Source organism: Ignavibacteriota bacterium (genome assembly GCA_016707525.1).
Lineage (GTDB): Bacteria > Bacteroidota > Ignavibacteria > UBA10030 > UBA6906 > JAGDMK01.
Genome location: JADJHP010000012.1, coordinates 57,672 through 115,342 on the forward strand (window position 1 = coordinate 57,672; position 57,671 = coordinate 115,342).

39 protein-coding genes and 2 pseudogenes (2 of these 41 cut by a window edge) are annotated in these 57,671 nt (G+C 61.1%); 16 read left to right on the forward strand and 25 right to left on the reverse strand.

All coding sequences use genetic code 11. The features are described from left to right. Window positions 1–2,938, reverse strand: the 5' portion of a protein-coding gene (locus IPI01_17705) for a glycosyl hydrolase (protein ID MBK7259597.1). The gene continues 50 nt to the left of window position 1, outside the view; the window shows 2,938 of its 2,988 coding nt (coding positions 1–2,938); it begins with the start codon at window positions 2,936–2,938; its stop codon lies off the left edge, out of view. A 254-nt stretch (window positions 2,939–3,192) separates the two neighbouring features. Here IPI01_17705 and IPI01_17710 point away from each other — a divergent pair, with 254 nt between their 5' ends. Both IPI01_17710 and IPI01_17715 read left to right on the forward strand, forming a co-directional pair. Beyond that, on the forward strand, window positions 3,193–5,643 hold the full coding sequence (locus IPI01_17710) for a TonB-dependent receptor (GenBank protein ID MBK7259598.1): 2,451 nt from the start codon (window positions 3,193–3,195) through the stop codon (window positions 5,641–5,643). Between the two features lie 13 nt (window positions 5,644–5,656). Beyond that, window positions 5,657–6,472 (forward strand): DUF4249 family protein, encoded by an 816-nt coding sequence (locus tag IPI01_17715; GenBank protein ID MBK7259599.1) that lies wholly within the window; start codon window positions 5,657–5,659, stop codon window positions 6,470–6,472. Between the two features lie 66 nt (window positions 6,473–6,538). Here IPI01_17715 and IPI01_17720 read toward each other — a convergent pair whose 3' ends face one another. The 6 genes from IPI01_17720 to IPI01_17745 all read right to left on the reverse strand — a co-directional run bounded on the left by IPI01_17720 (window position 6,539) and on the right by IPI01_17745 (window position 16,162). Beyond that, window positions 6,539–7,807 (reverse strand): hypothetical protein, encoded by a 1,269-nt coding sequence (locus IPI01_17720; protein MBK7259600.1) that lies wholly within the window; start codon window positions 7,805–7,807, stop codon window positions 6,539–6,541. Then, window positions 7,797–8,012 (reverse strand): helix-turn-helix transcriptional regulator, encoded by a 216-nt coding sequence (locus IPI01_17725; protein ID MBK7259601.1) that lies wholly within the window; start codon window positions 8,010–8,012, stop codon window positions 7,797–7,799. Before IPI01_17725 ends, IPI01_17720 begins: the two co-directional genes overlap by 11 nt. A gap of 277 nt (window positions 8,013–8,289) precedes the next feature. Beyond that, a complete protein-coding gene (locus tag IPI01_17730; GenBank protein ID MBK7259602.1) occupies window positions 8,290–10,011 on the reverse strand; it encodes a serine hydrolase in 1,722 nt (573 codons plus the stop codon). Window positions 10,012–10,150: 139 nt separating this feature from the next. Further along, a complete protein-coding gene (locus IPI01_17735) occupies window positions 10,151–11,155 on the reverse strand; it encodes a D-cysteine desulfhydrase family protein (protein ID MBK7259603.1) in 1,005 nt (334 codons plus the stop codon). A gap of 87 nt (window positions 11,156–11,242) precedes the next feature. Beyond that, window positions 11,243–12,694: a PQQ-dependent sugar dehydrogenase gene (locus IPI01_17740; GenBank protein MBK7259604.1), complete on the reverse strand. Its 1,452-nt coding sequence runs from the start codon at window positions 12,692–12,694 to the stop codon at window positions 11,243–11,245. Between the two features lie 33 nt (window positions 12,695–12,727). Beyond that, window positions 12,728–16,162 (reverse strand): S8 family serine peptidase, encoded by a 3,435-nt coding sequence (locus tag IPI01_17745; GenBank protein MBK7259605.1) that lies wholly within the window; start codon window positions 16,160–16,162, stop codon window positions 12,728–12,730. Between the two features lie 583 nt (window positions 16,163–16,745). Here IPI01_17745 and bla point away from each other — a divergent pair. The 5 genes from bla (at window position 16,746) to IPI01_17770 (ending at window position 22,144) form a co-directional block, all read left to right on the forward strand. Continuing rightward, window positions 16,746–17,630, forward strand: a complete 885-nt coding sequence (gene bla, locus IPI01_17750; protein ID MBK7259606.1) for a class A beta-lactamase, subclass A2 — start codon at window positions 16,746–16,748, stop codon at window positions 17,628–17,630. 127 nt (window positions 17,631–17,757) lie between these two features. Next, the gene (locus IPI01_17755) at window positions 17,758–18,813 is read left to right on the forward strand and encodes a LacI family DNA-binding transcriptional regulator (protein ID MBK7259607.1); all 1,056 of its coding nucleotides are present in this window, start codon (window positions 17,758–17,760) and stop codon (window positions 18,811–18,813) included. Between the two features lie 10 nt (window positions 18,814–18,823). Continuing rightward, complete coding sequence (locus tag IPI01_17760; protein ID MBK7259608.1) at window positions 18,824–20,179, forward strand: DUF1080 domain-containing protein; 1,356 nt, start codon at window positions 18,824–18,826, stop codon at window positions 20,177–20,179. 91 nt (window positions 20,180–20,270) lie between these two features. Beyond that, window positions 20,271–21,632: a Gfo/Idh/MocA family oxidoreductase gene (locus tag IPI01_17765; GenBank protein ID MBK7259609.1), complete on the forward strand. Its 1,362-nt coding sequence runs from the start codon at window positions 20,271–20,273 to the stop codon at window positions 21,630–21,632. A 47-nt stretch (window positions 21,633–21,679) separates the two neighbouring features. Next, a complete protein-coding gene (locus IPI01_17770) occupies window positions 21,680–22,144 on the forward strand; it encodes a GNAT family N-acetyltransferase (GenBank protein ID MBK7259610.1) in 465 nt (154 codons plus the stop codon). A gap of 125 nt (window positions 22,145–22,269) precedes the next feature. On the opposite strand, the gene IPI01_17775 is transcribed toward IPI01_17770, so the two are convergent. From IPI01_17775 to IPI01_17785, 3 genes are all read right to left on the reverse strand, one after another. Then, window positions 22,270–23,220, reverse strand: a complete 951-nt coding sequence (locus IPI01_17775; GenBank protein ID MBK7259611.1) for an NmrA/HSCARG family protein — start codon at window positions 23,218–23,220, stop codon at window positions 22,270–22,272. 90 nt (window positions 23,221–23,310) lie between these two features. After that, window positions 23,311–24,456, reverse strand: a complete 1,146-nt coding sequence (locus tag IPI01_17780) for a T9SS type A sorting domain-containing protein (protein ID MBK7259612.1) — start codon at window positions 24,454–24,456, stop codon at window positions 23,311–23,313. Window positions 24,457–24,612: 156 nt separating this feature from the next. Beyond that, the gene (locus IPI01_17785) at window positions 24,613–27,300 is read right to left on the reverse strand and encodes a T9SS type A sorting domain-containing protein (protein ID MBK7259613.1); all 2,688 of its coding nucleotides are present in this window, start codon (window positions 27,298–27,300) and stop codon (window positions 24,613–24,615) included. 145 nt (window positions 27,301–27,445) lie between these two features. Here IPI01_17785 and IPI01_17790 point away from each other — a divergent pair, with 145 nt between their 5' ends. Continuing rightward, window positions 27,446–29,566, forward strand: a complete 2,121-nt coding sequence (locus tag IPI01_17790) for a hypothetical protein (protein MBK7259614.1) — start codon at window positions 27,446–27,448, stop codon at window positions 29,564–29,566. A gap of 38 nt (window positions 29,567–29,604) precedes the next feature. On the opposite strand, the gene IPI01_17795 is transcribed toward IPI01_17790, so the two are convergent. The 4 genes from IPI01_17795 to IPI01_17810 all read right to left on the reverse strand — a co-directional run bounded on the left by IPI01_17795 (window position 29,605) and on the right by IPI01_17810 (window position 34,450). Continuing rightward, window positions 29,605–30,531, reverse strand: a complete 927-nt coding sequence (locus IPI01_17795; protein ID MBK7259615.1) for a DUF4249 family protein — start codon at window positions 30,529–30,531, stop codon at window positions 29,605–29,607. 3 nt (window positions 30,532–30,534) lie between these two features. After that, window positions 30,535–32,784, reverse strand: a complete 2,250-nt coding sequence (locus tag IPI01_17800; GenBank protein MBK7259616.1) for a carboxypeptidase-like regulatory domain-containing protein — start codon at window positions 32,782–32,784, stop codon at window positions 30,535–30,537. Between the two features lie 169 nt (window positions 32,785–32,953). Continuing rightward, window positions 32,954–33,262, reverse strand: coding sequence for a T9SS type A sorting domain-containing protein (locus IPI01_17805; GenBank protein MBK7259617.1), 309 nt, complete (start codon window positions 33,260–33,262; stop codon window positions 32,954–32,956). 777 nt (window positions 33,263–34,039) lie between these two features. Then, window positions 34,040–34,450 carry a hypothetical protein gene (locus IPI01_17810; GenBank protein MBK7259618.1) on the reverse strand — a complete coding sequence of 137 codons (411 nt, stop codon included), beginning with the start codon at window positions 34,448–34,450 and terminating at the stop codon, window positions 34,040–34,042. A gap of 2,698 nt (window positions 34,451–37,148) precedes the next feature. Here IPI01_17810 and IPI01_17815 point away from each other — a divergent pair. The 4 genes from IPI01_17815 (at window position 37,149) to IPI01_17830 (ending at window position 44,698) form a co-directional block, all read left to right on the forward strand. Then, window positions 37,149–38,717, forward strand: coding sequence for a T9SS type A sorting domain-containing protein (locus IPI01_17815; GenBank protein MBK7259619.1), 1,569 nt, complete (start codon window positions 37,149–37,151; stop codon window positions 38,715–38,717). A gap of 113 nt (window positions 38,718–38,830) precedes the next feature. Then, entirely contained in the window at window positions 38,831–40,873 is a 2,043-nt protein-coding gene (locus IPI01_17820) for a hypothetical protein (protein MBK7259620.1), read from the forward strand. Window positions 40,874–41,687: 814 nt separating this feature from the next. After that, complete coding sequence (locus IPI01_17825) at window positions 41,688–42,356, forward strand: T9SS type A sorting domain-containing protein (protein MBK7259621.1); 669 nt, start codon at window positions 41,688–41,690, stop codon at window positions 42,354–42,356. Between the two features lie 242 nt (window positions 42,357–42,598). Continuing rightward, window positions 42,599–44,698: a hypothetical protein gene (locus IPI01_17830; protein ID MBK7259622.1), complete on the forward strand. Its 2,100-nt coding sequence runs from the start codon at window positions 42,599–42,601 to the stop codon at window positions 44,696–44,698. Between the two features lie 5 nt (window positions 44,699–44,703). Here the strand turns inward: IPI01_17830 and IPI01_17835 are convergent. From IPI01_17835 to IPI01_17860, 6 genes and pseudogenes are all read right to left on the reverse strand, one after another. Next, window positions 44,704–45,406, reverse strand: a pseudogene (locus tag IPI01_17835) (cytochrome C biogenesis protein). After that, window positions 45,403–45,786 carry a thioredoxin family protein gene (locus tag IPI01_17840; GenBank protein ID MBK7259623.1) on the reverse strand — a complete coding sequence of 128 codons (384 nt, stop codon included), beginning with the start codon at window positions 45,784–45,786 and terminating at the stop codon, window positions 45,403–45,405. Before IPI01_17840 ends, IPI01_17835 begins: the two are co-directional and overlap by 4 nt. 49 nt (window positions 45,787–45,835) lie before the next feature. Continuing rightward, complete coding sequence (gene arsB, locus IPI01_17845; GenBank protein ID MBK7259624.1) at window positions 45,836–46,885, reverse strand: ACR3 family arsenite efflux transporter; 1,050 nt, start codon at window positions 46,883–46,885, stop codon at window positions 45,836–45,838. Window positions 46,886–46,897: 12 nt separating this feature from the next. Beyond that, a complete protein-coding gene (locus tag IPI01_17850) occupies window positions 46,898–47,908 on the reverse strand; it encodes a permease (GenBank protein MBK7259625.1) in 1,011 nt (336 codons plus the stop codon). Further along, window positions 47,905–48,165 carry a thioredoxin family protein gene (locus IPI01_17855; protein ID MBK7259626.1) on the reverse strand — a complete coding sequence of 87 codons (261 nt, stop codon included), beginning with the start codon at window positions 48,163–48,165 and terminating at the stop codon, window positions 47,905–47,907. Before IPI01_17855 ends, IPI01_17850 begins: the two co-directional genes overlap by 4 nt. Before the next feature lie 60 nt (window positions 48,166–48,225). Further along, entirely contained in the window at window positions 48,226–48,573 is a 348-nt protein-coding gene (locus IPI01_17860; protein MBK7259627.1) for a winged helix-turn-helix transcriptional regulator, read from the reverse strand. Between the two features lie 235 nt (window positions 48,574–48,808). Between IPI01_17860 and IPI01_17865 the strand changes: the two genes are divergently transcribed. Further along, window positions 48,809–50,098 carry an SGNH/GDSL hydrolase family protein gene (locus IPI01_17865; GenBank protein MBK7259628.1) on the forward strand — a complete coding sequence of 430 codons (1,290 nt, stop codon included), beginning with the start codon at window positions 48,809–48,811 and terminating at the stop codon, window positions 50,096–50,098. A 29-nt stretch (window positions 50,099–50,127) separates the two neighbouring features. Here IPI01_17865 and IPI01_17870 read toward each other — a convergent pair whose 3' ends face one another. Next, entirely contained in the window at window positions 50,128–51,537 is a 1,410-nt protein-coding gene (locus IPI01_17870) for a GHKL domain-containing protein (GenBank protein ID MBK7259629.1), read from the reverse strand. A gap of 185 nt (window positions 51,538–51,722) precedes the next feature. Between IPI01_17870 and IPI01_17875 the strand changes: the two genes are divergently transcribed. Then, a complete protein-coding gene (locus IPI01_17875; GenBank protein ID MBK7259630.1) occupies window positions 51,723–53,384 on the forward strand; it encodes an FAD-dependent oxidoreductase in 1,662 nt (553 codons plus the stop codon). A 30-nt stretch (window positions 53,385–53,414) separates the two neighbouring features. Further along, the gene (locus IPI01_17880) at window positions 53,415–53,681 is read left to right on the forward strand and encodes a hypothetical protein (GenBank protein ID MBK7259631.1); all 267 of its coding nucleotides are present in this window, start codon (window positions 53,415–53,417) and stop codon (window positions 53,679–53,681) included. A gap of 76 nt (window positions 53,682–53,757) precedes the next feature. Here the strand turns inward: IPI01_17880 and IPI01_17885 are convergent, their stop codons facing one another. Together IPI01_17885 and IPI01_17890 are read right to left on the reverse strand one after the other, a co-directional pair. Continuing rightward, window positions 53,758–55,287, reverse strand: coding sequence for a DUF4173 domain-containing protein (locus tag IPI01_17885; GenBank protein ID MBK7259632.1), 1,530 nt, complete (start codon window positions 55,285–55,287; stop codon window positions 53,758–53,760). Between the two features lie 69 nt (window positions 55,288–55,356). Continuing rightward, window positions 55,357–56,013, reverse strand: coding sequence for a transcriptional regulator (locus IPI01_17890; GenBank protein MBK7259633.1), 657 nt, complete (start codon window positions 56,011–56,013; stop codon window positions 55,357–55,359). A gap of 120 nt (window positions 56,014–56,133) precedes the next feature. On the opposite strand from IPI01_17890, the gene IPI01_17895 reads away from it, so the two are divergent. After that, window positions 56,134–56,292 (forward strand): hypothetical protein, encoded by a 159-nt coding sequence (locus IPI01_17895; protein MBK7259634.1) that lies wholly within the window; start codon window positions 56,134–56,136, stop codon window positions 56,290–56,292. Between the two features lie 59 nt (window positions 56,293–56,351). On the opposite strand, the gene IPI01_17900 is transcribed toward IPI01_17895, so the two are convergent. Then, the gene (locus tag IPI01_17900; GenBank protein ID MBK7259635.1) at window positions 56,352–56,939 is read right to left on the reverse strand and encodes a T9SS type A sorting domain-containing protein; all 588 of its coding nucleotides are present in this window, start codon (window positions 56,937–56,939) and stop codon (window positions 56,352–56,354) included. A gap of 58 nt (window positions 56,940–56,997) precedes the next feature. After that, window positions 56,998–57,671 (reverse strand): annotated as a pseudogene (locus tag IPI01_17905) (glycoside hydrolase family 18 protein); it runs 64 nt beyond the window's last position.

Consider the following 57,671-nt stretch of genomic DNA (forward strand, 5'->3'; position numbering starts at 1 on the left):
TCCGCATCGCATCGCGTGCACCTGGTTCCTCTCCCAGCTCACAGACCCTGACCTGCCGCGGCATACGTGCCGGCCATGACAGGGCAACGGATTCTTCCTGTTCAGAGAACGAGCGGAGGCGTACGATCACGCTTCTGCCATCGGCCGCCGCCTTCAGGATCGTCACGGCAACCCTGTCATTGGCCGTTGCCACGAGTGGACGGATCGAGGGGTCGCGGCCTGTTGCGAGCGCAACGAGCGGCTGTGCGGTCTCCCTGCCGAATCGATACGCCGCTGCTGCGTCGAAGCGCCCGTGGGTACGGAGTGCGTAGCGGAACGTGACCGGCCCGTCCTGGGTCAAGGGAGTGTTCGTGAACCAGTGGTTGTTCATGGCCCATGAGTACAGCACGGTCGACGGCGCATACGTTGCAGGCCAGATGTCTCCCGCGCCATCCCAGTTGGCCGTGTTGTTGGCCGTGATACCACCGTATTCTGTCAACGGGGCGTCGGGAGAGCACCATGTGATGCCCATGGAATCGTTGGACACATCGGCGAAATGCTGTGCCACCATCCATGCACGGTTCGCCGCGGCCCATTGGTCCTTCTGCAATTCCATCACACCCCAGGGGATGTCGATACGTGCACGCCCACCGGGAATGCGGAAGGGGAATCCGAAGTGGACGCCGTCCTTCGGCAGCAGGGGGAGTTTGTCCACGGTGTTCGTGAAGCGCACACCCCGATCGCCACGGATAACCCGGACCCTCCTGATCACCGACCTGCATCCGGGTGCGAGGGAGATGATCTCTACTTCACCGAGCACGGGACCCGATTCTGAGAGGCGGACACTGATGACGGAATCAGGGAGGGCCGGACCTTCACCCTTCGCCGGCTGCCAGCGGAACGAATTGATCCCGCCGTCAAGATCGGCGTTGGCGAGGTCCTTGCCGGTCCCGCTATCGCGCAGATGTGTTATCGTCCCGCGTCGCTGATCGATCCCGACCTGCACCGCTCCATTGTCGAGCATGGCGGACGACCACGTTGTTCCACCCGGTTGTGGGCTGTTGCCGGGGACGACGCGGAAGTGAAGCGACCCAAATGCGGGGACGGGCGAAGCGAGGAACACGAGTTCACCTGTGGAGAGGCGCTGGGAGGGGACGGCATTGCCCTGGCTGTCGACGACGCGGTCTCCCTGCTGGCTTTCTGAACGCGCGAGCGTTACCAGGCCACCGTGTGACCATGAATTCGTATTGAATACTGCCACGCCGCCATTCGACGGCCCTGCCCCCGGGCCGAGCGCACCGTCCGATCTGTCGGTGGCAGGGGCAAGTGCCTCGTCCAGCAACACCTTGCTCCGGTCATCCGCTTCCTGAAAGTACCTCTGCTTCATCCGCCAGATCGCATCCTGGAAATATGGCTCCGTCGGGTTCTCGTACGTGAACGTGTGCTCGGTGGTCATCACCACATTGCGCCATGCTTCGTCGAACTGATCGCGTGGTGCCGGGCGGCCCGGCCGGAGCATCGGCCATAGGATCTCGGCCTGCAACAGGCGGTCCTTGGCATTGCGGGCCATGCGGGCCTCTTTCGCGACGGTCCCGAATCCATCGGTCCAGTATTCGGTGAAGTCCCCGCGCACCTCCGGGAACTGGCTGCCATATCTCTCTTCAAATGCAGACATGATCGTGTGGGCGCTGGCGATCTCAAGATGCGGATATGCATACTCTGCGTTCCATGAGCGCACTGCATCCGGCAGGTCTGCGTCGAGCAATGCGTTGTCCCACATCGCCCAGGTCACGACGAACAGGTCGTAGGGATGGTGCGTCGCCTCAAAATGGGGCAATTCGCGGAACAGATGCGTGTCCAGGAAATGCTCCCGCGGTCGTGCCGTCCTGATCTCCAGCGGGATCTTGTCCTTGTCCCGCTGCCCGAACCACGGCCGCCCCGTGGTACGCCCTTTGGCCAATCCGACGGCATACGTCCCGGCGTTGAGGAACAACACGCGTGACCGCCCATCCTGTCCGACCCACCACATGGGCTTCTGGCGGAGTTCGGCAACCATGCTGTCGTTCCCCCGTGTCCCATTGGGCATGAGCATGATGTACCGGACCCCCTCATGTGCAAGGGCGGGCACGAGTCCCCATGCCATACCGGGGATGTCCACCTGAACATAGGTATCGATGGTGGCCCCGGTGCGGTGCACGGCTTCGGCACGCGGACGCAATGCCTGGAACATCTCTTCATCGCTACTATTCGACGTGAGGACATGGACGTATGCTGCATCGAGCGCGAGGGATCCTTGCTTCACGGCGCGCACCAGCGTGTCCTGTTGGGATGGAGTGCCCCCGGAGAAGTACCGTTCAAAGGGCCACATAACCTCCGTGTTCCACACATACCGGGCGCCGGGGGGATAGGTGTTCGTCTGTTCGGCAAGGATGCGCCCCCGGTCGATGTTCCGTTTGTGGATGAACTCTACGTTGGCATGGGTGTTCGAGTAGCCGATGTCGACGTGGGAATGAGGATACACGAAGACCGTCCAGTGCCGCATCGCGGGAATGCGGACGATCTGCGTGATGGCAGTACCCTGTGTGCTGAACCTGATGACGATCGAGGTGTCGCGCAACACCCCAACGCCCGGGGGAAGGAGCACGTTCACGGAGTCGATTTCCCACCGTTGTCCGTACAGGCGGGTCACTTCATGAGTATCACCGATCCGCACGTCGACCTCTGCCGTCCCCTGGAGGTGGCCCCCCGGCATGAACATGGTGACCTCCCGCCCCGGTTGACGGTCCGCGCGATAGCGATAGAATGGCCGGACAATATATTTCAGCGAGTCCGGGGACCGCGGTGTCCGTGCGGGGCCGGCTTCGAGAGCAGCGGGCCAGGAAGAAAGCAGCAGGAGAAGCGCAAGGAGCGGAGTACGGGTCGATCCTGAACGATGCATATATCGGATCCAGGTACGCATACTGAGCTCTCCGGGTTTGCACAACGATGAGCGGGGCGTGATGAAGTGGTCAAGTGTACGCAAAATCCCCTTGGACTGCAAGGGTGGGGTCAGCCACGGGAGGGTCCCTCTCCATTAACATTCTTAACAGGCGATTGGCAGATCCCACAATCATTTGTCATCGCCTTGACCACTTCCGCGGAGAATTTCGCTAGTATCGTACACACCCGCTGTTGTGCAGCAGTTGCCGCGACCGTTCACCAATCGGAGCAACAATGAGCATCGTATCGTCCCCGCCCGGGCCCATGCCCGGCCGCTTCCTGCGCGGTCTCTTCGCCGTCATCGTCTGTTGTGGATCCTGCGCCGGTGGTCATGCCCAGACCACGACGATACAGGGGATCGTCATGGATGCGCAATCGGCCGAACGTATTCCGTATGCGACGGTCCTGGTGAAGCGTACTTCATCCGCGGTCAAGAGCAACGTGGAAGGATTCTTCTTCCTGCAGAATGCTCCTGCCCGTCTCTGTACACTCGAAGTGCGGTATCTCGGCTATGCAACGCAGGACGTCCGTGTCGATGCGTCGAAGCCCATCACGAACCTCGTCGTGAAGATGAAACAGACGATCATTGCCGGGCAGGAAGTGACGGTGATCGCTGAGGCGGAGCCGAGGACCATGAAATCGGAGAAGGAGCCCGGGCTCGTGGCCCTGTCGCCAGCCGAACTGAGCTCATTGCCAAATATCGGTGAGGTGGACCTGTTCCGGGCGCTGCAGCTCCTCCCCGGCGTGTGCGGGACGAACGAATCCTCTTCGGGACTCTACGTTCGCGGCGGTGCTCCCGATCAGAACCTGGTCCTCTTCGACGGGATGACGATCCACCATGTGGACCACTTCTTCGGGTTCTTCAGTGCGTTCAACGTGGATGCCGTCAAGGACCTGCATTTCTACAAAGGCGGGTTCCCGGCACGGTATGGCGGTGTCCTCTCGAGCGTGATCGACATGACGGGGCGGACCGGTGATCAGAACTCATGGCGCGGCGGGGTCGGGGCCAGCCTGCTGAGTGCACACGGCGACATCGAGATCCCGCTGTGGAAGCAGGGATCGTTGTTCATCGCCGGGCGAACGACGTATGGCGAGAGCAAGCTGGCAACAAGCATCTACAAATTCCTCACCGGGGGACAGATCGGGAGCACGCGTTCTGGCGGCGGACCGGGTGGGGGCGGGCCGGGAGGCGGGCCGCCCCCCGGGGGAAATTTCGGGTCGGCGCAATACGAGGAGACCGTCCCACTCCCGTCGTTCTACGACCTGAATACGAAGGTGACGTACTATCTGACACCGGCGGACGTTGTTGCGGCAAGCCTGTATCACAGCAGCGACAAACTGGACCGGTCTGTGGAGAGTTCATTCGGTGGGGGGACCACGGATATCACGGACCAGAAGAACCTGGGGCTCAGTGCGCGCTGGTTCCATCAATGGTCGGCGTCGCTGTTCTCCAATCTGGTCGTCGCCAATTCGCGGTACACAAGCAATTACACGTTCGGGGTCGACGTTTCGGACACCAGCCGGTCGCAGTTCCGTGCCGGGGGTATCGGGACCGTCGAGGACAACGCTATCAACGAGTTCTCCGTCCGGTTGGATATGGATTGGCACCCCCATCAGGACCATGCGGTGGCATTCGGCCTCGACCTGGACCAGACAACGACCACGTATTCATTGACCCTGACGGATCCGTTCCGAGCCACGCGGTCCGGGCTCGTCGGGTTGGATCAGAAAGGGATCCAGGCATCGCTCTATGCCCAGGATGAGTGGGCGCTCACGGACCGTCTGACGATGACCCTCGGTGCACGGGGGACATACTACCAGCCGACACGTCAGCTCTTCATGGATCCGCGCATGAGTTTCCGGTACGTCCTCGCCGACCAGATCTCTGTGAAGGGTGCCGTAGGGCGATACCGTCAGTTCCTGAACCGCATTGTGAACGAGAACATCTCGCAGGGAAGCCGCGACTTCTGGGTCATGACCGGCGACCAGTTCAAGCCAGGCAGGTCGGAACACTACGTTGTTGGTGGGAGCTGGGAGAATGCCGATCTCCTGTTCGATGTCGAAGCCTATCACAAGACCATGACCGGGTTGGTGGAATTCAGCCAACGGTTCCGGATGACGGCTGCCGACCTCTATGCGTTCGCGACGGGGGAGGGGATCTCGCGCGGCATCGAGTTCCTGCTGCAGAAGAAACATGGAGCGTACACGGGATGGATCAGCTACACGCTGAGCAAGACCGACTATACCTTCCCGCTGATCAATGACGGGATGGCATTCCCTGCGGCACAGGACCAGCGGCATGAAGTGAAGGTCGTGAACTCGCTCACCCTCGGCCCGTGGAAGTTCGGGGCGAACTGGATCTATGGTTCCGGCACGCCGTATACGGCGCCGGTCAGCCAGTATTACCTTGAGATGCTCGGCGGGAATACCCTCACGTATGTCCACGTGGGGGAGAAGAATGGGATGCGGCTCCCTCCGTATCATCGCCTCGACCTTAGCGTCGCGCGCTCCTTCTCCAATGAAACGGAGGGGATGCGTTTCTCCGCGGGGCTGTCCGTATTCAACGTGTATGACAGGAAGAATGTGTCGTACTACACCTACGACATGAATACCTCGCCGGTCACGGTGTCGACCGTGGGTTCTCTCGGGATCACGCCGACCGTGTTCCTCCAGTTGGATTTCTAGGGAAGGAAGATCGATGAAGCGACAGTGGCTGGGAATGTGCCTGCTTGTCATGGCGCCGTGGTGGCTGGGCGGCTGCGGCCAGAGCACGGACAATACGACGACATCGGACACCGTTGTGCGGGGGTATCTGTATGCCGGTGAACCCGTGAACGACATACAGCTGACCGCGAGCATCGCGATCGGGGCCACGGATACCGCAGGGCCGCCGGTGACGGATGCCATCGTCCGGTTGACGCGCAACGGGGTATCGTATCTGCTCACGAGCGATACGGCCCGTCCGGGATACTATAGGTATACAGGAAGCGACCTGCCTGTGACAAGCGGCGATCAGTTCACCCTCTCGGTGGTCCGGGCGAGCCATGTGGTATCGGCTTCAACAACGGTCCCGGAGAAGCCGCTCGCCATCACGTGTTCCGCCGACACGCTGGACGTTTCGCTCCGGGCCATGTTCGGCAATTTCAAGGAGGTGTACAGCGACGACAGCGTCGTGGTCAGCTGGAGCGGGGGAGAGGAAGACCTGTACTTCACGCTCCTGAAGAACATCGATGCAAACCCGGTGGCGATCACGACCGATACCCTCCGGGGCTTCGATTTCATGTCGCAGCCGACGTCGCAGACACGCTACCGTGTTCCGGTGCGACAATTGCGCTACACGGGGCTGTACAGGCTCCTGGTGTACCGTGTCAATCAGGAATACGCAGACCTGTACCGGAGCAGGCAGCAGGACAACCGGACGCTCAACGAGCCGTTGACGAACATCAAGAATGGCCTGGGGGTGTTCAGTGCATTCGCGGCCGATAGCGTGACGTTCTGCGTCAGGCTGGAATGACACAGGCCGCGCCAAGGACGGCGCGGCCCGTGCGGAGGGACGAGGGCTCGACGGAGGGTGCCGCCACTATTTGCCGGTGGTGATGATGCGGCCGTCGGGGCCGAATGCGAGCCGCGTGTTCTTTGCGTACTCTGTCCCCTGGATGTTCGCGGGAGCAGCGAGCGTGCAGAACTGAAGCCGGCCGTTGTCATGGAACGATGTCCGGTCACCGCCACCGAACCACGCACTGAGGAAGCGGAACTTCGCGCAGGGAATGCCGTCGATCGTCTCATCCTGCGCGAGCCACGCGGTCTTCAGCGTGCCGTTCGGATGGAACCCGGTCATGAAGTTGTGTTCCGACCCGCGGCAGAGGTGCCCCTGGATCATCGTGTCTTCCTGCAGGAAACACCAGTCGAGAATGCCCTCCGGTGTCAGGTGGATGACCGTTCCTGCGGCCAGTGGCTGCCCGGAAAGCGTGTCCTCCCGCCCCAGTGTGCAGGACTGCAGCTTCCCCTTGTCGTCGTACGTGACCGTGCCGGTGCATGGGATCCCCTGGATCTCGGTCACCGTTCCGGCAGGGCCCGCGGCTGTGCGGCGGGTGACGGGCGTGTTGCTTCCTCCAATGAGAAGCAGGAGAGTGAAGATGACGGCCGCCGCCGCCCCCAGGCTCCCGAACGCGATGGTCCGTTGCCGTGGCGACACATTTTCGTCTTCGCGCCGCCCGAGGTACAGGCACAGTGCCGCGACCGCAAGGGGCAGGATGAACAGGAGCCACACTGCCGACTGCATGGCGCGGAACTCATACAACCGGTAGAACACGATGGCCCCTGCCATGAGCGCAACGAGGACCGCCGCTATGGTGAGAGGGAAGCGTCGGGCCAACTGTGCAATGCCGATGATGATCGCGCCGAGGACCACTCCGACGAGCGCCGGTGTTGACAGTCCACCTTCCGCGATGAGGAAGAGGGCCACGCCTGCGCCGATCGCCGTGAGGATCATGACACCGGCCTTGCGGTACTCCCCGATCATCACCAGATTCGTCAGTGCACGCGCTGCGAGCCCCAGGACGATCACCTGCACGAGCTCTTCAGCCGGCTCGCCTCGCGAAAGCCGCCAGAGAGCGAACCCCGATGCCGCGAGGATCACCACAAGGAAGCTGATGTTCCCCGAACGGGAGTGGATGAGGAGTTGTCGCTCATCCGCATGCCCCCGGGCCAACCCGAATTCGTGCAGGGCGGGGCGGAGCATGTATGCTCCTGCGATCAGCAGGATGCCGGCCGTGATACCCGAAGCAAAGAGCCCGGCCCCAACAAGGCCGATCGCGAGTGCCGAGAAAAAGATCCAGTCACGCTTCATGACGGTCGCCTTCCTCCAGTTCAAAAAGTTGTTCCACTGTCGTGTATAATTCCTTTGCCAGGAGCATCGCAAGCTTCACCGATGGATTGTAGTTCCCTTTTTCGATGGAGACGATGGTCTGGCGCGAAACACCCACTCTCTCTGCCAGCTCTTGCTGACTGATGTCGTTCCGCTCGAAGCGGTACTTCCTGAGATTGGTTTTCATGCATCGCCTGTGTTCGTGGGATGGGACACCCGAAAGATAACTGGCTGAACCGCAAATGTCAAGGTGACTTTACATATTGTAAAGTATAATGTACACATTTGCCGAATATTATTGAATTTTGGCATTTTTGGTGAGAGTTCGGGGACGGGTTTCTCGTGAAAGGGGCGGGTAGAGGTGGGCAGAAGGAGAAGGCCGGGCACATGGGGGCGTCCGGCCTTTCGAATGAGTTGCATGAGGAACGTGAGGACGCTCCTTCACATCGTCCGGTGTGCCCCGGTCAGAGGTTTCCGATCCTGCTGATAAGCCTGATCCACACGTCGGTCCCGCTTGCACCATTGGTCATGATCACGATCCCCGAACCTGTGGCAGGGTTGAACTGGCTGAAGCATCTGAACCCTGATCCGTTCGAACCACCGTGATGAATGATATCACCCTGGCCGGTCGTGTTGATCGCCCATCCGAGTCCCCAGTACACCGCCGTGGCGCGTGCACGGCCCGGGCGTTCGATGGGCTCGCGCGCGGAGACGGGGACCTGATGTGCGAGCATGGCTGCGGTGGAACGTGGTGTGAGAACACCGGCACGTGAGCCGGGATGCATCAACGCAATGATGAACCGAGCATAGTCGGCAGCCGACGTGTACAGCGTGTACGCGGCGTTGGCGTGCGTGTACGTTGTGGTGGTGTTGTACTTCCCATCCGCGGCGTGCCCTCCGGCAATGAGTCCGGCAATGTCTTCATTCCACGTGAACGAGATGTGCCGGAGACCGAGGGGTGCGAACAGCTCGCGCCTGGCCAGGATTTCGATCGGTTCGCCGGTGATCTTCTCGATCACCTGCTGCAGATAGTAGATCGCTTCGCCGGAGTAGCCGAAGTGCGATCCCGGCGGGAAGTTCACGGGAAGCGGACCGTCACGTTCATCACCTCCCCGCCGCCAGTTGGGAAGGCCAGAAGTATGCGACAGTGCCATCCGGGCCGTGATGCGTTCATGGCCGGGTTGTCCCCGCAACGAAGGGAGGTCGAGGTACTGGACGAGCGGCCGGTCGAGGTCCAGCTTCTTCTGTTCAACGAGTCGGAGCGCCATGACCGCCAGGACGGGTTTGGACATGGAACACGCTTCGAACATGGTCGACTCCGTGACGGCCTGTCCGTTCATCACGTTCGCTACGCCGTACTGGTGCGACCACACCACGGACTTCTTCTGGATGAGGGCAACAGACACTCCGGGTACGTGTGCCTCGCGCATCAGCCGGGGAGTGAGCGTGTCGATGAGAGCCGCGATGGAGTTCCAGTGTTGCTGGGCCACTGCCGGGGCATCGATATGGTCCAGCGCAAGCGATGCGGCAGTCCGCACATCCTGATCGGCATCGCTGAGCGCTGCGAGCAGCGCAGGCACTGCTTCCCGTGCGGGTGCTCCGATGCGGCCGAGCGCATGGGCTGCACCGTAGCGCACATCAGCATTGTCGTCCGCAAGGGCAGCGCCGAGCACCGTGGCGGCGGGCGCGGCCGCTGGCCCCATGTTTCCCAACGCGATCGTTGCTGCGTTGCGTGATGGATGATCGGCCCTCCGGAGCACCTCGAGCAATGCAGGAAGCGCGGGTGTGCCGATCGAAGCCAGCGCACGTGCGGATCTCCCGACCACGTACGGGTCGGCGTCAGAGAGACAATGGGCCAGAGCGGAGACCGTCTGCGGGCTGCCGGTTGAGATCACGCCGAGAGCAATGGCGGCCTCTTCGCGGACACGTGCGCTGCTGTCGGTGAGTGCACGGGCAAGCGCTTGCTCCGCGGGGCGTGCAGCTGTCCCGATCTTCCCGAGCGCGATGGCCGATCCTGCACGAACCGTGGCGCTGGTATCGGCGAGCCCGGCGGCAAGAAGCGGGATGGCCTCCCTGCCTGCCGAGGCAAGTGCGGTGATGGCCGTCCATCGCACGCTGGCATTCCGGTCGCCGAGCAGCGCGCGAGCTGTGCCACGTCGCTGCCGGGCTGCTGCGCGATCGCGCATTCATGGAAGGGAAGTATCACGAGCAGGAGAACGGCGGGGAGCATGCGGTGGAGAGTCACGATCATGTCATCCTACAATACGTTGTTGGGGGAAGGGGGCGCACGGTCCTGGTACCCCTATGGCCCGATGATACGGTCGATCAGATCCGCGTGAATGCTTCAAGACCCTTGAAGTATCGCTCGTAGGCGAAGAGGATGGGAAGCCCACCCGTATGAATGAAGACCGTCGGGATGGCCCGGTCCAGAACACCGGTCCGGGCAAGGTCCATCAACCCTGCCATGGCCTTCCCCGTGTACACCGGATCGAGGAGCACACCTTCGAGGCGGGCGGCACTGATGATGGCTTCGCGGGCCGATGGTGTGAAGACGCCATACTCTTCGTGATAGCGGTCGTACGCTTCGACCGCCTCGCGTCCGGGCACGTCCTCAGCGTCGAGGATGCCCGCGCATTCCCGCATGAGCTCCGCGGTTCGCTCTGCGATCTTTGCCGAGGTCCGTGATACGCTGATGCCGATCACGCGCGCCTCCGGCAGGAACATGCGCGCGCCAAGGATCGTACCGGCGAGCGTGCCGCAGGAGCCGACGGCGAGGACGATCTGGATCGGGCCGGTGCCGCATTGCCCGGCGAGTTCGTGCATCGCCCTGACGTACCCGAGTGCGCCCACACCCGTGCTTCCTCCTATGGGGAGGGTGAACGGCCTGCGTCCGGCCCGTGCGAGCTCGGCGGCCCAGGCATCCATCTCGCCCGCTAGCGCATCGTTGTCGTCGTTGTCCCTGAGATACCGGATCTCCGCTCCCAGGATATTCTCCAGAAGGAGGTTCCCCTGATATTCCTGGACTTCCGGGCCACCGAGGACCAGCTTCACATCGAGTCCGAGCTGGCGCGCAGCGGCCGCGGTCATGCGGGCGTGGTTGGACTGGGTACCGCCGATGGTAAGGACGACATCGTACTTGCCGCTGACGATCCCGGCGAAATCATACTCGAGTTTACGGGCCTTGTTCCCTCCCATCGCGAGGCCTGTCTGGTCATCCCGTTTGATCAGGAGCCGGGTGAGTCCGCAGTGCTTCGCCAGCCGGGGCGCATCCTGGAGCGGCGTCGGTTGGACCGAGAGTATGATCCGGGGGATGGAGTCGAGGGAATGCATGGTCGGGTCGAATACCTGATACTAAGGAATTCGGACGGGAGTGTCAACGTCAGCATTGGACTCGAGGTAGTGATGAGGCAACGGGCGTCACCGTGTGAGGACCATTTTCCTCGTCTGCTCAAATGAACCTGCCCGCAGTCTGTACAGGTAGATCCCAGAAGCAAGCCCGGCCGCGTCGAGCGTGGCTTCGTAGCTTCCGGCGCTGACGGTCGAGTCGACGAGGACGCGGACCTCATGGCCGAGAAGATCGAAGACCGAGAGCCGGATCGCGGATGCGACGGGGATCTCATAGCGGATGGTGGTCGTTGGATTGAACGGGTTCGGGAAATTCTCGGAGAGCGAGAACGCACGCGGAAGCGCGGAGGAGCCCGTGTCGGTGGCCGGGCCAGTGATGCGATACAGGCGTCCGGTGCCGTACGATACGACATAGAGCTCACGTTCACGGTCCTGGGCGAACGATGAAACGGTATACGGAGCATCGAGCAGGAGCGCATTCGTTGCGGGCTGCGTTCCATTCAGTGTCAGGGCCCATATGCGACCACTGGCATAATCCGCATAGACGTACCGTCCCCTCAATGAAGGAATGGCATTCCCCCGGTAGACATACCCTCCGGTGATCGAGACATCGCCCGATCCCCGTCCGTAGTCCCAGAGTGGCAGGATGGTTCCGGCAGTATCCCTGCAATCAGGATTGACGTTCGGGGTACAGATCTTGCCTTCCATCACGCGCCACCCGTAATTGCCCCCGGCAACGATCGTATCGATCTCCTCGCGTGCCCCCTGGCCGACATCGCCCGCCCAGAGCGTGCCGGTGAGTGCGTCGAAACTGAACTTCCAGGGATTGCGCAGGCCGTAGGCATAGATCTCCTTGCGATACCCCTGGGAGTTGCTGGCGAAAGGATTGGTGGGGGGGATCGTGTAGTTATACGGGAGCGTGGAGGAGTTGACATCGATCCGCAGGATCTTCCCCAGAGCGGTCGTCAAGGATTGGCCGTTGTTCTGAGGATCATTGCCCGAACCGCCGTCCCCGAAGCTGATGTACAGATAGCCATCAGGCCCGAAGGCGATCTTCCCACCGTTGTGATTCTCGTAGGGCTGATCCACAGAGAGGAAGATCGTCTCGCTGGTCTTCACCGCAGAGTCGGGGTTGGTCGCACTCACGATGTAGCGCGCGATATAGCTCTTCAGTGACCCGGAGGAAGAACTGGTGTAGTCGACGAAGAATTGTCCATTCGTCGCGTATTGGGGATGGAATGCCAGTCCGAGCAGTCCGGTCTCGCTGCCCGTAGTGGACACCACGCCTGTCAGATCGAGGAAGAGGCGCCGTTGTGGACTCGCTGCTGCGGCATTGAAGACCCAGATCTTGCCCCGTTGTTCTACAACGAAGAGCCGGCCCGTCCCGTCGCCCGCAGAGACACATTCGATAGGGAGGGAAAATGACGGCAACGATGGGAATGCATCCGTGAGCGTGAGCTGCGCCGGGACCCGGGCCACAAGGAAAAGCATGCCCACCGCGGCAAGAGTGATGCGAATCAGCATTGTCGTCCCCCTTCGTATGATCGTTGTTGACGTTTACCGCATCAGGATCATCGTGCGCGTTTGCACGAACCCTCCCGCCGAGAGGCGGTAGAAGTAGATGCCCGTTGCAAGGCCGGCCGCTTCGAACCGGACCTCGTGATCCCCGGGTTCCTTCATCTCGTCCACGAGCGTCGCCACGTGCCGGCCGAGAAGATCGAACACCTGCAGTCGCGTCAGGATGGCTGTTCGTGTCCGCGCCCCCCCTCCACCTCCTACGGTGTACCTGATCACCGTCGAGGGGTTGAACGGGTTCGGATAGTTCTGGGCAAGGGCGAATGCCAGGGGAATGTCTCCAGTCTCTTCAACACCCGTTGGGTCTCCACCGTTCCAGGCACCAACGACGAATGCCGGCGAGACCGTCATGTCCGACGCATGACCCTGCTCGTCGACGACGCGGATCCGGAGATCGACCGCGGAAGAGTCCTTGCCCGTGCATCCGGCGAGAGAGGAAGTGAAGATCGTGCCGACGCCGGAGCCGCTTACACCGTTCGCTGACACCGTCAGGGGGATCCACGGTCCACTCCGGATGTTCCGGTAGAACACGCGCGTGGAGTCGATGACCGGGAGCGTTCCGGGCATGGGAAGCCGCGAGGAGAATCGCAACGACGGAGCACTTTCGTGTCCGGTACTGTCGGTCGGGAGACCATCCCCGCCGAGAACGGCGAACGAGGTGATGAACGGGGGGTCGGGCATCGCGTGTGCGAGGTTCACGGAGTTGGTCAACGTGACCGCGCCGCGGAAGCCGCGCACGAAATAATTGTCGGACGTCAGGACGAGGTGATGCCATGCGGCGGGCAGCGCGATCGGTTCCCGGGGGGCGATGATCGTGCCCGCGTGAACGGGCTGCCAACCGGCGTTGTACACGACGTAGGTGCCGCGCCTCGCATCGTGATACCGGTCCTCAAGAAGGCTGCCGCGGAAGTTCGGGCCGAATTGGATGGACGTCCCCGAGAGGTTGTTGTACGACAGGCTCAGGATATGCAGGGGCGCCCTTCCGAAGTGCATCGTCCCGCCGTTCGGGAAGGCGCTGATCACCGGCGAGCGTTGCGAGGGGAGTGATGCGAGGATGCTGTCATTGCTCACCGTGAGATAGCGCGTCGAGTAGTCGAGGACATCCGTCGAGAGATCGCTGGCATTGATGTGGAACGCGAGAGAGGTATAGTGCGCCGGATCCTGATGCCCCATCATGGAAAGATGCAGCCGCACTTCTTCACCCTGCGTCTGTATCGTATCGTAGTCGATCTGTACGGGGTTGAAGAATTCCTGTCCACCCATGGTCTCGATGGCGATGACATCCGCATAGAACTTTGCCATCGACGTCCCGGGTGGGAGCGTGAACGAAAGGAGTTGCTTCACATAGCCTGATCCCGATGGTGTGCGGATGCTGCTTGCCCCGATCCCGCGGAACGCCGCATACTGCGGAAGGACCACGCGCCCACCATCGCGCCAGTCGAAATGGCTCTCCACGGGAAGGAACGCGACCCGGGCGGAGGCGGGACTTATGGGGAGTGATGCCGATCCGGTCGGAAAACGTCCGTACAGAGCGTAGCCCGACGGGAGCGAAGCCACCAGCGTCCTCTGGGTGTGTTCTGTGGGGGGGAACGGTGCGCCTGTATCGTCCGTCCCCTGGAGTTGGACGGTATGGACCGCCTCCGCGGGATCGAAATGGAACGCAGCGCTGCCGGTGAACGGGAGTTGTTCGCGTACGATCAGTGCTCCCGTTCCGGGGAACGACACCAGGAAATCGTACGCGCCCGCCGTTGCGCCTGCGACCTGCACATGGAGCTTATCGATCCAGCGGACCTTGGGCCCGAGCTTCGGTGCGACGGGTAGGATGACGGAATTCTCTCCGGCACCGATGAACGAAGGACCCGGTGCAGCAAAGGAGAGGAGCATCTGAGACGTCCGGGCGAACGCCCACGGGATCCCGATGGTGTCTTTCGTTCCATTCAGGAAGACCAGTCCGTCGCGGATCCTGATGTCTTCGTCGACGAGGGGAACAATGGCATTGTTCACGCTCAGCGTGATGACCACCTGCCGGGCGTCGTTGGGCATGAGCGTGAATGCTGAAGGCGATGCAGTCAATCCGACGCCGCTGCCCGAACCCGCCGCGCTCCAGGAATACTCCTGCGCCGTGGCGGCACGGTTCTCGATCAACAGGGTATCGGTCGTGGTCCAGGTCGTTGCCGATGCATCGTCCAGGCCGAAACTGAGGTGGCCGGGGAACGCGCGCGTGGTGAGCCCGAGCGCGCGCAATGCGTCGACTCGGCCGGCACCCTGCTGAAGGACGGACAGTCCCAGGTCGCGTGCGGAGTTCATCAGGATCGCCTTGATCGCGGCGGGAGTAAGGGTCTTGTCCCTGGACCGGAGCAACGCAGCAATGCCTGCCGCCATGGGTGAGGCCATGGAGGTCCCCGACTTGAGTGCGTATCCTCCGCCTGGAGCGAGGGACCAGATCATGTCGCCCGGTGCGGAGACATCCGGCTTGATCGCGAACGTTCCTCCGGCCGGGCCTTTGGAGGAATACTCCGCGCGACGGTCCAGAGAGTCCACGGCTGCCACGGTGATCGCCAGCCGGGCTGTGCCCGGACTGCCAACGGATTCCATGGCAGTATAATAGTAGTTGTCTTCCTTTCCCTGGTACGGGGTATAACGTCCGGCGTTGCCGGCGGAGATGCAGAACGTGATGCCCAGGCGAGTGGCGTTATCCACCGCGGTCGACAGCGCATCGTCGGGGTCACCGTAGTCCGAGCCCAGGCTCATATTCACCACATCGGGGCGATCGGATGGATCGCCGTTCTGATCGGGATCGGCAAGCCGTTCGATCGCTGCAAGGATGTCCGCCTCACGACCGCGGCCGCGGTCGTTGAGGACCTTGTAGGCAAGGAGACGGGAGAGGGGGGCAACGCCCTGGAGGTCTCCGGCATTCGCGGCAATGATCCCCGCGACATGCGTACCATGCCCGTTGTCGTCCATGGGATCGGGATCATGGTTCACGAAGTCGTAGCCGCCCGTCACGGTGAACCCCGGTCCGATCCCGCCGCCGAGCGCGGGATGGAGATAGTCGATGCCGCTATCGATGATCGCCACGAGCACGCCACTGCCCTTCACGGCATAGGCTGACCACGCTTCACGTGCATGGATCTGCCGGAGGCTCTTTTCGAGATGAGCTTCGTATGACTTTGCGCGATGGATCTTTTTGACATACGGGAGGCGTTCAACGATCCGGATGTCGTTTTCGCGAAGGGCCAATGCTGCGCCGTAGAAGACCTTATGATAGAAACGGTCTGGCGACAGGTCGAAGGCAGTGATCCCCTGGCGGTTGAGGTCTGCCGGGAACTCCGCACGACGGTCGAGGTACCGTGGAGCAGAAGCAGCGGCGGACGAATGGCTCGAGAGGATGAACTGAGGCTCCTCTGTGAATTCCACGATCACATCGATCAGGGAATCCCGGGCCACGGGCATAAGGGATGGGGTGGGGGTGGGATGCGCCGCCGGATCCTGCGCATGTCCATGAGGCAAGGAAACACGGCGAAAGAGCAGGGGCACAAGTGCCATCATCATGCATGGCAGGGGTTGCGCATGAGAGCGTGACCGACATCACAAGTGAGAGAACGGGGAAGCAGAGCGGTGCGCATCGTTGCTCCTGACCGATGGACGACGTCGGGGTAAAGCGGTGCTGGCTCGGTGTCAATGAGGTTGTAAGTGGTTCCAGACCCTGCCGACTCCGGACCATGTCCCCATCCCCGTCCGGGGAATTCAAAGTACAAGACCCCGTGTTCTCCCTGTCCTCGCGCGGGATTCCCGCGAGCAACGCTCGCAGATGTAGCGATCAGGAATGCCCTTCGTGAGATCGATCCTCTCTCCCATGTGCGCGGAAGCCTGCATGGTGGGACGCGGCTGCGTGAAGTGATAAGGGCGTCTATGGAACTTTCCCAAAATTCCCGCTACAGTATCACCTGCATGCGCACGGTCGCGGCATAGAACAGGAAGAACGGTCCTTGGGAGATGCATCGCCTCAAGTTCCATCGTTGTGATCGTTCTGTGTGCCGCCCTCACCGGGTCGGCGCAGACGTCCTCATTGCGTGCCACCCTCGACAGCATCGCCGGGGGCATTCAAGCGAAGACTGGTGTTGCGGTGTATGGTATCGAATCTCCGGACACACTGACCGTGGGGGGCAGCGGGCGGTATCCCATGCAAAGCGTGTACAAGTTCCCGCTCGCGGTTGCGGTCCTGCATGCCGTTGATCAGGGGAAGCTCTCGCTCAGCCAGAAGGTCCATATCCGGAAGAAGGATCTGTTGCCGAACACCTGGAGCCCGCTCCGCGAGAAGTATCCGGGTGGGAATGTGGATGTGACACTGGACGAGATCATCCGCTCCACGGTTGCGCAGAGTGACAACAACGGCTGTGACCTGCTCTTCCGTATGATGGGTGGGCCGGCAGAAGTGAACCGGTACATACATTCGCTGGGCGTCACGGACATCGCGATCGTGAACACGGAAGCGGAGATGCACCGCGACGACAGGGCGCAGTACCGCAACTGGTGTGCACCGGGAGCGATGGCGTTGTTGTTGAAGAAGTTCTATCGCGGGGAAGTTCTGGCACCTTCGACCAGCGCCTTTCTGCGCGAGGTCATGGAAGGAACGACCACCGGTCCGCGCCGCATCAAGGGGTTGTTGCCGGAGGGGACCGTTGTCGCCCACAAAACCGGCTCATCGGGTGTGTACGGGGACATCGTTCCGGCGACGAATGATGTAGGGGTGATCACGCTTCCTGACGGACGTCATCTGGCATTGGTCGTGTTCGTCACGGATGCGCATGAGCCGGAAGGGATGTGCGAAGGGTTCATTGCCCGCGTGGCACGCGCCGTGTGGGATGCGCATGTGCGGCCGTAGATCGGCATCCGCCCATTGATTTTCTTTTCGTTGCGGAGTACATTGAACCGTAGATGCGCAATGCTCCGCCCAAGAGGTCCCGTTGCACTATCCCCACCGGACAGATCGTGGCACTGGCCCGGTACAGCTGAGGCCCCCGTTGAAACGCGTTACCATCCATGATGTTGCCAGGCTTGCCGGCGTGTCGCTCGGGACAGTCTCGGCGGTCATCAACGAGAAGAACACGGTCAAGCCAGATACACGCCGCACGGTCCTCCATGCGGTCAAGCAGCTGAATTACCGCCCCTGGGGAGGGGCCCGCGATGCGGCCGGCCGGGCCCAGAGGCTCTGGACGATCAGTCTCATCGTCCGCGAATTGGATAACCCCTTCTATACCGCGATCGCCCTCGGTGCCATGTCGTATGCCGCCACAAAGGGGTGCATCGTCATCATCGCCAGCTCGGAAGGCGATCACACCGTGGAAGAACGGATCACGGAATCCTTCCTCCGCAAGCACATCAAGGGCGCCATCATCGCGCCCGTGCTCGAAGGCGACGCCGAGATCGAACACCTCTTCCGGCTTCGCCGGCTCAACTTCCCTTTCGTTCTTCTCGAGCAGGTGAAGGGTATCCAGTCGAACGTCGTCTCCATCGACAATATCAAGGCGATGAGGAATGCGGTCCAGTATCTCCTCGATCTCGGACACCGGCACGTCGTTCATTTCGCCGGGCCGATGCACGCATCGCACACCTTTGAACGCATCCAGGGATTCCACCGTGCGTTCACGGAAAGCCGTCTCGCTTCCCGCGAAGACCTGATCGTGTATGCCGGCGCGCATGTGCAGGATGGCTATGATACGTGCAAACGCTATTGTGCCGGGCGCGGACATGATGCATACCCGACGGCCATCGTCTGTTACAATGATCTCGTCGCATTCGGTGTCATGGCTGCGCTCACTGAGCTGCACATCCGGGTGCCCGAAGAGATCTCGATCGTCGGAAACGACGATATCACCTTCTCCAGCCGTGCCCCGGTGAAGCTGACCACCGTCCGCGCCCCGCTTTTCGATCTCGGGAGCCGGGCCGCGGAGATCCTGATACGCAACATCGAATCGCAGGCCCCGCTCCCGATCGAGAACATCCTCCTCGATGCGGATCTGATCGTCCGGGAGTCCGCCGGGCCACCCCGCGACCACACTCTGTAAGGAACCTGTCATGCGTCATGCCCTCACCACGATCGCAATGCTCCTGGCGTGTGCGGCTGCTGCTCACGCCGCTTCCTGGCAACCGCTCTTCAACGGCCGCGACCTGGCTGGCTGGAGTCAACGGAACGGCCAGGCCACATACACCGTCCGGGATGGTGCTCTTGTCGGAACGACCGTCGTCGGGTCGCCCAACAGTTTCCTGTGCACCACGGACTCCTACGGCGACTTCATTTTCGAGTGCGAGTTCATGGCGGACTGGGGACTGAACTCAGGTGTGCAGATCCGCAGTGAACGATCGCCCGGCGTGCGCGGGGGACGCGTGTACGGGTACCAGGTGGAGATCGATCCCTCCGACCGTGCCTGGACCGGCGGCATCTATGACGAGTCGCGCCGTGGTTGGTTGCATACGCTCGAGGCGCAGCCGGGATCGAAGCAAGCCTACCACAAGGACGGATGGAACCTCCTGCGTGTCGAAGCCCGTGGTACGTCGATCCGCACGTGGGTGAATGGTGTCCCATGCGCTGATATCCTGGACAATACCACGCTACGCGGCTTCATCGGATTGCAGGTCCATGGGGTCGGCAACGACTCGACCAAGGCAGGGATGTGTGTGCGTTGGAGGGACCTGCGCATCATGACCACCGGCCTCGATGGAGAGTGGACGAAGAATGCCGGCGGCATTGCGCAATACAATTATGTGCCGAACACGATCAGCGACCGGGAGCGTGCCGATGGCTGGAGCCTCCTCTGGGATGGCGCAACGACAAAGGGCTGGAGGGGTGCGAAGGTGGCAGCATTTCCGACGAAGGGCTGGGACATCATCGATGGTACACTCTCGGTATCGGAGGCCGGCGGTTTTGAGTCGCGCATGGGAGGCGACATCGTGACGGAGGCAGAGTATACGAACTTCATGCTCATCGTTGATTTCCGTATCGCGGCCGGTGCGAACAGCGGGATCAAGTATTTCGTCGACCCCGGGTTGAACAAAGGCGAAGGTTCGGCCATCGGGTGTGAATATCAGATCCTGGACGATGCGGTCCACGAGGACGCGAAGAAAGGCATGAATGGGAACCGGAAGCTTGCAGGGCTCTACGACCTGATCCCGCCGCAGAATGTACGGTTCAACGGGATCGATGAGTGGAATCGCGCAACGGTGATCGTGAACGGACGTCATGTCGAACACTGGCTCAACGGCTTCAAGACCGTGGAGTATGAGCGCGCAACCCAGATGTGGCGCGCACTGGTCGATCACAGCAAATACGTCGTGTGGCCATCGTTCGGCGAGGCGTCCCGCGGTCATATCCTGTTGCAGGACCACGGCAACCGTGTCTCATTCCGCAGCATCAAGATCCACCCGCTGCCCTGAGGGGCCATTGCCGGGAGCGAAGGCTGTGCAAGGTGCACGCCGCTGTAGAGGATGGTGCGTGATCAGTTCATCCAACGCAACAGAGGGATCCATGAAGAATTCGCGTAGAGAGTTTCTGAAGGGTGCCGGCGCAGCGGTGACCGGTGTCATGCTGGGCGGGGCGGGATCCACCGCGTCGAGTTATGCGCGGATCATCGGGGCGAATGACCGCCTGATGGTGGGCGTGGTGGGGTTCTCCGACCGCGCAAAGGATGCGCTGTTGCCGGCGTTCTGGAAACACGCCGATGAGCTGGGATTCGAGATCGTAGGCGTATCAGACATCTGGAACCGGCGACGCGCTGAAGGGCTCGCGTTCGTGAAAGAACGGACCGGGAAGGCTGTCCGGGCCTACAGGAACAACGACGAACTCTACGCCGACAGGGACGTGGACGCCGTGATCATCTCCACGGCCGATTTCCAGCACGCACGGCATGCCGTTGAAGCGGCACAGAACCGGAAGCATGCGTATGTCGAGAAGCCGTTCGCGGAGACCATGAGCGACAATCGGCTGGCGCTGGAGGAAGTGCGGAAGTCCGGTATCGTCCTCCAGATCGGTTCGCAGCGGAGAAGTGGGCCGAACTATCAGAAGGCGGCGGAGTATATTGCCTCAGGGAAATTCGGCCCCATCACCATGGTGGAAATGTCCTGGAACATCAATCAGCCGGGACGCTGGCGCCGGCCTGGCCTTGTCGCCGATATACAAGAGAGCGATACGGATTGGAAGCGCTATCTCATCGGCAGGCCGCACGAGTCCTGGGATCCGCGCAAATATGTGGAGTATCGCCTGTTCTGGCCGTACTCCTCGGGCATTCCCGGGCAGTGGATGTGCCATCAGATCGATACGGTGCACTGGTTCTCCGGGTACAAATTCCCGCGGACCGTCACGGCGAACGGCGGCATTTATATGTGGGATGATGGCCGGAAGAATTTCGATACGATGACGGCGGTGTTCGATTTCGGGCCGGTGGAGGAGCCGCACAAGAAGGGCTTTCAGGTCGTGTACTCGTCGCGTATGCACAACAGTGCCGGCGGTATCAAGGAGATCTATTACTCCAACGGCGGGGAACTGAATTTGGATACCAACCGGGTGACATCGAACGGGGGACTGCAGGAGCGTGAAGCTTCGGCGATGGGCTTGAAACCAAACCTGTTGCCGGAGACGGAGCTCACCGATGCATCGGTCCGTGCCCAGACAGCTGCGGCGACGGGGGTGGATCTGATGACGAGCCTGCACATGCGAAACTGGCTCGAATGCATGCGTAGCGGGCAGACGCCGAACGCACCGGTCGAAGCCGGATATTATCATTCCGTGTCGACCATCATGACGACCGCGGCCCTGCACACTGGCAAGGCGGTGACGTTCGATGCGAAGGCACAGGAAGTACTGGCCGGGGGTGAGGTCTTCGAATTCTGAATTAAGAACTAAGAATTCTTAATTCTTAATTGAAAGAGGCTTTTCGTATGATCAGGATAGCACGAACCAATTCTGACAGCCCGGAGTTTCTCCGCCTGGTGGAACTGCTGGATGAACATCTGGCACGGGTCGATGGGGAAGAACATCCGTACTACGCGCAATTGAATGCCACGGATGTCCCCCGGAACGTCGTCCTGGCGTATACGAACGGCGGAGCCGTGGGGTGTGGCGCGATCCGGCCGTTCCCGCAGGACATGATGGAGGTCAAGCGCATGTTCGTTCTCCCGGCGTGGCGCAGAAAGGGGATCGCCGGACTGATCCTGGCGGAGCTCGAGGACTGGGCGCGGCAGCTCGGGGCCAGCGCTTGCGTCCTGGAAACAGGAAGAAAACAATCCGAGGCCGTTGCTCTGTATGCCGGTCAGGGCTATCATCAGATCGCCAACTATGGTCCGTTCATCGGTTTAGGGAACAGTATCTGCTTTCAGAAGACCCTCCACCAAGTACAAGAGTAGCAGCGTCGGTCACTCTCCTGCGTGATGGCTTGCCGCTGATCCCACGATGATCGTCCAGGATCATGGGGAAGTGTCGTGGGATCTCCGGATGGATGCCTGAGGCCCTGCGGGAAAGATGCTCCGGACTACTCCAGCGGAATGCGCTCCGCATTGCTCTTGAGCCATGCATCAAATGTCAGCAGCGCTGGATTGAGTGAACGCGAGACGCCGATGTCGCGCGCACCACAATACTCCTTTTCAAAATCGCGCTTGTACTGGAACATGTTTCCCATGTCCTCTGCGCCAGGGAATCCGAATCCCCGGTACACATCCGGAGGCACGTCGTTGTATCGGACCTCCTGTCGGAGTGCCTTCGTCAGGGCGGCCGCCATCTGCGCGCCGGTGAGATGCTCTCCGGCGATCCCCACGGTCTTCCCGATGTACTCGCGCCCCTTTCTGAAGATGCCATACGCACACCGTCCGATATCCTCCGAGGCGATCCCGGGAAGCTTCTTGTCGCCCATGGGATAGGTCAGGGCGAGTGTACCATCTGCACCCTTCTTGGGCCCCGCACCAAAGTAGATGAGGTTCTCCCAGTAGAACGACGTCAGGAGGAATGTCGTGGGGACGCCGAGATCGGTGAACGCCTGATTCGCCTCATTCTTGGCATCGAAGTGCGCGACCTTGTACTTGCCCATGAGTGTTGGCATCCTGTCGTCCGAGAGCGGCACGAGCTTGCGGGTGTCTTCGAACGTGGACCAGATCGCATGCTGGATCCCCGCTGCCTTCGCCGCCTGTGCCATCGCCAGGGCGTTCGCCTTCTCGCGTTCGGGAGAGAAGTGTGCCCAGAAGAAGGTGACACAATATGCCCCGTATGCCCCGGCAAAGGCCTTCTTCAGACTCTCAACATCATCAACATCGCCGGCGACCACTTCCGCCCCGAGTTTGGCAAGTTCCTTTGCCTTGTCCGATGTGACATCGCGGGTGATGGCCCGGGCTGCAAAGCCTCCGCCCGGACTATTGAGGATTGCGCGTACCAGTCCGCCGCCCTGGGCGCCAGTTGCACCAACCACTGCGATGATCTTTCTCTCCGCCATGCCGATCCCTCCTGCTGTGTGAGGTGCTTGACTCATGAGGTGTGTCTACACTGTGTAACCTCAAAGGGGGGGTGCATCGTTCCCTTGGCACTATCTCAAGAGAACGATCTTTCCACTCTGCACCGACCTGCCAGCCATGAACCTCACGATATACACCCCGCTCGCATGGCCGGATCCGTCGAAGGTCACTTCGTGTGCTCCGGCATCCATTGCTGCATCGACGAGCGTAGCGGTCTCGCGCCCGAGGAGATCGTAGACCTTCAGCGTGACCTCATCGTCCGATGCAAGCCTGTACCGGACCTCCGTTGATGTGTTGAATGGGTTCGGAAACGCCCCTTCGAACATCGATCCCAGGCCGGCGGTGTCCGCCGATATGCCGATGCCCGCCGGTGCATCTCCGTAACGTGGCCGGGCGATCACGCCCTCGTCACTCAGCAGCACGGACAACGCATCATCAGTCAAGACGGCGCTCACCGTCGTCGGTGCACCGTCCAGCTCGGCTGCATTCAGAACAAGCCGTATCCCGTGACTGTAATCCGCGTAGGTCTCCCCGTGTCCATTGTAGAGGGGTTGGATCGGGCTCCCGTTCAGTTGATGCCAACCGTAAATGACCACCGGCTTCGGAACACCCGCCTTCAGGTCGCTCCGGATCTTGTTCGAGATCACGACATCCTTCTTGGTTCCCCCGACCAATGATCCTTGAGGAAATGATCCGAGCACGGGTTGCCGTTGGGTCCAGACGATGGAGTCGTGCTGGACGAACACCGGGACCGTGATCATTGCTCCGCTCGGCGGTATCGGGGCCGGGGCCAGCTTCACGGAGGATGCCGCGTAGATCTCATTGACCATCTTGCGCGTTGGCAGCGTGCACCGCAAAGCATCGGCAAGCCGTTGAGCCAGGAGGGGAGTCATCGGCATGAGGAGGTACCGCTCGTCCGGTCCCAATGCGAGATAGTCCGGCGTCGTGTGGAAGGTGACGCTGCGAGGCTGTCCGTTGATGACCGCCGATGCGGTCACGGGGACAAGTGTCCGGAGGAATGCCGGAACGTTCCCGGCCATGAACCAGCGATACACGGAATCCTCCCGGGCCTCACGCGTGAGGGGGGTGAGGATGCGCAGCATGTCGTCACGCGTGTAGGCGTCAACCGGGCGCGGGGGAAGGGCGAGGGATTGCGCATGCGCCTGGGCCATACAGAGCGACAGGAGAAAGATCGCGATGATCCTGGATCGGTACATACGTGCTCCCTATTCTCTGGAGTAACCCGGACAATTGCGGAGAGATTGCAAAGTGAATCATCGTGTGCATGCGTGGCGGGTTGCCGGGCAGGCGACCATGCACTGATCTCAAATGCTCTGTATGACGAATTGCTGTTGCCGCCTCATGCGATCAACTTACTTCATCAGGAGCATTCGTCGGGACCACACGGCGTTTCCGGTACGCATCCTGCAGATGTAGATCCCGCTCGAGAGACCCGCGCCATGGAAGGTCAATGTGAACCTGCCCGCATCTCTGACCTCATCCAACAGTGTCGTGATCTCTCTTCCGAGTACGTCATAGATCGAAACGCGTGTCCGTTGCCGGGCGGCAAGGGAGATGGTGATGCGCGTGGAGGGATTGAAGGGATTCGGGTAGTTCTGCTCCAGCGAGCTCTCCCCGGGGATGGCCGCCGTGCCATCGTGCCGGACGTTGGTACCCGTGCTGAGCCACTGGAATTCCACGGCATCGGTGCGCAGCACCTTGCCGGAGACCACGGGAACCATCGCGTCGGTGATCCGCACCGTCAGCGCCGTATCGGCCGGCAGATCCCGTTCCCAGAGACGGACCCAGCTTCCACTGCCAGCATTCTGGTCCCGGAACAGGGAATCGATCGTGGTGGATCCACACACCAGGTCGTATCGGGCGCGGAGCGATGCATTCACGGTCGTTGGAACGATGGCGCTGACGTTGTACAGCCCCGGTCTCTTCAGGCGGACCGTGAATTGAGCCGCCACGCCAGGTGCGGGGTATGCATACCTGCTTGTGGAGTTGAGGCCGCCCGCTGAACTGAACGCCCAGTTCCCCGTCTCGCCATAGCGCGAGGGATCCCGGTCATCGATGAGCACAAAATACTCGCGCGCCTGTCCATGGAGAGCTACCCTGACCCCGGCGTGGAGCGGATCGTCTGTCGTGAGAACCAGCGTGTCAACAAAGGCGCCGACGATCGAAGGAGTGCATCGCAGGTTCAGGGTGTGCTCACCCATGGCCGGGAGAGCAAGGGGGAGAGCATCCATCACCGATGCCGTTCCCCGAACGGTGGTTGCAGAAAGTATATGCGCAGTGTTCACTCCGGAGTTGCGGATCACCAGCCCGCGCTCCGACTGCTCACCGACGATCAGGGCCCCGGCATCGAAGGTCGAGGGGGCTTCCACCCACCGTTCGCGAACGAGCGCTGAGACTCTGATCGCATCCGCGCCGAACATTGTCGCTCCCGGAGACCCCCAGCAGGTGAGAGCAACATGCGCCTGTCCCGGGCCCTCTGCCCGAAGTGTCCCAACATGGGTCCAGGTATCCGCCGGCAACACAGAGCTGAAAGATGTCACACGTTCGTTCCCGTCTGCGCCCCAGAGTATGCGTCCGGCCGCGCAAGGGGCCGTGGTTGCAGGGATCCTGATGGAGATGTTGAACGTTCCTTGTGCTGGGATCGCGACGTTCCAGCGTGCCATGGCTGAGTCGCCCGGCGCCAGCGTGCACAGGCGGAAGGATGCATCGAATCCGCTCCCGGTGACGCTCTGCCATGAGCCGTGCAGTTCTTCGTATCCTGTGGAGCTGTTGTCGACGATAGCATCGTCGGGAAGGTACCGGATGATCCTGGTGCTGAGGTTCCCCGCCGTATCGGTGACACCAACGCCCAGACGTGCAAGATCTGACCGGGGCACGCCTGAAGTGGTCTTCCATTCTTGTGCACCGGTCTGCTCAAGGGGAAGGATGCGGTAGCGCTCATACCTGTCCTTGATGGCGACAAAGGGCTGCGGCTGAAAGATCGGTTCATCGGAACGGATCACCCAGAGCAGATCACCACCGCCTGTCTCTGACTCCATGACGGTCAAGTGCGGGGCCACGGAATCGGCGGTCTTCAGCCACGTCTGCATGGCCTCGATGGCCGAGCAGTACCGGTAGTCGATGGTGGGGTAGCGGCTGGCAACCGCATGTACTGCTGCATTCAGCTTCTGGAGGTTTTCCGGGAAATCTGATTCGGGCAGGTGCGCCCAGAGGCAAACAACCTGATCGGTCCCTTGTGCGGCGAGCGCAAATGCTTGCGTGAGGAATGCGGAATCGGCTCTGGTCACATACGATGAGCGAAGATTCCAACCGCTCCCGTTGCCGGGCACCTGATAGTCCGATCGCGAGGGATGGAAGGGGATGAATGAGGATGGTGCCCGTGACCAGTCGTACACATTGTCTACTGGTTCCACCGGGTCGTTGTGCGCCGCCGGCCAATCATTGTGCATGCTGAAGGGGAGGAGATGGTCGAGGCGTTGCTGCCAGGCGTTGTTCATTGCATGCCAGCCACTGCGGAACGAGACGGGGAAGACCTCTTCCTCGAGGAGCATCTCGGCCAGGGTCTGGTCGAAGTCGGGGGCGAATTCATCGTACGTCACCGCCTGATTCCAGTACCAGATGCCGTCCCCGTTGCGGTCGCTCCACACCCAATTGTGGTAGTGGAACGTGAGTTCGTCGCCCCATTGCCGTAACCGTTCGCCATGAAACCGTTTCATCAGATAGACGGGCATGGTGCTGGGCACCGGGATGTCCGTGTTCACGGAAAGGCGGAACATGTTCCCCGCCATCATCCACCAGGTAAGCTTCATCGGGGTGCCATGCCGGTCGGTGAGTGCCGAACGGAACGCAGGGTCCATGACCCGTGACGCGTTCATGGTGGGGTCAGAGTACAGCGCTCCAGAGAGCGTGCAGTGGTATCGTGCAACATTGAGGCCGGTCCAGAGTCCCGTGTCGGAACCGATGACAAAGAGGACCCGCCCCTCTCCGGAGGCAGAAGAGGCGAAGCACATGGCCAGCGCGGCAAGCAGCAGAGATCTCATGGGGTGCTCGAAGGGGCTCGTTGACAGGAAGATACGGAATTCAGAGCTCAGAAATCCTATCAGTGAACTGCATTCCGCCATCTGGCGCGCTTCGATGGAAAATTGTATATTGCGTTCACTTCCACCCACGACCATCGGATATCTGATGCGCACCCGTGCTCTCCTCAGCGTTGCACTTCTCACATTCCTTCTTCAGACCACGGTCGCCTATGGCCAATGGGTGCAACTCGGCCCTGCCGGCCCGATCACGTCGATCGCTGCGAGAGGTTCGTCCACCTACGCGGGGTTGAACATCGGAGGTGGAGTGTTCGTCTCAACGAACGGCGGGGCATCGTGGAAGCAGGCCTCGTCCGGACTTCCGGTCTTGTCCGTTACTGCACTCGCCGTGACAGCAGAGAAGGTTTATGTCGGGCTTGCCGGAGAAGGGATCTGGGCGAGTACGGACGGTGGAACGACCTGGAATGATGCGGGCGGAGGGTTGATCAGCAACGATATCAGCGTCATAGCCCCCGTTGGCGGGGTGGTCTTCGCGGGGTCGGGGACATTCGGGGCGTCGCGTTCGACCGATGGGGGCACCATGTGGTTTCCCTCGGGGCGGGGCTTTGCCACCGGGAGTGCGTCAGCATTCATGGGTGTTGGCACGCGTGTGTTCGGAGCGTCCACGTCCGGCGGTGTGTATGTATCTATGGATGGCGGTGACAACTGGTCGCAGTCCAATGCTGGGATGACGACCACCGCCGTTACCTCCCTGGCGTCGTTCACGACCATGGTGTTCGCGGGAACCCTGAATAAAGGTGTGTTCCGGTCGACGGACAACGGCGCATCGTGGACCGTCGCTGGTTCAGGTCTTCCGAATAACCTTGTCGTTGCGCTCGCGACCGTTACTCCAGCAAGTGGCTCGCCCACTCTTGTCGCTGCGATGGGGTCAGGGCTTTTCTCCGTTTCCACAGACAGTGGCTCGTCGTGGGCCACCGTGGATCCGGGTCTGGCACACAAGACCATCGGGACGCTGATCGCGAACGGGACGACGCTCTTCGCCGGGACCGGCGATGGGATCCTGGTCTCGACCGACGGGGGCTTTCATTGGGGCGCTTCGAACGCAGGGATCACGACGGCACAGGTGACCGGGATCGTCTCCCTGGGCGGAGTATTGCATGTAGGCACGGAGAGTGGTGGGATCCTGACCACGACGAACGGTGGATCGGTGTGGACCCGGAACAACAATGGCCTGAGTTCCCTGGAGATCAGTGCCCTCACGCGTGGGAACGGGGTCACGTTCGCCGGAACATCTTCCGCTGTCTTTGCACTTCCGGACACGGGAAGCACGTGGACGGCCAGGCCGGGCCTTCCCGGTGAGGTCAATACCGTGCGACAGATCGGCGCGGTGTTGTATGCCGGTTCGGGCGGACAGGGCATCTACAGTTCCACGAACGCTGGCACGACCTGGCGGTTCGGATCGGGTTCTGTCTGGGATCTTGCAGGGACGATCGTCCAGTCATTCGGCCCCGGGGTCGGCCTCGTCATGGCGGGGACGAGCGGAAGGGGGATCCTGGGCTCTGCGAGCGGGGGGCTTGATTGGTTCCGGACGAACGGTGGACTCGTCAACATGGATATCCTCGGATTCGCAACGATCGGACAGAAGGTCTTCGCTGCCACAGGGGATGGCCCGTACTCCCTATCCACAGGAGCCGAGGATTGGACCCCGTCGACGACGGGCTTCGGGTCCAATTCCGCGACTGCCATCGAAGTGTATCAGGAGAAACTGATCGCGGGCACCCGGAGTGGCGGTGTGTATGTGTCTGTCGACCAGGGTGCGAACTGGGCAGCGGTGAACAATGGGTTGCTCGTGCCGTCCGTGAACACCGTCGTGATCGATAGCCCCTATGTTTATGTTGGAACAAATGGGGGGGGAGTGTACCGGCGCCAGCTCGCGGAGTTGTTCACCTCTCTTGCGGTGGACGGGGATCGGCAGCTTCCGGTCGGTTTCCGCCTGGGGCAGAACTACCCGAATCCTTTTAATCCGGTATCTGTCATTCCCTTTGAGATCGGCGTGTCGGGGTCCGGGCCAGTGATGGTACGGATCAGCGTGTACGATGTGCTCGGGCGGGAAGTTGCCGTGCTGGTCAATGAGCCCAGGGGGCCCGGCAGATACACCGTCCCCTTCGCGGGAAATGCGTTTGCATCAGGAGTGTATCTTTGCCGCATGGATGTCGGGGGGAACAGTGTGCTTTTCCGCGATATGAAGAAGATGCTCCTGCTCCGCTGAGCGGAGGAAGGTGGTTCACGCGCACGAAAGGATGCGGTCTAGTTGGCGAGCGGGTAGGTCATCGTGACCATCACGGAACTGCCGAAGACCCCGAGCCCCTTCGGGATGTTCGTGTAGTCCGGTTGATCCATACGGATCGTGGAGTTGTCGCGTGGCCCGTTGTTCACAAAGTAGTAGTTGTACAGCACGTCATCGATCTGAGACAGCACGAACGTGGCACGCAACCAGACGACCGGTGCGGCCGTGTAGCGGGACACGATCTCGGACCGTGTCTGGTCATACTGGAGCGTGTCGTACTTGATCGGGACCATCGTGCGGGATGCGGAATAGGTCCTGACCAGATCGAGTGACGGGAAGACCTTCACCGTGGTCCCATCCGACTCCTCGTAGCTTCGCACAGGCACCTCTTCCCGGTGCAGTTCCCACCCCCCATTCACGTACGCGTAGAAATCCAGATAGAAATGCATCACGAACGCGCCGTCAAAGGAGCCAAACGTGGTGTTCAGGATGATCTGCGAGCGGACGCTCCGGCTGAGCACCTTCGCGTTGTTGAGGGCGAAGTACGGCGGCTGGAGTGCGGTCGAGCGGACCTCGGCACCGAGTCCGGACGGATCGGTGACACGGAGGGTGTACTTGCTCCCCCCGGTGATAGGCATCTGATAGGCGACGAACATCGGGATGCTTGCCGGTGCGCCGGATGCGTCGGTGGTCGTGACCGTCGTATCCCTGAACTGCACCGTCCTCCCGTCGAACGTCATCGATACCGATGCGCCGCGGAGCGAGGGTGCGGAGGAGGCATCATACGTGGTGGAGAGCCGAACGAATTGTGTTGACGAAGCGCCATTCAAGATGCTGTAGACGACCAGCTTGCTGTTCGCAGGGCCATCCGGTTCGAACGGCTGGTTGCAGGAGATGGCCAGTGCGCCGAGCAGTCCGATGAGGGCGATATGAATGAGGGGCTTCATCGCTCAGAAGTCCAGTGACACCTGCGCCGTCGGGAAGAACGGGATCATGTAGTCCGTCTTCCCCGTGGCGCGGTCGTAGTACAGGATATTCTTGTGATCGGAGAGGTTGATAAGGCTGACCCCTGCCGTGCCGCGGATCCCCTCGAAGGTGATCCTGTACGTGATGCCCGCATCCCAGCGGTAGTATGCAGGCAGCCGGGCTGCATTCTTCGCGCCGAGCGTCCTGGATGGGGTGCCGATGCCGAAAGGGAAGGGGTTGGTTGCGATGTCGGTCAGGCTCAGCCGGTCGTACGACCCGGCGTTCTGCGTGAACGGATAGCCGGTACCAAAATCCCACCGGAAGGTGAGATCGAATCCGTCGAAAAGATGGAATGTGGAAACCGCCTTGATCGTATGCCGGCGGTCGTAGCGCGGCGCATAGGACGTCGTTCCTGCGTTCACCGTGACCTCGGACATGGCGTACGAGGTATAGATGTCCACGATCGGAGATGCGAAGCGGATCAATGCCTCGATGCCCCGGGCGTCGCCATCGCCGTTGAGATAGTCCGGATCGGCGGGGTAGACCTTCGACGGATTGTACAGCGTCAGAGAACTGTAGTCCTTGATGTAGCCCTGGAGGCTGACGGCGAGTCCGGGGATGACGTTCCCTTCGATGCCGGTGACGTAGTGGCGGGCCAGCTCGGGCCGCAGGTTGTCGGGGAGAAATATCCATGCATCGAAGAGCGTGATCAGATCATCCTCATTGCTGATCGTGATCATGTCCTGCGTGAACGTGCCGTACGATGCCTTGACGGACCAGGTCCTGCCCAGATCGTAGGAGAGCGTCAGGCGCGGCTGGATCCCCTGATACGGCGCATACCCTTCGAAGAGGAGCATGGCATCGGCGTGGATCCCGAGATCGAAACCCAGATCTCCCCATGATCCCACGTAGCGGGTCCATGCCGACCAGTTGACGCGGCTGTCCTTGTACTCCTTCGGGAAGACACCGTAGCCAAAGATCGAATCCTGGATCGTCGGGAACGCGATCTCAAAGCCCTCGAAGAACGTGTTCTGGTTCTCGGTGAAGCTGGTCAGTTCCACGCGGACACCGAACTCGTCGAGGCGCGACATTGCCGGCCGGACCGTTGAGCCGGGTTTGGGCGAACGCCGGTTCAGTGCGTAGGAGTAGTTCACGGTCGCATCGAAATAGAGACGGTCATCCGCAACCCCGGAAAGCACGAGCGAAGCGGCGGCATTCCGCCAGGAATGATCGGGCTGGTCCACCGGCACCGGCGTCACATCATCGCTGCTGATGAATCCGCGGAAGCCGAGCCGTCCGGTGCTCGTTCCCATCGTCCCTTTGACGAAGAGATCGTAGAACGAGAGCGGGGCTGCGTTGGGGATCAGGCGGTTGACGGTCTTGCTGAACAGGGATGTTCGTCCGCTTACGAGCCAGGAGTTGTCGTCCGCAAAGGGGCCATCGAGTTCGAGTTTGCCGGAGAGGAAATTGACGGTAGCGTTGCCGGAGATCTTCGACAGGTTCCCTTCCTTGGTCGTGACGTTCACGACCGATGACAGGCGTCCGCCGTAGCCGGCAGGGAATGCGCCGGTGTAGACCTCGGCCGAACGGACAAGGTCAGGGTCCAGCACACTGAACAACCCGAACGCATGGAACGGGTTGTGGATCTTCATTCCATCGAGGAGGATCTGGTTCTGGTCGCTTGCACCGCCGCGCACGAAGAACTTCGCGCTCACATCCGAGGTGGAGGTGATGCCGGGAAGCAGTTGCAGGGAGCGGAGCAGGTCGCTCTGTGCGATCGCGGGAAGCGCGCGGATCTCCTGCGGGGTCATCACATGGACGCTGGCACTGCGTTCGGTGAGGGTCGAGATGCCGGCGGATTGGATCACGACCTCGCCCGTCTGTACCGGTTGGGGTGTGAGGCGGACACTGAGGGTGATCTGTTCTTTGCGGCTGACGACAAAGAGGATCGCGCGGGGTTCATACCCCACGGCGCTGATGATCAGTTGATGCGTCCCGGCCGGGACGTTCGTGATGGTATAGAAGCCGCTGGTATTCGTGGTTGCGCCGCGTTTCGTGCCCTTGAGGATCACGTTCACGCCGATGAGGCGTTCGCCGTTGGAGCTGTCGGAGACGATGCCGCGGACGTCGGCGGTGATGCCGGGGTCGGGATGGCTTGCCTGAGAGAAGGCGACTGGCCCGGAGAGGATGGCGACCACGAAGAGGAAGCCCCCGATGATGAGGAGATACTTCACCGGGTCTGGTTCAGCCTGCTGGAATATGGGATGAATGCCACGGTACGGTGCCGGGAGGTGTGCGTAAGAAACCTGTTGAGAAGCCGGTCCACTACGGACGTTCTCTCACTCAAAAGAAAAGAAAAAACAGACCAATCGCAAGCAGGTGCGGTGCCGGGTGTTCACCTGATCAACAACATCTTCTTCGTTGCCGTGAGAGATCCTGCTCCGTCTCTGGAGTCGCGCCCGAGGACGGAGTCCGAAGGGCCCGGAGGCGATAGAAGTATGCCCCGCTGGGGAGTCCGGACGCATTGAATTCAGCCTCGTACGTGCCTGGCCCCAGGCTTCGATCCACGAGCACCGCCACTTCGCGGCCCAGAAGGTCGTAGACCGAAAGCTGACATTGAGAATGCGGAGACCTGAAATCTGATATCTGAATTCGGGTTAAAGGGATTGGGGAAGTTCTGAAAGAGATCGATCGTCGCCGGATGATCCGGATCGGCTCCGATGGCTCTGGTACCGAGTTCTACACGGCACCCCTCGAGTCTGTACGAGTTGTGTGACGAATTCCCGTCCCGGTCCGGAACGAGGATGGAGACACTATCTTGCAAGGTCCACATATTCTCTGCCGGTTGCCAGGTGCCATCGCTCCATGCATCGTGGGCGAGCACGGTCGGCACGCTCCCCGGCCCGAACTCAGCAAGCCAGCGGTATCCATAGGTCGTCCGTCCGAGAGAGTCACACGATTCATACTGGGAAAGCGTTGGGTCCCCTTCCGCGTCGAATGCCCATGTGGTCCTGTCGGTGACCTGCAATTGCCCATCCCACCAGCGGTCGATGGTCTCCCCGGTCATCCGTCGCTCGGTGTCGTACGTATACGACCGGCGCTCTGTCATCGACCAGGTGTCGTTTACCCATTGCTGGATCGTTCTTGCGGTCCGGTCGCCACGGGAATCGTACTCGATCGTCCATCGGTACCGGGGTTCCCATGAATTCTCCGGCCAGGATTCTCCCATACCCCCGGTTTCCCTGCCGTCGGCATACTCGTACGTGTAGCGGGTTCTTGAATAGATCTTTCCCCCCACACCATAGTCGAATATCCAGAGTACGATGTTGTTCTGCGCATCGTAGGTGGATGTCTCCCTGCTTTGAATCTGCCACTCTCCATTCAACCAATCATCGCGGGACAGGGTGAGTGCGTTTCCCCGGGCATCGTATGTGTGGCCTGTTCTGTCTGTGGGGATCCAGTATCCGCTCTCTCGCCGTTCCCGTACCTCTAGAGCGGACGGCCATGGTCATCCCGCGTGGTGGTTGTCCGGTGCGATGGCGACCATCCGTTGTCCCATCTCTCATAGAAGTTGAGGAGTTCATTTCCCGCAGCATCCCTCACGTACGTCGAGCGGCCGCCGCCGGTCGTCCTGCCGGTGGACACGTTCTCATACTGAGAGAGGAGGATCTTGCCCCTCTGGTCATAGAGGCAGGTGATCCGGTAAGAGGGTTTCAGCGTGTTCGTCAGCGTATCCCTCATCTCCTCCAGTTCAGAAATGAGGTTCCCCATCGCATCGGTGACGTAGGTGTAGCGCCTGCTCAGGGTCAGAGTGCCCTTGATCAGGTACTCTGTCGCCGATCCGGTCATGCGGTTGCGCTCATCATAGGTGTAGCTCTCGCGCGATCGGTCGGTCCACACCCGCCGTCAGCTTCTGGACCAGGTCGGAAAGCATCGCGGCGTTGGCATTAAATGAGTAGAGATGGCGCGTCGTGTCTGCGATCCCGAAGACGACGGCGGTATCGATCACGAATGGGGTTGCGGAGACGGCTGTGATCTTCTGGACGCATGTTGGACGGTTCGGGGATCCGGTCGATCTCCGGAGCACATCCGGGATGAACAGTCTGGCACCAGAGGAGTCCGATGGTGGGGTTGACGGTCCTACGATCCCAAACACCCGGTGGCCGCGGACATCCGCGGGCAGCGGGATTGGGAGTGCCATCCTGCCGACGGGGGGGCGGTCCTTGGTTTCTGGAGGAGTGGAGTCCGTGCTGGTGTTCTGGCTGAAGCAAGGGTGCCAGAATAAGCAGATGAGCGGCAGACAACGCAAGGAGAATGGTGTCACGGTGTATCCCCCGGTGCCATAGGTGCAGCGATGTCGAAAATGTCTTCAACGCAGTTTGGATCCAGACATCCCTTGAATGTATCCTCCGTTTGCGCCAAAGTCAAATGGAACGCGAGTTCCGTGCACGCACCACCTGTGCATGTTCACACGGGTGCACGCAACGGGCCGTTTGGATTGACACTTGTTGAAGGCTTGCGTACATTTAATAGAGGGAAGCGTTCGCGCGATCCTCGTCGAAGTATATCCAGCCCCGCGGGGCGAAGTCCATCATCGTCATCTGCGTGAGCATTCCGCTCCTCGTACCGGCCACTGTGCAAAGGGGGTAGAGCGATGCAACAATCCTGCGCCTTTCGTCCCATCCTCCTCGCATCTCTTTTTCTGATATGTGCCACCGCACCGGGCGGACGTCCGGAAGATCCCAAGGGCCAACCGACACCCGCTTCAACGACCACCAACGATCAGTTCCGGCCGATCCTGATCAACAACATCTTCAATTACTATTCGAACAATGGAAGCGGGTCGTACAATCCGTTGAGCACGACCCAGGGAGGATTTGAATTCCCCAAAGGAGACCGGCTCACGACGGTCTTCCAGGACGGACTCGTGTGGGGGGTCAGACAACGGGACACGATCAAGGTCGGCGGTTCGGTCTACCGGCACGGCATTCAGGCCGGGCGGATCCTCGTGCATGGCACATCAACAACCGATCCTGTTGCTGATGATGCCTCTCTCACCACCAACCGGGTGTACCGTGTGCGGCGGGACATAAGGCCTATTGGTGGTGTGTCAGATCCTGGTGATGCTCGAGCAGCGGGGGAGCTCGCGATCCTGGAGAACGAAGAAGTGCCGCTCATCGGGAGATATGAGACGGTGACGGCCTCGCAGCTCCTCCAGCAATACTGGGACGACTGGAACGGATGGCCTGCATCGGTCGGCGCACCATACGCTGATGTCGATCACAATGGATCGTATGATCCCATGATCGACATCCCCGGCCCGCCGATGGCCGATGCCGCACTCTGGTACGTGGCGAATGACATGAGCAGTGTGCGGACACAGTACCTCAGCGGAACGAGCCCGATCGGGCTGGAGATGCAGCGCTCCGTCTGGGCCTACCGCCGCGGCGGCGCGGTCGGCGATGCCATCTTTCAATCCTCGCGCGTGATCAACAAGAGCGGTGTTGCGCTGGATTCGGTGTTCCTCGTTCAGTGGGCCGACCCCGATCTCGGCGATGCGGGCGATGACCTGGTGGGGGTTGATACGACACGCGGGCTCGGGTATGTCTACAACGGCCATGCAAGTGATCTCTACTACGGCACAACGCCTCCGGCCGTGGGGTTCCTGCTGGTGCAGGGGCCGCTTGCCGCGGCAACGGCGGCAGACACGGCAATGTTCGGCTTCGGACGGCGCCCCGGGTACCGGAACCTCCCCATGAGCACGTTCACGTTCTTCACGGGCGCAATGGCCGCGTATGCGGATCCTGCGCAAGGGGTGGGAGGGGCATGGCAGTGGTTCAACCTCATGAAGGGACTCAGCAGTGTGAGCGGTGCTCCGTTCATCGATCCCACCATAGCGGACACGACCCGCTTTGTCTTCGCCGGCGATCCGGTGACGGGAGCGGGTTGGCTCGATGGCACGCTCGTCGGTCCCGCTGACCGCCGGTTGTGCATGGTCACCGGCCCGTTCACCATGGCGGCCGGCGACACGCAGGAGATCGCCGTCGCGAACCTGGCCGCGAGAGGGTGGGACCGCCTTACGAGTGTATCGCTCCTCCGGAGCAGGGCGGATATGATCCGCCAATTGTACAACAGTCTCAGTTCTGAATTGACACTACCCGTCCTGATGCATGCGGTCGTGAGGAAAGGAGACACGTGCGAAGTATCGTTCCGCGCCGATGCGCACGGGACGCCGGTCGCAGGTGTGCAGGTCCAGCTGAAGGAGTATGATGGCGCCGTGGTATGGGCCCTTGACCTTGTCGACGTTGGTGGCACCTTTGACGGCGCGGCGGGCGACAGCGTCTTCGGCGGGTCGGTGCAGATTCCCCCAATTGCACGCGCGCTGTATGCGGATGCGGTCGTCACGTATCACAGCGGTGCCGTGCTTACGTCGACGCACTTCGTCGACAATATCACCACGGCGGATCTGGCGGTGGCTTCCTACGACGTCGTTGCCACCAGTTTCGATAACGATAACATCCCGAACCCCGGGGAGAGCGTGCGATTCACAGTGTCACTCACGAACGCTTCTTCGATCATCCTGTCGGATCTGGCCTTGATGATGTCGCCGGATCAGGCCGGCCAAAAACTTCGCGTGGCCAGTCTCGGAGGACACTCGACGCACACCTGGACCTACAATGCGAGTGATCCCACAACGTACCTGGCCTTTGATGTCCCCCCGGGGTATGCCGACTCGACGTTCGCCAGAGTGCTGAGCGTTGTCGACAGCAGCGGCAACCTCTGGCGCAACACGTTGACGTTCATGGTCAGGCCGATGAAATCCACGGTATACAGGACCCCGTTGAACCGCATCGCGGGGACGGCACCGGGCAGCTTCGAGATCGCGATCGTTGACTCCTCGAAGGTGAAGGATCACCTGTATGTGATCCGGGGGGGGAGCGCACGCGGACTGACGGGTGGATTCTCCGTGAAAGACTCGACGACCGGCACCGAGCTTCTCGAGAACCATGAGCTGCCGGATGCACTCGGATTCACGAGTCCGGTGATCGACGGCTTCAAGGTGCTGATCGGCACGGTCGACACCCTGCCCGGCATGCGCTCCTGGGAGATCCCCTCCGGGATCCGCAGGTTCTCATCCGTGGGCGGGTATGCAAACATCGGACTCGAGGGATTCTCGAGCGCGGGCTATCCGGAAGCATACGACCGGGCTCTGGGAACGGTCGGGATGGCCGGACATCTGACGTTCGGCGGGATCGGGAGCACCCTCGGCGCCTCCGAATACCATACTGTGCTGTTGAAGCTAGCCGCCGTTTCAGCCATCGATCGTTGGGATCCCACAACCACGCCGACGGATGAGAACTTCTCCCGGGCGTACCGGTATCTCGGCAGTGCCAGTTCAGCAGCTGCCGATCCCTCATTCGCTCCGTGGATCGTGAACACGGCCACAGGCTACCCCTATCAGGGATATGATCACTCGGTTCCGTTCTCGGCGTGGGATATGGAGAGTGATCCGCCCGTGCGCCTTGCGGTGGGCGTGCTGGAGAACAATGTGGCGGGGGGACTCGTGGACGGGCGGTACTGGCCAGGGCTGATGGCGGTAGATAACAGCATCGTGCGCGAGCTCGGGTTCATCTTCAAGTCGCCGTACACGGAGACGCCCGACCCGGCGCTCGCCGTGAACATGAGCAATAATTCTTCCACGCCGCTCATGTGGGTCATGTCGTTCAACCGTCGGGTCGACGCGAACTGGGTTGCGGGCGATCAATTCAAGATCATTGCGTATCACATGCCCACGGCATCGGACGCGTGGACGTTCAACCCGAAGGTCGTGACGGATGTGGCGGAAGTGGCAGCCCCGTCATCGTTCGCGCTCCTGCAGAATTATCCCAATCCGTTCAACCCGAGTTCAGATATCCGATATCAGATATCTGAATTCAGCATTGTCAGGCTCGCCGTCTATGATATTCTCGGCAGGGAAGTGGCTGTGCTGGTGAATGAAAAGAAGGCTCCCGGGGCATACCAGGTGCGGTTCGATGCATCGTCCCTGTCGAGCGGAGTCTACTTCTATCGTCTCCAGGTCCGCCCTTCGGACTCCGTCCCCGGGCGCGACTCCAGAGACGGAGCCGGGAGATTTGTCGAGACGAAGAAGATGTTGTTGTTGCGGTGAACCGTTACTGAGTGCATGAACCGTGTGCACGGTGGCGTGATTGCGGCTGCTGATCGATCAGATCGTCAGTCGTACGCTGTGCGTGCGGTTCCTGGAAACAGGGGGATAGATCAATGAAAACGTCCTACATCTTCAGACTCTTCGCTATCGCGGTCGCGCTTCTGGTATGGATCCCTGTATTCGGCGGGCGCACGGGGGATCCCAAAGACCAGCCTGCGCCGGCCTCGACGCTCACCAACGACGTCTGCCGGCCGATCCTCATCAATAACATCTTCAACTACTCTTCGAACAACGGAGGCGGATCGTTCAATCCCTATTCATCCAGCAACCAGGGTTTTGAATTCCCCAAGGGGGTGACAGGGCTCACCACCATATTCCAGGATGGTCTCGTCTGGGGCGTCAAACAACGGGACACGGTCAAGGTCGGCGGCTCTGTGTACCGGCACGGTCTCCAGGCCGGGCCCATCATCGTGAGTGGTACATCCGCATCGATCCCTGTCGCCGCCGACGCAACGAATCCCGCCTACAGGGTCTATCGCGTGCGTCGGGACATTCCACCGCTGCCGGGTGTGAGCGACCCGAATAGTCCGGCGGCGGCGGGGGAGCGTGAGATCCTCCTGAACGAGGAAACTTCCCTCATCGGCAGATATGAGGCGGTGAATGCGGTCCAGCTCCTGCAGCAATACTGGGACGACTGGAACGAATGGCCGGCTTCCCTCGGTGCTCCGTACACCGATGTTGATCGCAATGGTGCGTACGACCCGGCGATCGACGTGCCCGGCCCGCCGTTGGCGGATCAGGCACTCTGGTACGTGGCGAACGATCTGAGCTGGGTGCGAAGCATGAACCTCGCGGGATCCACTCCGATCGGACTGGAGATGCAGAGGTCGGTGTGGGCACATCGCCGCGCAGGTGCGCTCGGTGATGCCATCTTCCAATCCTCCCGCGTGATCAACAAGAGCGGCGTTCCACTGGATTCGGTGTACCTTGTGCAATGGGCAGATCCCGACGTGGGGGATGCGGGCGACGATCTTGTGGGGTGCGATACCCTCCTTGGCCTCGGGTTTGCGTACAACGGCGAGACGGTTGATCTGCAGTACGGCTCAACGCCTCCGGCGGTAGGGTTCTTGTTGCTCCAGGGTCCGGTCGTGCCAGGGGCCCCGACGGATACCGCGCTGTATGGGTTTTCTCGCCGTCCCGGCTATCGCAACCTCCCTCTGAGCGCATTCAACTTCTTTTCGTCAGGGTATAGCGGCTATTATGATCCGGACCAGGGTCCCGGCTCGAGAGGATGCTGGAATTGGCAGAATCTCATGAAGGGGCTGGTCGGCGCCAGCGGGAGGCCGTACGTCGATCCTGCCACGCAAGATACCACGCGATTTGTCTTCAGCGGTGATCCTGTTGCCGGTACGGGATGGGTAGACGGTAGCCTACTCCTGCCGAATGACCGTCGCCTGTGCGTGGTGACCGGCCCATTCACGATGGCGCCCGGCGACACCCAGGAGATCGCCGGTGTGTGGTATGCCGCCCGTGGAGCGGACCGGCTTGCGAGCGTTGCCGCCCTGAAGAGGGGTGGCGCAACACTGCGCGCGATGTATACGAGCATATGTAACGGATCGATCCCTCCGCACATGACCCATGTGCTGATGAGGAACGCCGATCAGGCCATGCTATCATTTCGTGCTGATGCGCGGGGAGCTGCGGTGGCAGGCATCCAGGTCCAACTGAAGCGATACGACGGCACCGTGATCTCAACCGTTCCCCTCGCCGATGACGGATCGCACCAGGATGAGAGTGCCGCCGACGGCATCTTCGGAGGGGCAGTACAGATGGCGCCTCTAGCACAGGGGCTGTACGCGGATGCAGTGATCACCTATGCCAACGGCGCGATCGTCCCCTGGGCCCATATCGTGGACAACATCACCACGGCGGATGTTGCCGTCAGTTCCGTCGTGGTCGTGTCCGACAATATCAACAGCGATGGCGTGCCGAACCCCGGAGAACATGTGCGGTATGTCGTCGGCGTACGGAATGCATCATCCATTGCACTCGGGCCCCTGGTGATCTCCGTCGCACCCGAAGAGTCCGGGCATACCCTCCAGATCGGGACGCTGGAGGGGAAGAGTACGTACCTGCGTCCCTTACGATGCAAATGACCCGTCGTCATACGTGTCCTTCTATGTTCCATCGTGGACCACCGATTCTACGCTTGCCGTCGCGTTGGTCCTTGCCGATGCGAGCGACAATGTGTGGCGGGACACCCTCGTCTTCCCGGTGAGCCCTCTGAAGAGCATCGTGTACACGAGTCCGGTGCAGCATGTTGCCGGGTCTGCGACCGGAGCCTTCGAGATCTCGGTTGTCGACACGTCGGCTCTCAAGAGCCATCTGTATGTCATCCGTGGGGTCGTGGATGCGCAGGGTGGGACCACGGGATACTCGGTCAAAGATTCGACCACCGGCATGGTCCTGCTCGAGAACAGCCCTCTCCCCGACGACCTCGGCCATACGAGTCCGGTGATCGATGGTTTCAAAGTGTTGATCGGGACGATCGATACACATCCCGGCATGCGGTCCTGGAAACGCACTTCGGGATACCGGCGATTTTCCCCGGTCGGAGGGTTTGCGGGGATCGGATTGGAGGGCTTCTCCGTACTGTTCAACCCTGAGGCGTATGACAGGTCCCGGGGCACCATGGGGATGGCCGGCAACCTGACGATCGATGGATTTAAAACGTCGCTCGGCGTGGCAGAGTATCACACCGTGCTGCTGAAGCTCGCTGCCGTGTCGCCCTTCGGACTCTGGGACCCCGGGGCGGTTCCTGCTGACGAGAACGTCTCCCGCGCGTACCGGTACCTCGCGTCGGCCGATGCTGCACCGGCAGAGGCCTCGTTCCAGCCATGGATCGTGCACCCTGGCTCCGGTTACCCGTATCAGGGGTACGACTATTCCGTGCCGTTCTCTGCGTGGGACATGGAGACCGATCCGCCGACGCGCCTGGCGGTCGGATGTCTCGAGAACAACGTTGCAGGTGGGCTCGTGGATGGACGGTACTGGCCTGGCACCACGCCGGGCAACAACGCCGTTGCCCGTGAGTTCGCTTTCATATTCAAGACACCATACACGGCCTCAGCGGATCCTGCTCTTGCTGTGAATATGGATGCGCGTTCATCCACCCCCATCATGTGGGTCCTGACGTGCGCCCGCGGCGGCGAGGAGCCCTGGTCCGCCCTGGATCAATTCTCGATCATTGCGAGTCATATGCCGACGCCTGCAGATGTATGGACGTTCAACCCGACGGTCGTGACGGATGTGGTGGAAGCGGCAGCCCCGTCATCGTTCGCGCTCTTGCAGAACTATCCCAATCCGTTCAACCCCAGTTCAGATATCCGATATCAGATATCTGAATTCAGCAATGTACGCCTTGCCGTCTATGATATCCTCGGGCGCGAAGTGGCCGTACTGGTGAACGAGAAGAAAGCGCCCGGAGCGTACCAGGTGCGGTTCGATGCATCGTCCCTGTCGAGCGGAGTCTACTTCTATCGTCTTCAGGTCCGCCCTTCGGACTCCGTCTTCGGGCGCGACTCCAGAGACGGAGCCGGGACGCAAGTGGAAACGAGGAAAATGCTACTCCTCCGGTGACGCTGCCGTTCGTTGATCCTCATTGTCAGGATCTCCTACATTACGGGTTCGTCTCCGCAAATGAGTGAGGTTCCCAAGATGAGAAACCCTGACATTTCTACTAAGCACAAACCCTGACATTTTTACTGCGGTATTACACAACGGCATCCGCACTTCCGGCATCCTTGTGTTTCTCCTCTCCGCGGGGTACCTTTCTTCGGTCCCTGTCCCCGCACACATCCCGTACCCTGAGAGTCCCAACTATGGCGTTCTCTTCGAACAAGACCGCATCGGCCATTCTCCTCGGCCTGATATGCCTTGCCTCCTGCGCCCCGAAACCGTCCGGACAACCGGCGTATGAAGGAGTCTACTGCCGGGGAGAAGGGGACACGACGTATCTCCGCCTGATCGACGAGTCGTTCGCGTTCTTCGATCCCAACCCCATCGTGCCAAACCTCGCCATGCTCTACAAACCCGAATGGGATACGTTCGTGGAGGGCGCGGGCTGGAACGCATGGTGGATCCAGAACAGCTACGGGTTCTCGTATGCCGCCACGCCATTTCTCCAGGAACCATGGTTCTCCATCCTCCAGCGGTCGTGGGACCTGCACTGGGATAACCAGGGCGACGGCAAACGTATGAGCATGTGGGATGGCAGTCCGACGGGTGCGTGGTTCTCCGGGCTTATCGCGCCCGACGGAAGTTTGGGCGACATGGCGCGGCCGCACGAGATCGGATTCAAACAGGGCGATGGCGACCAGAACGTGCACGACTGGTTCTACGAGGCCGCTGCGGCCGGACTGGTGATGCAGTCGGAGATCCTCCTGGCAAACCGCGACACGGCAGCGATGCGTCATTATCTGCCGAAGATGGAACGCGCCTGTGCGTTCATCGAATGCACGAGGGATCCGAAGAACAACCTGTTCCTCGTCGGCCCGGCCAGCAACCTGCTCGCGCCAAGCTACGGAGGTGTGAGGAAGCTGGACGGTTCGCTGGGAAAGGGATACCTTGCCGGACTTTCCATAACGTATCTCGCGGCGCTCGACAGGATGGCAGAGTTGTATCTGATCACGGGCGAGAAGGACAAGCTGGAACTCTGCAAGAAACGGCAGGAGATCACACGCAGTTCGTTGCCCCTGTTGTTGACGACCGAGGGTTACTTCGTGAAGAGCATCGAACCCGGTGGGATCAGGCACGGCGTTCTCGGGCAGGAGCCGCACAACTATCTCGAGGGCGTAGCGAATGCCGATGCGGTCGCACTCCGGGTGGTCGACCACCGCACCGCGGAGAGCATCTACACGCGCATCGCATCATATCCGGCGATCCGGCCGTTCGATTTCCTGCTCACCAATGCCCCTTCTCTGGATGATACATACTGGGAAGGAAAGGGGGCCTTTCCGGGTGCCGGCACCGAAGTGTTCCGTCAGTTCGGACACTGGGTGGACGGCGGGGCGTGGGGAACGGTGGAAGGGCGCGCGATACTGATGTACTCCCGTCTCGGACGGTTCGACGACATCCTCCGCTCCGGCGTGCGTGCCATGAAGTGGGCGAAGGACTTCCGGATGGATGCGCCATGGTCGCAGCAGGGTGAGAACACGGACAATCTCTGGTCGGATTCCGGCGAGCATCATGTCGGCGGCGTCAGCGTCATGATCGACAACTTCGCGATCCCCGCGGCGACGGTCCGCGGACTCTTCGACTACGAATACCGTTCTGACAGGCTGATCCTGCGCCCGCGCGTACCGGGTTCGATCACCTACTACGAGCAGAAGCAGTCCGTGCGGTTCGGAGAGAAGAGGCTCTTTCTGTCGTGCCGCAACGGCGGCCCGCGTGTGAAGGCCGTGAAAGTCAATGGACGGCCGCAGGAAGGAACGACGCCCGACGAGGTCGTACTGCTCTTTGCCACATTGCCGGACGAGGCAAGGATCGAGATCGTGACCGAAGGTGGGTCGCCTGCTGTGTCCGCCGATGTTGTATACCCGCGGGTACCGGCTCTGGACGCCGCACGACGATCTGCTTCCGGCGGCAGCGATAGCCTCGGGGCACGGTTGAGGAAGCCGTACGCAGTTCTCTCCCGGTTCAGGGCGCTGATCGCAAAGGAACCGGGAGCGGACTATGAGCGCGCATTCGTGGGTGCGGCGCTGCGTGCATTCGAAAGCTGCGCCATGCGCGCGTCGCTGGATCCCGGGCCGGGCTACTACCGCGTGGTGACCGCCGAACGGAAGGCTACAATGCAGAAGTTCTATGAGAATGCTGCGCTGGGGATGTATGATGGGCTCGACCGACGGATGTCAGCGGCTGCCGGCGTAAAAGACGCTCAGGGATGGCGTATCCGGAAGCTGTTCAAGCAAGCGCGGCGATAGAACGATCAGAGCAGGAGCCAGAGGTTATATATTCCCGCCAGAAGCACAAGGACCCCGGCACCACGACGAAGCCACACCGCCACAGGACTCGAAGAGGTCCAGGCCAGGTAGCGTGCGATGGTCTGGGTAAGGGTACCGGCGACAACGATGACACCGGCGTGACCGAGTGCGAAGGCGGAGAGCAGCAGAACAGAGAACCAGATGTGATCGGAGGCCGCGGAGAAGACGAGGCCGAGGATCGGGGCGAGGAAGGCGAACGTGCATGGCCCGAGCCCCAGGCCGAACATCAGTCCGAGCATGAAGATGCCTGAACCGCTCCGCCGCGCTGATGTGTTGCCGCCGTATCCCACCCCAGGGGAGACGAATGACGTCGAGCAATGCCAGCCCCATCACGAGGAAGACGGCGGCGAGCAGGATATTGCCCCACTCGCCGATATCGCCCAGGATCCGGCCAAGCATCGCGGTCAGGATGCCGAGAAGAGCGATCGAAAGCAGGATCCCCAGCGCGAAGATCGTCGAGAGGAGCAGCGCCCGTGTGGTCGTCCGCTCTGTCTCGGCGGTGATGTAGCCAACGATCAGGGGGATACTGCTCAGGTGGCAGGGGCTGAGAAGGATGCTCGCGACCCCCCATGCGAGAGAAGCACCGGCCGCCATCACAACACTGCCGCCCAGTGCGAGCGAGAGGTACGTGAAGAGTTCCTCGATCATCGCCGGCCTTGCACGTTCAGTCCATGCTTCCTGAGAAGGGTGTCGATCTCCGCCTCGGCAAAGAACCCCTCGTGGCGGAACACTTCCTTCCCTGCACCATCCAGGAATACCTGTGTGGGGATCACACGCACGCCGTATTCCTTCCCGAACTTCTTCTGTTCCGCCTTCCAGACATCATAAAAGACGACGCGTATCTGGTCGCCATAGCGTTGCTGGATGCTCTTGAGTATGGGCTGCATCATCCGGCAGGGGATGCATTTGTCGGAGCCGAGTTCGACGAATGTGATCCGGGGGGGTGTCGTCTTCCCGCCATCCTGAGCATGGGCGGGCAGAATACTCAATGCGCAGAGCAGCGCGACGATCTGCAGGGTTCGTGTCATGCGGATGTACAAGGCAACCTCCATTGGGATCATTGTACCCGGGCCGTGATCATACGGCGGGGGCGAAGTATCTGGTGCGAAGCCGTAACGCGACGTTCACCAGGGCAAGCATGACCGGCACTTCCACGAGCGGGCCGATCACTGCCGCGAAGGCCTCGCCGGAACTGATGCCGAAGACCGCAACGGCCACCGCGATCGCGAGTTCGAAGTTGTTGCTTGCCGCGGTAAAGGAAAGGGTGACGGTCTTGCCGTAGTCCGCTCCCATCCTGCGGCTGAGAACAAAGGATACCAGGAACATCACCACGAAGTAGATGATGAGGGGGATGGCGATCCGCAGGACGTCCATCGGGATCCTGACGATGTACTCGCCCTTCAGGGAGAACATGACAAGGATCGTGAAGAGCAGGGCGATGAGCGTGATCGGGCTGATCGTCGGAATGAACGATGTGGTATACCATGTGTCACCTTTGAGCTTCCGGAGAACGATGCGTGTCAGCAGTCCGGCAAGAAAGGGGATCCCGAGATAGATGAAGACGCTCTCGGCGACCTGTCCGATGGTGATGTCAACGACAAACGTTGTGAGTCCGAGCCAGGCCGGAACAACGGTCAAGAAGACATACGCATAGACAGAAAAGAACAGGACCTGGAAGATGGAGTTGAACGCGACGAGCCCCGCGGCGTACTCGCGGTCGCCGTGCGCAAGATCATTCCAGACGATCACCATGGCGATGCACCGGGCCAGCCCGATGATGATCAGCCCGGCCATATACGCGGGGTACTCGCGCAGAAAGACGATCGCCAGGACAAACATCAGGACGGGGCCAATGACCCAGTTCTGGATGAGCGAGAGGACCAGGACCTTTTTGTTGCGGAACACGTCGCCCAACTCCTCATAGCGGACCTTTGCCAGGGGAGGATACATCATGAGGATCAGCCCGATGGCGATGGGGATGTTGGTGGTCCCTGATTGGAATCCGCTCCAGAAGCCTACGATGCCCGGCGAGAGGTATCCCCACAGGACACCGGCAAGCATCGCCAGGAATATCCAGAGCGTCAGGTAGCGGTCGAGGAAGGATAGATTCTTGGTCACGGACGTCATCGTTGCCTCGCGTTAGTAGATGGCGTTGAAGAGATAGCCGACCAGCAGGATGCCGGTCCCGACCACCCCCACGAAGATCGCGATCAGGGGGAGCTTGATCACTTTGCGCAGGATGATGGTCTCGGGGAGGGAGAGCCCGATGACAGCCATCATGAATGCCAGCGTTGTCCCCAGCGAGGCACCCTTTTCGAGAAGAGCATGGACGATGGGGATGATCCCGGCAGCATTAGAATAGAGGGGGATGCCGATCAGCACGGAGACGGGGACGGCCCACCAGGCAGATCTGCCCATGATACCCGCAAGGAAATTCTCGGGGACATAGCCATGCACCCCGGCACCGACGGCTATGCCCGCGATGACATAGGGCCACACTTTACCGACGACCTCGCGCACTGACTGGAAGCCCATGGTGATCCGGTCGCTGAACTTCAGGGAGATCTCATCAGGATGCTGCTGTGCATGGATGGCCAGGACCCAATCCTCGATATAGCGCTCGACCTTCAGTTTCCCGATCACGTACCCGGAGGCGATGGCGATGACCAGTCCGGTGGAGGCGTAGAGCAATGCCGTCTGCCAGCCGAAGAGCCCCCAGAGCAGAACGAGGGCGACCTCGTTGATCATCGGTGCCGCGACGAGGAAGGAGAATGTGACACCCAGTGGTATCCCGGTCTCGACGAACCCGATGAAGAGCGGTACGGCCGAACACGAACAGAAGGGAGTGACGACGCCGAGGCTTGCCGCCAGGACGTTCCCTGCGAACAACGGCTTGTTGGCGAGCATACGCCGGGTACGTTCGGGTGAGAAATAGCTCCTGATGATGCCGACACCGAAGACCACGATGACGAGGAGGAGAAGGACCTTGGGCACTTCGAAGACAAAGAACCGGACCGCATCGGTCAGGTGCCCTGCCGGCGGAAGGGGGAGGAGTCCGACGAATGCGGACGTGATCGGATCCAGGAAGGCATAGACCACGATCCACAGGACGAGGAAGCTCACCGCTGCCGTAATGGGCGAGAGTTTCACGCCTGGATGCCGGCAGAAGAGGTGTGTTGCTGGATCAGCGTCTTCAACGCGTCCACGGACGGGACACTTCCGGAAAGCACGACCTTGCCGTCGATGACGAGTCCGGGTGTGCGCATGATGCCGTAGGAGGCGATCTGCTGGTAGTCCTCGACCTTCTCGATGAGCGGTGCGGGCGTCATGCCTTCCACGGCTTCATGGGTGCGGCGTTCGAGGGTCTTACAGTTCATGCAACCGGGTCCAAGTACTTTGATGACCATCGGAATGTTCCTTACGCTGGGATATCTTGTATGATGACGGAATGAACGGAAACACAGGGATCAGAGACTGCACAACTTGTTCCGGTCCACCGTGTGGGCCTTCTCACGGTCGGCCTTGATCTGCAGCTCCGTCTCGAGTCCTGTCTTGAGCGCCGAAAGGAGAGGCCGGATGAGGGTGTCGCGTGTGGCGGAGTTCAGTTTGTAGTTCACCCACTTGCCGTCCCTGGAATCCGTGATCAGTCCGGCGTCGCAGAGGATGGTCAGGTGTTTGGACACGGTGGAGGTGGAGAGTCCGAGGATGGCGCGGACCTCGCACACGCACAGTTCCCGTTCCTCGAGCATCTTCACGATGCGGAGGCGGCTGGGGTGGCTGAGTGCCCTGAAGATCGTAACGGTCTTGCGGTCCATTCTCTCATTTCGTTAACTAACGAAATGTAAGGGTCTCCTCGTCAAAAAGCAAGCGGGGGGCCTGAATCCTTGCCCGGGGGATCCGTCAGGCCAGCATTACCTGCGGGTCGGCACGACCATGGTCTCCTATATAGAGAGTCGCGCTTTGCTCTACGTCCTGATTTTGCTACTTTTCACTAGAGCGTGCACCAACTGTGTTTCATTGAGACGTGCTGGACCAGCGAAGATCCCTGCCATGAAAACTATACGTTCAGTGAGGCCGCGGCGGCCTCTGTGTTCCCTGAGAGAAGCGGTGGGAGCCCTTCTGCTTTCTTCGCTCCTGGCATCCTGCGTCGCATCGCACGGCAGCAGCAACCAGTCCATGCACTGGGTAGGGACCTGGGCCACGGCACCGCAACTCGTCGAGACAGGGAATGCTCCGCCGGCGCCGGGGTTGAGCAACAACACGTTGCGGCAGATCGTGCGCGTCTCGATCGGCGGCGACAGTCTTCGTGTGCGATTCTCGAATGCGTTCAGCACAGAGCCGGTCATCCTTCACGCTGTGCACATTGCGCTCTCCACCGGAGGGGGGACGATCGATCCGGGGTCCGACAAGGCGTTGGCCTTTGACGGAAAAGAGGAGATCGTCATAGGACCCGGGGCCACGGTCACCTCCGATCCGCTGGCATTCCCGTTGAGGCCTCGCGCTGATGTTGCGATCACGACCTTCTACGGCGTGAGTCCGGTGGCTCTCACGGGCCATCCAGGGTCACGGACAACGTCGTACCTTTTCGCCGGGAATGCGCTCTCCCGGGTTGACACAAGCGGCGCGGTGAGGACGGATCATTGGTACACCATCAATGCGATCGACGTGCTTGCTCCTGTCACGGCGGCATGTGTTGCGATCCTGGGGAATTCCATTACCGATGGGAGAGGGTCCACGACGAACATGCAGAACCGCTGGCCGGATATCCTCTCAGAGTCCCTTCTCAAGGATCCGGGCACGTGGCATGTCGGGGTCCTCAACCTGGGCATCGGGGGGAATTGCGTCCTTGCAGGCGGACTGGGGCCGACGGGGGCGAGTCGGTTCGACCGGGATATCCTCGGACAATCGGGGGTTCGCTGGGCCGTGGTGTTCGAGGGAGTCAACGATATCGGCAAGGTCAAGACGGCCGCTGCCTCGGCGCAGACGGCAACTGATCTCATTGCCTCCTACAAGGAGATGGTTGCAAGAGCGCGCGCAAAGAACATCAGGATCTACGGGGGAACCGTTCTCCCGTTCAACGGTAACGGCTACTACAATCAGTACAGCGAGCAGTGCCGCGTTACAGTGAACGAGTGGATCCGGGGAACGGGCAATTTCGATGCATGCATCGATATGGACATGGTCATGCGCGATCCCCGGGATCCCACGCGGTTGTTGTTGCCTGCGTACCAGAACGACGGATTGCACCCCGATGCCGCGGGATACGAGATCATGGGATCATCCGTCGATCATCGGTTGTTCACCGGACCGGAAGTTCTTCGGACAGGACGCGGCAGGTAATATCTCGTGAGGTCTGCGCGTACGCAGCCTCAGGTCTCGTGCACCCCGGCGTCAAAGGCCGGCAGGCTGATCCTGAATTCTGTTCTGCCGGGCTCACTGTGCACGGCGATCTCCCCGTTGTGCCAATCCACGATCTTACGGACGATATCCAGCCCCAGTCCTGTTCCTTCGCCGACCGATTTCGTCGTGAAGAACGGATCGAAGATCTGATCTCTCACCTCCGGAGGGATCCCGGGGCCGTCGTCGATCATTCGCACGATCACCGCCGGCCCGTCATGGGATGCGGTCACGACGACATGTCCGTTGTCGGGCGCAGCATCGATCGCATTGTCCAGGAGGTTCATCCAGATCTGGTTGATCTCTGCGCTGAGGCCGTACGCGGAAGGGAGGTCCGGGCTGATATCGGGAGTGATCGCGATCGACCTGTGCTTTGCCTTCCCGCTGAGGAGCGCGATCGTATCCGTCAATCCCGCCGGGACATCCACCGGCCCCTGGACCGGTGCCTGATCCAGATGCGTGAACCCCCTGACCGCAGTGACGAGGGAATGTATACGACCGGCCGCCCGTTCGATATTGATCGCCAGTGCGCGTGCCTCGCAACCCGTAGTGATCCACCGCAGCGCAGGATCGAGTCCGGCATGCGGGAGCGCTGACGCCACGCGGTTCAGGGTGTCATCATCGATACCGAGCCGGGCTAATTCTCCCGCCACGCGTGCATCAGCACCATGCGTCTGCAGCCACGCGGCGATCTCCTCCTCCCGGTCTGACAGGGCGAGGCCCGAGGGCGTCCGGTTCCTTGCTCCATCGACGCAGAGCGCGTGAACGGCCTCGAGGTCATCGAGCTGCGCCGGAGTGAAGCCGGCCGATCCGCGTTTCCGCGCGGCTTCTTCCACCGCAAGCAGGGCACGCATCACGGCTTTTGCATCGCGCATGGCAGCCGAGGCCGGATTGTTCAGTTCGTGAGCGAGGCCTGCGGCGAGCTTGCCGAGAGACACCATCTTCTCATTGCGCAGATCTGCCGACGTGAACTTCCGGGCGCGGTCCAGCATTGCATGGACCAGGATCGAGGTCACTTCGTGGCATTCCCGGATGAGGGCGGGGAATGCGCGCTTGTGGATGGTCAATGATTCGACCGTTTCTTCGACATAGGTATTTCCCGGCGCAGTCACCAGGCGTGAATACGGGATCAGACCTGTGACGTCGCCACCGTGCCATTCCATGACCCGCCGATGTGCCGCTCCCATGGGGACGTAGATGGCCAGGCGGCCGGAGAGCACGATCTGCAGCAGTTCCACCATCTGGCCGGGTTCGAGAACGACCTCCCCCGCCGGGTAGTGCATGAGGGTGCCGTGGGTAGCCAGCCACGTGAGTTCCGTTCGCGGCGCTTTGCCGATCGTCCGGTGTGAGGCAAGGCGGTTGACGAGTTCTTCCGTATCCATGCGATCTCCTCTTCAGTGTCCCCCTTCGTCCTGCATGAATCCACTTCTCTCCGTATTTCTCAGGTAACATCCCAGCCCGTCTTTGGGTTTCCGTGTGCGGACCCCGCACAAGGGACATTTTTCAGGAACCTGAACAGGAGGAGAGATGTTGCCATCTGAATACGGGTGGGAAGGAGGGATAGGATTTGGCCAAGCCGGTTATCATGACCGTGGACGATGATCCCCAGGTGCTTGCTGCGATCGAGCGGGATCTCCGTGTGCAGTACCAGAATGAATACCGTATCGTAAAGGCAGGGTCGCCCGCCGAGGCCCTCGACGCCGCCCGCCAGCTGAAGCAGAGGGGCACACCCGTGGCCCTCTTTCTGGTCGATCAGCGGATGCCGGATATGACCGGCACGGAGTTCCTTGCCGAAGTCGTCGGACTTCACCCGGAGGCCCGCAAGGTCCTTCTGACAGCCTACGCGGATACCAGCGCAGCGATCGACAGCATCAACCGGATCGGGTTGGATCATTACCTCATGAAGCCGTGGGACCCGCCCGATCAGAAGCTCTATCCCGTCCTTGATGACCTTCTGGCCGACTGGAAAAGCCATGCGCGCCCGCCGTACGACGGCATCCGGATCGCCGGCGCGAACCTCTCCCCGCAAAGCTACGAAGTGCGCGACTTCCTCTCCCGCAACCAGGTCCCCTACCAGTGGGTCGATATCGATGAAGATGCTGCGATGCGCAAGCTCATCGGGGACCTCCCGGAAGGGCTGGAGCGTTTGCCGGTTGTCTTTTTTCCTGATGGATCATACGTGAGGGGCCCTTCGCAAACCGAACTGGCCAGGAAGATCGGTTTGCAGACGGAGGCGCAACGCCCATTCTACGATGTGATCGTCATCGGGGGCGGTCCGGCCGGTCTGGCGAACACGGTGTATGCAGCTTCCGAAGGCATGCGCGTCGTCCTCATCGAGCAGAGCGGGCCCGGAGGTCAGGCCGGGACCAGCTCTATGATAGAGAACTACCTGGGTTTCCCCCATGGGATCACGGGGGCGGACCTCGCCCAACGGGCGACCGCACAGGCGAAACGGTTTGGGGCCGAGATCCTGACCGCACAGAAGGCGGTGCGCATCCGGCGGCAGGATCCCTACAAGATCGTGCACCTCGAGGACGGTAAGGAGATATCCGCGTATGCGGTGGTCCTTACCACAGGGATGGCGGTCCGGAGGCTGGACGTCCCCGGCGTTGAAGCGTTCAGCGGACGGGGGATCTACTACGGTGTTGCGTTGAGTGAAGCAGCCGCCTATCGGGGCCGGAATGTCTGCATCGTCGGTGGCGCGAATTCCGCGGGACAGGCGGCTCTATTCTTCTCGCGCTATGCGCGCCGGGTATCGATCCTCGTGCGTGCCCCCGACATCAGCCCTGGGATGTCACACTACCTCGTGCAGCGGGTAAAGGTCACGGACAATATCGATGTCGTACCGAAGGTCGAGGTCGTCGCCGTGTGTGGCAACGGTCAGCTCGAGCACGCAGTGGTGAGGGATGTGGATACCGGTTCCGACAGGGAGATCTCCACCGCAGCGCTCTTCATATGTATCGGTACAGCACCGCATTCCGGGTTTGTCGATGGCCTTTTGGAGTTGAACGACAAGGGGTTCATTCTGACCGGCCCGGACCTTCCCCGCATCAACGGCAGGCCCCGCGGCTGGGCGCTGGATCGGGATCCGCTCCTCTTTGAAACCAACGTCCCCGGCGTCTTTGCGGCGGGAGATGTCCGTGCAGGGGCCAACCGGCGTGTTGCCGCGGCGGTGGGGGAAGGGTCCGCCGCGATCTACTCCGTTCACCGATATCTCAGCACTGTGTGAATTCTATAACGCATGATGGGAGGGAAGCACATGAGGCGATTCCTGGTCGTATCCAATCACAGCGCGGAAGACTGCACGATCGCTCTTCAGCAGGTGCTTGCGATCGGCTATCTGACGCATTTCGATTGGGGGTGCAAGGATGGCGTGCACACGGGCTGGGCAGTGATCGAGGCGCAGGATAAGGCAGAAGCGATCCTGAGCGTCCCGACGTTCTTACGCGGCCAGGCGCAGGTCGTCAGGCTCACGAAGTTCAAAGCGGAGCATATCCAGGCGGTCCACCAGACGCCGGCCCCGTAAGCCCGGCGACCACAGCTCCCCCCCCCGCCCGCGGGTCCGGTCGGCACGTCCGACGGAAGTGCCGACCGGGTCGTGTTTAGTGACGACCGTCGCCCTGTCGGGAGGGGGTGGCAGCGGTGTCGTGGGGGAGGATGTAGCTCCGCAACTCCGCCTCACGTGTGCGCACGAGTGAAGTGGCTGTCGCCCGTCCAGCGTTCCAGCTCCGGAAGTCCTTCGCCGTGTCCACTCCGGCGTATGATCCGAGAAGCCGCGTGGCCAGATCGCTCCGGTGCTCTGGCGTCATCACCGGGATGGCGTCGAGCATCACCGGTACCGCATCGGCGCCGAGTCGGAACGTGTACTTCGGGTCGAACTTGCCGTCGGCGGCCATGCGCCCCATGTTCACGCGGGCGACGAGGGCTTCGGGGTTCACGGTGTTCAATCCCAGCAGGACGGCGTATCCAGACAGGATGATCGCGAACGGAAGAAGGCCCCGCTTCCCCCGGAAGACCGTCACGCAGAAGAGGACAAGGGCGAGAGTGATCCAGATGAGGATCGCGGCGGCGCTCACGCGGGCGACCGTAAGACCATAGGCTTCCACGTAGAGGGAGAGCCGGTGCATCGCGGACGCCAGCATCACGCCGAGGAGTGCGACCATCGCGACGGAGAGTCCCCGAACGAGCCGCTGTTCGCGTGCGTTCTCACCGTGGAACAACCAGTCGGCAAGCAGGAGGAGCGGAAGCCCCAGTGCAGCGACCGCGATGAGCTCGAAGAAACCCCGGCGGGCATATTCGGCATAGGTCAGCGAGGGGGTGCCGAGGATCGCCTCATGCCCGCCGAAGAAGTGGGGGATCTGCAGTGCGACGAAGAGTCCGAACAGCAGATCGAGGGAGCCGAGGAGGATCGCCAGTTCCGTCACTCCGAGGGAGAGTTTTTTCGGGAAGATGACCGGGAGGGAGGCGGTTTCTGTTGCGAGGAAGCGCCCGCGCAACCAACCTCCCCCGATCCAGCTCAGGAAAGCGATCAGGGCAGCGTGGCCGACGATGGTCCAGACATCGATCCGGAAGAAGTCGGTGATCAGGTACTCGAACGTCGCATCGGCGGAGGTGAGCAGTGATCCGAACAGGAGCAGGGCGGGGACGGCGAGAGCGATCCCGATCCACACCTGGCGGCCGCGCGAGCGTCGCTGTGCGCCTTCGGTGGTTCCGGCGCGGAGATCGCGGAGAAGGAGAAAGATGGGTCCCACGGAAAGGTGGACCACCTGAGCGAAGACATGGAAGAGATGGTCGAGGAACGTCATGTGCGGGAGTTCCCGTGCGTGCTTGCGGGCGGTGACCAGATGAATGGAGGCGATGACGGCCAGGAAGTTGAATCCCATGAGGTTCGGGGCGTCGCGCCACGAAAAGCAGATCCCCGTGAGCAGGCCCAGGCCGGCGATGAGCCAGGCTTCGATCGGCAACGGGTCATGCAGGAGGTGGCTGAGGGTACCGATACCTGCGAAGAGGAGGAGGGTGAGGATCGGAACGTTGAGCCCCCATGGTTCCACTCTCAGAAGCATATCGCCGGCGATCGCCAGGATCAGAGCTGCAAGGAGGAGGTACTGTACTGCCGGAGGACGGTATGTCATGGGGGTGAGCCTTCAGTTGTGGTTTGGAACAGAGTACTCTGTATTGCAAAGTATATGAGCAAAAAAATATCACCGGGCGCTGCGTATCACGCTTTCCAGTCCTTCCAGATGCCCCGTGAACGCTTTGCGGCCCGCGTCGGTCACGGTGTAGGTGGTCTGGGGCTTCCGGCCAACGAACTCCTTCTTCACCTTCACGAAGCGGTGCTCTTCGAGGACCTTCAGGTGGCTGGCGAGGTTACCGTCGGTGACGCCCAACAGCGACCGGAGGGTGGTGAATTCCTTCGGGTCGTCGACGACCAGGACCGACATGATCCCGAGCCTGATCCGGTTCTCGAAGACGGGGTTGAGTTTGTCGATGAGCGGGCTCACTGACGGTACTTCCGGAAGAACAGGACCCCGTAGATGATATGGACCCCGCCGAATCCGGCTGCCCAGAAGAGGAGCCCGTACTCGGGGACAAGTGCGGCGACCAGGCCAAGAAGGATCTGGATCACCCCCACCGTCCTCACCTCCCCGAACGTGAATGAGCCCGCGCTGAAGAGGGCGAGACCGTAGAACAGGAGCATGGACGGGATGACGGGCCACAGGGGGCCGTGGTAGAACATGAGGAGGGTCATGATCGCACCGACGACGATGGGTACGGCAAGGGCAAGCACGAGTTGCCGCATCACCGGACCATGCACGGGTTCCGCGTGTTTGCGCATCAACCGGTGGGAGAAGAACCATGCGATGGCGAGGGCGCACACGAGTACCCCCACGCCGAGAAGCACGAGGCTGATCCTGGTGTCGGGTTGCAGATCCATGCGGGTTGCGTTGAAATTGAGCTCAACCCCGTCGGCGCGGAGCATGACCCATGCTGCCCAGGTCCCCGCCAGGGCGACCGCACCTGCGCCGATCCCTGCGAAGCCGCTGAGGGAGATGAATTTGGTGGACCGCTCCATGATGGAGCGGATCTCGGCTATGTCGCGGAGTCCGGAATCGATGGTCGTCATGCTGCTCCCTTAAAGTACTTTGCGCTACAAAGTACAACTCTGCGGGATGAATGTCAAGAGGAACTGACCCCGTCAACGTACCAGGAGCATCGGGACGGACCGCATTGCGGATTCGCTCGTAAGCCGGCACACGTACACGCCGCTTGCCAACCCCGCCGCAGAGAAGCGTACTTCATAGGTGCCCGGTGCATGATGGCTCCCGGCCAGGAGCGCGACCTCGCGTCCGAGGGCATCGTAGACGGCAAGGCGAACGGTGCCGGCCCGCGGGACATGATACCGCACCACCGTGGAGGGGTTGAAGGGATTGGGGAAGTTCTGTTCGAGCGAGAATGCGGATGGCATGGCGGCGCCATCGGTACGTGGTACCGTTGTCGCTGGTTTCATCGTGAGGCCGACCGTTGCGAGCAATGGCTGGGTTCCGGTGATCAGGTCCTGTCCGATCGCCCAGATCATGACGCCCCCTGTTGCCTTTGTGCGGGAATATTCGCACTTGAGCCGGACAGAGACGGTGTCGTCGTAGCTGACCGTCTGCGTTGCTCCCGGATTGATCGCGTACGGCACCATCCCCACATTGTCCCACTGTCGCGTCCAACCAGCGGCGAGGTAGCCCGCGATCGCCGCATAGGTGGCCTGACTCGCTCCCGTACTTGTCCCATACATCGTTGACGCATTGAACACCTGGCCATAAAAGGAATACCAACGAGAAGTTTGTCGGAAGACACCCCCGCGTGGCGGTGTAGTAGCTCCAGGAATAGTCTATCCACCCCTGAGTGTTCGTCGCAAAATTGCCATAGAGCGCCGAGTTCGGGCCGGACGTCGCTGACCACCCGCCGTAGAAGTCGTAGGTCATGATCCCGATCCAATCGAGATCGGTCTTCATGGATGCGACGTCGAACCACTGTCCGCTCCAGTTCGTGGCAGGCACGGCCAGAGAGATCGTCAGCGGCCGTGGCGCAGTCGCGAAGGCTATCCGCATCTCATGGACAAGGGTAGTGAAGTTAGCACGGTCCGTGGTATTCGCCGGATACTCCCAATCGAGGTCGACACCATCGTAGCCGTTTATCACGCAGAAGTCGACGAGGTTCGTGATGAATCGGCGCCGCGCGGCGGTGTCGGCAGCCATCGGTGAGAACCCCGCGGATTGGTCCCACCCTCCGAGAACCACCAGCACATCCACTCCCGCAAGATGCGCAGCCTGCACCATTGCAGGGTACGCGAAACCGCTCGTTCCGCTCAGCGACCCGTCGGCATTCGGTATCAGAAATGAATGAGCGATGTGGGTCAGGTGCTGATACGGGATCGCAGTGTGAGGATACGAGTCCCGGTTCCAGTCCGGGTAATAGCCCACGACCTTTCCCCCCGGCGTCTGGGCGAACGCGATCGACGCAAGAA

What these genes read in the sequence shown, in the direction of transcription:
- IPI01_17710 (MBK7259598.1), top strand. Translation starts at nt 3,193, where the DNA reads ATGAGCATCGTATCGTCCCCGCCCGGGCCCATGCCCGGCCGCTTCCTG.
- IPI01_17715 (MBK7259599.1), top strand. Translation starts at nt 5,657, where the DNA reads ATGAAGCGACAGTGGCTGGGAATGTGCCTGCTTGTCATGGCGCCGTGG.
- IPI01_17720 (MBK7259600.1), bottom strand. Translation starts at nt 7,807, where the DNA reads ATGAAGCGTGACTGGATCTTTTTCTCGGCACTCGCGATCGGCCTTGTT.
- IPI01_17725 (MBK7259601.1), bottom strand. Translation starts at nt 8,012, where the DNA reads ATGAAAACCAATCTCAGGAAGTACCGCTTCGAGCGGAACGACATCAGT.
- IPI01_17730 (MBK7259602.1), bottom strand. Translation starts at nt 10,011, where the DNA reads ATGCGCGATCGCGCAGCAGCCCGGCAGCGACGTGGCACAGCTCGCGCG.
- IPI01_17735 (MBK7259603.1), bottom strand. Translation starts at nt 11,155, where the DNA reads ATGCATTCCCTCGACTCCATCCCCCGGATCATACTCTCGGTCCAACCG.
- IPI01_17740 (MBK7259604.1), bottom strand. Translation starts at nt 12,694, where the DNA reads ATGCTGATTCGCATCACTCTTGCCGCGGTGGGCATGCTTTTCCTTGTG.
- IPI01_17760 (MBK7259608.1), top strand. Translation starts at nt 18,824, where the DNA reads ATGCGTCATGCCCTCACCACGATCGCAATGCTCCTGGCGTGTGCGGCT.
- IPI01_17765 (MBK7259609.1), top strand. Translation starts at nt 20,271, where the DNA reads ATGAAGAATTCGCGTAGAGAGTTTCTGAAGGGTGCCGGCGCAGCGGTG.
- IPI01_17770 (MBK7259610.1), top strand. Translation starts at nt 21,680, where the DNA reads ATGATCAGGATAGCACGAACCAATTCTGACAGCCCGGAGTTTCTCCGC.
- IPI01_17775 (MBK7259611.1), bottom strand. Translation starts at nt 23,220, where the DNA reads ATGGCGGAGAGAAAGATCATCGCAGTGGTTGGTGCAACTGGCGCCCAG.
- IPI01_17780 (MBK7259612.1), bottom strand. Translation starts at nt 24,456, where the DNA reads ATGTACCGATCCAGGATCATCGCGATCTTTCTCCTGTCGCTCTGTATG.
- IPI01_17785 (MBK7259613.1), bottom strand. Translation starts at nt 27,300, where the DNA reads ATGAGATCTCTGCTGCTTGCCGCGCTGGCCATGTGCTTCGCCTCTTCT.
- IPI01_17790 (MBK7259614.1), top strand. Translation starts at nt 27,446, where the DNA reads ATGCGCACCCGTGCTCTCCTCAGCGTTGCACTTCTCACATTCCTTCTT.
- IPI01_17795 (MBK7259615.1), bottom strand. Translation starts at nt 30,531, where the DNA reads ATGAAGCCCCTCATTCATATCGCCCTCATCGGACTGCTCGGCGCACTG.
- IPI01_17815 (MBK7259619.1), top strand. Translation starts at nt 37,149, where the DNA reads ATGATGTCGCCGGATCAGGCCGGCCAAAAACTTCGCGTGGCCAGTCTC.
- IPI01_17820 (MBK7259620.1), top strand. Translation starts at nt 38,831, where the DNA reads ATGAAAACGTCCTACATCTTCAGACTCTTCGCTATCGCGGTCGCGCTT.
- IPI01_17825 (MBK7259621.1), top strand. Translation starts at nt 41,688, where the DNA reads ATGGAGACCGATCCGCCGACGCGCCTGGCGGTCGGATGTCTCGAGAAC.
- IPI01_17830 (MBK7259622.1), top strand. Translation starts at nt 42,599, where the DNA reads ATGGCGTTCTCTTCGAACAAGACCGCATCGGCCATTCTCCTCGGCCTG.
- IPI01_17840 (MBK7259623.1), bottom strand. Translation starts at nt 45,786, where the DNA reads ATGACACGAACCCTGCAGATCGTCGCGCTGCTCTGCGCATTGAGTATT.
- arsB (MBK7259624.1), bottom strand. Translation starts at nt 46,885, where the DNA reads ATGACGTCCGTGACCAAGAATCTATCCTTCCTCGACCGCTACCTGACG.
- IPI01_17855 (MBK7259626.1), bottom strand. Translation starts at nt 48,165, where the DNA reads ATGGTCATCAAAGTACTTGGACCCGGTTGCATGAACTGTAAGACCCTC.
- IPI01_17860 (MBK7259627.1), bottom strand. Translation starts at nt 48,573, where the DNA reads ATGGACCGCAAGACCGTTACGATCTTCAGGGCACTCAGCCACCCCAGC.
- IPI01_17865 (MBK7259628.1), top strand. Translation starts at nt 48,809, where the DNA reads ATGAAAACTATACGTTCAGTGAGGCCGCGGCGGCCTCTGTGTTCCCTG.
- IPI01_17870 (MBK7259629.1), bottom strand. Translation starts at nt 51,537, where the DNA reads ATGGATACGGAAGAACTCGTCAACCGCCTTGCCTCACACCGGACGATC.
- IPI01_17880 (MBK7259631.1), top strand. Translation starts at nt 53,415, where the DNA reads ATGAGGCGATTCCTGGTCGTATCCAATCACAGCGCGGAAGACTGCACG.
- IPI01_17885 (MBK7259632.1), bottom strand. Translation starts at nt 55,287, where the DNA reads ATGACATACCGTCCTCCGGCAGTACAGTACCTCCTCCTTGCAGCTCTG.
- IPI01_17890 (MBK7259633.1), bottom strand. Translation starts at nt 56,013, where the DNA reads ATGGTTCTTCTCCCACCGGTTGATGCGCAAACACGCGGAACCCGTGCA.
- IPI01_17895 (MBK7259634.1), top strand. Translation starts at nt 56,134, where the DNA reads ATGACCCATGCTGCCCAGGTCCCCGCCAGGGCGACCGCACCTGCGCCG.
- IPI01_17900 (MBK7259635.1), bottom strand. Translation starts at nt 56,939, where the DNA reads ATGTATGGGACAAGTACGGGAGCGAGTCAGGCCACCTATGCGGCGATC.